The sequence below is a fragment of the Phyllobacterium sp. CL33Tsu genome (assembly GCF_900113985.1).
GTDB lineage: Bacteria > Pseudomonadota > Alphaproteobacteria > Rhizobiales > Rhizobiaceae > Phyllobacterium > Phyllobacterium pellucidum.
This window is the reverse complement of the sequence record NZ_FORJ01000001.1, coordinates 1-57258: the sequence shown is the minus strand read 5'-3', so window position 1 is coordinate 57258 and position 57258 is coordinate 1. Positions and strand designations below refer to the sequence as shown.

Annotated in this window: 56 protein-coding genes; 32 read left to right on the top strand and 24 right to left on the bottom strand. The window is 58.4% G+C overall.

What is annotated here, in order from left to right; translation table 11 throughout:
• Positions 1-114: 114 nt before the first annotated feature.
• Positions 115-1014, bottom strand: a complete 900-nt coding sequence (locus BM074_RS00280; RefSeq protein ID WP_091918991.1) for a LysR family transcriptional regulator — start codon at positions 1012-1014, stop codon at positions 115-117.
• Positions 1015-1278: 264 nt separating this feature from the next.
• Here BM074_RS00280 and BM074_RS00275 point away from each other — a divergent pair, with 264 nt between their 5' ends.
• On the top strand, positions 1279-2265 hold the full coding sequence (locus tag BM074_RS00275; protein WP_091918989.1) for an MlaD family protein: 987 nt from the start codon (positions 1279-1281) through the stop codon (positions 2263-2265).
• 12 nt (positions 2266-2277) lie between these two features.
• On the opposite strand, the gene BM074_RS00270 is transcribed toward BM074_RS00275, so the two are convergent.
• The 4 genes from BM074_RS00270 to BM074_RS00260 all read right to left on the bottom strand — a co-directional run bounded on the left by BM074_RS00270 (position 2278) and on the right by BM074_RS00260 (position 4456).
• Positions 2278-2460, bottom strand: a complete 183-nt coding sequence (locus BM074_RS00270; RefSeq protein ID WP_091918987.1) for a hypothetical protein — start codon at positions 2458-2460, stop codon at positions 2278-2280.
• 617 nt (positions 2461-3077) lie between these two features.
• The gene (locus tag BM074_RS22895) at positions 3078-3254 is read right to left on the bottom strand and encodes a hypothetical protein (protein ID WP_153667724.1); all 177 of its coding nucleotides are present in this window, start codon (positions 3252-3254) and stop codon (positions 3078-3080) included.
• Between the two features lie 219 nt (positions 3255-3473).
• Positions 3474-3959: a hypothetical protein gene (locus BM074_RS00265; protein ID WP_091918985.1), complete on the bottom strand. Its 486-nt coding sequence runs from the start codon at positions 3957-3959 to the stop codon at positions 3474-3476.
• A 170-nt stretch (positions 3960-4129) separates the two neighbouring features.
• The gene (locus tag BM074_RS00260) at positions 4130-4456 is read right to left on the bottom strand and encodes a hypothetical protein (protein WP_091918983.1); all 327 of its coding nucleotides are present in this window, start codon (positions 4454-4456) and stop codon (positions 4130-4132) included.
• Positions 4457-4577: 121 nt separating this feature from the next.
• On the opposite strand from BM074_RS00260, the gene BM074_RS22625 reads away from it, so the two are divergent.
• Entirely contained in the window at positions 4578-4802 is a 225-nt protein-coding gene (locus BM074_RS22625) for a hypothetical protein (RefSeq protein ID WP_139217600.1), read from the top strand.
• A 198-nt stretch (positions 4803-5000) separates the two neighbouring features.
• On the opposite strand, the gene BM074_RS00250 is transcribed toward BM074_RS22625, so the two are convergent.
• Entirely contained in the window at positions 5001-5474 is a 474-nt protein-coding gene (locus BM074_RS00250; protein ID WP_091918979.1) for a class I SAM-dependent methyltransferase, read from the bottom strand.
• A gap of 395 nt (positions 5475-5869) precedes the next feature.
• Here BM074_RS00250 and BM074_RS00245 point away from each other — a divergent pair, with 395 nt between their 5' ends.
• Positions 5870-6208, top strand: coding sequence for a BRA0787 family protein (locus BM074_RS00245; protein WP_027232361.1), 339 nt, complete (start codon positions 5870-5872; stop codon positions 6206-6208).
• A 60-nt stretch (positions 6209-6268) separates the two neighbouring features.
• Here the strand turns inward: BM074_RS00245 and BM074_RS00240 are convergent, their stop codons facing one another.
• From BM074_RS00240 to BM074_RS00230, 3 genes are all read right to left on the bottom strand, one after another.
• A complete protein-coding gene (locus BM074_RS00240) occupies positions 6269-6649 on the bottom strand; it encodes a CopM family metallochaperone (protein WP_036814785.1) in 381 nt (126 codons plus the stop codon).
• Positions 6650-6736: 87 nt separating this feature from the next.
• Positions 6737-7084: a hypothetical protein gene (locus tag BM074_RS00235; protein WP_091918977.1), complete on the bottom strand. Its 348-nt coding sequence runs from the start codon at positions 7082-7084 to the stop codon at positions 6737-6739.
• Between the two features lie 55 nt (positions 7085-7139).
• Positions 7140-8315, bottom strand: a complete 1176-nt coding sequence (locus BM074_RS00230; protein ID WP_091918975.1) for a cystathionine beta-lyase — start codon at positions 8313-8315, stop codon at positions 7140-7142.
• Between the two features lie 86 nt (positions 8316-8401).
• Between BM074_RS00230 and BM074_RS00225 the strand changes: the two genes are divergently transcribed.
• From BM074_RS00225 to BM074_RS00205, 5 genes are all read left to right on the top strand, one after another.
• Positions 8402-9187 carry a phosphatase PAP2 family protein gene (locus BM074_RS00225; protein WP_091918973.1) on the top strand — a complete coding sequence of 262 codons (786 nt, stop codon included), beginning with the start codon at positions 8402-8404 and terminating at the stop codon, positions 9185-9187.
• A 237-nt stretch (positions 9188-9424) separates the two neighbouring features.
• On the top strand, positions 9425-10453 hold the full coding sequence (locus tag BM074_RS00220; RefSeq protein ID WP_027232365.1) for an amino acid ABC transporter substrate-binding protein: 1029 nt from the start codon (positions 9425-9427) through the stop codon (positions 10451-10453).
• Between the two features lie 102 nt (positions 10454-10555).
• A complete protein-coding gene (locus BM074_RS00215) occupies positions 10556-11752 on the top strand; it encodes an amino acid ABC transporter permease (protein ID WP_091918971.1) in 1197 nt (398 codons plus the stop codon).
• Between the two features lie 2 nt (positions 11753-11754).
• Positions 11755-12909 (top strand): amino acid ABC transporter permease, encoded by a 1155-nt coding sequence (locus BM074_RS00210; protein ID WP_027232367.1) that lies wholly within the window; start codon positions 11755-11757, stop codon positions 12907-12909.
• A gap of 13 nt (positions 12910-12922) precedes the next feature.
• The gene (locus BM074_RS00205; protein WP_027232368.1) at positions 12923-13726 is read left to right on the top strand and encodes an amino acid ABC transporter ATP-binding protein; all 804 of its coding nucleotides are present in this window, start codon (positions 12923-12925) and stop codon (positions 13724-13726) included.
• Positions 13727-13971: 245 nt separating this feature from the next.
• Here BM074_RS00205 and BM074_RS00200 read toward each other — a convergent pair whose 3' ends face one another.
• Complete coding sequence (locus tag BM074_RS00200) at positions 13972-15243, bottom strand: FAD-dependent monooxygenase (protein WP_091918969.1); 1272 nt, start codon at positions 15241-15243, stop codon at positions 13972-13974.
• A 29-nt stretch (positions 15244-15272) separates the two neighbouring features.
• Positions 15273-15518 carry a zinc-finger domain-containing protein gene (locus BM074_RS00195; protein WP_027232370.1) on the bottom strand — a complete coding sequence of 82 codons (246 nt, stop codon included), beginning with the start codon at positions 15516-15518 and terminating at the stop codon, positions 15273-15275.
• A gap of 199 nt (positions 15519-15717) precedes the next feature.
• Between BM074_RS00195 and BM074_RS00190 the strand changes: the two genes are divergently transcribed.
• Positions 15718-17913: an RNA degradosome polyphosphate kinase gene (locus BM074_RS00190; RefSeq protein ID WP_091918967.1), complete on the top strand. Its 2196-nt coding sequence runs from the start codon at positions 15718-15720 to the stop codon at positions 17911-17913.
• Positions 17910-19421 (top strand): exopolyphosphatase, encoded by a 1512-nt coding sequence (gene ppx / locus BM074_RS00185; protein WP_091918965.1) that lies wholly within the window; start codon positions 17910-17912, stop codon positions 19419-19421. Before BM074_RS00190 ends, ppx begins: the two co-directional genes overlap by 4 nt.
• A gap of 44 nt (positions 19422-19465) precedes the next feature.
• On the opposite strand, the gene BM074_RS00180 is transcribed toward ppx, so the two are convergent.
• Together BM074_RS00180 and rnd are read right to left on the bottom strand one after the other, a co-directional pair.
• Positions 19466-20389 (bottom strand): DMT family transporter, encoded by a 924-nt coding sequence (locus BM074_RS00180; RefSeq protein WP_091918963.1) that lies wholly within the window; start codon positions 20387-20389, stop codon positions 19466-19468.
• An 86-nt stretch (positions 20390-20475) separates the two neighbouring features.
• On the bottom strand, positions 20476-21636 hold the full coding sequence (gene rnd / locus BM074_RS00175; RefSeq protein ID WP_027232374.1) for a ribonuclease D: 1161 nt from the start codon (positions 21634-21636) through the stop codon (positions 20476-20478).
• A gap of 150 nt (positions 21637-21786) precedes the next feature.
• On the opposite strand from rnd, the gene aspS reads away from it, so the two are divergent.
• Positions 21787-23577: an aspartate--tRNA ligase gene (aspS, locus tag BM074_RS00170; protein ID WP_091918962.1), complete on the top strand. Its 1791-nt coding sequence runs from the start codon at positions 21787-21789 to the stop codon at positions 23575-23577.
• A gap of 166 nt (positions 23578-23743) precedes the next feature.
• On the opposite strand, the gene BM074_RS00165 is transcribed toward aspS, so the two are convergent.
• Positions 23744-24940, bottom strand: a complete 1197-nt coding sequence (locus BM074_RS00165) for a hypothetical protein (RefSeq protein ID WP_091918960.1) — start codon at positions 24938-24940, stop codon at positions 23744-23746.
• Between the two features lie 202 nt (positions 24941-25142).
• Between BM074_RS00165 and parC the strand changes: the two genes are divergently transcribed.
• The 4 genes from parC (at position 25143) to BM074_RS00145 (ending at position 32629) form a co-directional block, all read left to right on the top strand.
• Entirely contained in the window at positions 25143-27431 is a 2289-nt protein-coding gene (parC, locus tag BM074_RS00160) for a DNA topoisomerase IV subunit A (RefSeq protein ID WP_091918958.1), read from the top strand.
• A 109-nt stretch (positions 27432-27540) separates the two neighbouring features.
• The gene (locus tag BM074_RS00155; RefSeq protein ID WP_091918956.1) at positions 27541-28254 is read left to right on the top strand and encodes a TetR/AcrR family transcriptional regulator; all 714 of its coding nucleotides are present in this window, start codon (positions 27541-27543) and stop codon (positions 28252-28254) included.
• Between the two features lie 26 nt (positions 28255-28280).
• The gene (locus tag BM074_RS00150; protein WP_091918954.1) at positions 28281-29489 is read left to right on the top strand and encodes an efflux RND transporter periplasmic adaptor subunit; all 1209 of its coding nucleotides are present in this window, start codon (positions 28281-28283) and stop codon (positions 29487-29489) included.
• Entirely contained in the window at positions 29486-32629 is a 3144-nt protein-coding gene (locus BM074_RS00145; protein WP_091918952.1) for an efflux RND transporter permease subunit, read from the top strand. Before BM074_RS00150 ends, BM074_RS00145 begins: the two co-directional genes overlap by 4 nt.
• Positions 32630-32700: 71 nt before the next feature.
• Here the strand turns inward: BM074_RS00145 and BM074_RS00140 are convergent, their stop codons facing one another.
• From BM074_RS00140 to hemB, 5 genes are all read right to left on the bottom strand, one after another.
• Positions 32701-33600 (bottom strand): DMT family transporter, encoded by a 900-nt coding sequence (locus BM074_RS00140; protein ID WP_091918950.1) that lies wholly within the window; start codon positions 33598-33600, stop codon positions 32701-32703.
• A gap of 62 nt (positions 33601-33662) precedes the next feature.
• Positions 33663-34409 carry an arginyltransferase gene (locus BM074_RS00135; RefSeq protein ID WP_091918948.1) on the bottom strand — a complete coding sequence of 249 codons (747 nt, stop codon included), beginning with the start codon at positions 34407-34409 and terminating at the stop codon, positions 33663-33665.
• A 110-nt stretch (positions 34410-34519) separates the two neighbouring features.
• Entirely contained in the window at positions 34520-34933 is a 414-nt protein-coding gene (locus BM074_RS00130) for a hypothetical protein (RefSeq protein ID WP_091918946.1), read from the bottom strand.
• A gap of 71 nt (positions 34934-35004) precedes the next feature.
• The gene (locus BM074_RS00125) at positions 35005-35475 is read right to left on the bottom strand and encodes an RDD family protein (protein WP_027232382.1); all 471 of its coding nucleotides are present in this window, start codon (positions 35473-35475) and stop codon (positions 35005-35007) included.
• A gap of 79 nt (positions 35476-35554) precedes the next feature.
• On the bottom strand, positions 35555-36592 hold the full coding sequence (gene hemB, locus BM074_RS00120) for a porphobilinogen synthase (protein WP_027232383.1): 1038 nt from the start codon (positions 36590-36592) through the stop codon (positions 35555-35557).
• A 154-nt stretch (positions 36593-36746) separates the two neighbouring features.
• On the opposite strand from hemB, the gene BM074_RS00115 reads away from it, so the two are divergent.
• The 11 genes from BM074_RS00115 to BM074_RS00060 all read left to right on the top strand — a co-directional run bounded on the left by BM074_RS00115 (position 36747) and on the right by BM074_RS00060 (position 48188).
• Positions 36747-37802, top strand: coding sequence for an enoyl-CoA hydratase/isomerase family protein (locus BM074_RS00115; protein ID WP_091918945.1), 1056 nt, complete (start codon positions 36747-36749; stop codon positions 37800-37802).
• Positions 37799-38227, top strand: a complete 429-nt coding sequence (locus BM074_RS00110; protein WP_091918943.1) for a DUF6163 family protein — start codon at positions 37799-37801, stop codon at positions 38225-38227. Before BM074_RS00115 ends, BM074_RS00110 begins: the two co-directional genes overlap by 4 nt.
• Positions 38228-38389: 162 nt before the next feature.
• Positions 38390-38905 carry a transcriptional regulator LdtR gene (locus BM074_RS00105; RefSeq protein ID WP_027232386.1) on the top strand — a complete coding sequence of 172 codons (516 nt, stop codon included), beginning with the start codon at positions 38390-38392 and terminating at the stop codon, positions 38903-38905.
• Between the two features lie 329 nt (positions 38906-39234).
• Positions 39235-40512, top strand: a complete 1278-nt coding sequence (locus tag BM074_RS00100; protein WP_027232387.1) for a L,D-transpeptidase family protein — start codon at positions 39235-39237, stop codon at positions 40510-40512.
• A gap of 281 nt (positions 40513-40793) precedes the next feature.
• Complete coding sequence (gene glyA / locus BM074_RS00095) at positions 40794-42086, top strand: serine hydroxymethyltransferase (protein WP_027232388.1); 1293 nt, start codon at positions 40794-40796, stop codon at positions 42084-42086.
• A 157-nt stretch (positions 42087-42243) separates the two neighbouring features.
• A complete protein-coding gene (nrdR, locus tag BM074_RS00090) occupies positions 42244-42726 on the top strand; it encodes a transcriptional regulator NrdR (protein WP_027232389.1) in 483 nt (160 codons plus the stop codon).
• Between the two features lie 4 nt (positions 42727-42730).
• Positions 42731-43828 carry a bifunctional diaminohydroxyphosphoribosylaminopyrimidine deaminase/5-amino-6-(5-phosphoribosylamino)uracil reductase RibD gene (gene ribD / locus BM074_RS00085; protein ID WP_091918941.1) on the top strand — a complete coding sequence of 366 codons (1098 nt, stop codon included), beginning with the start codon at positions 42731-42733 and terminating at the stop codon, positions 43826-43828.
• Between the two features lie 10 nt (positions 43829-43838).
• Complete coding sequence (locus BM074_RS00080; RefSeq protein WP_091918939.1) at positions 43839-44453, top strand: riboflavin synthase; 615 nt, start codon at positions 43839-43841, stop codon at positions 44451-44453.
• Positions 44454-44486: 33 nt separating this feature from the next.
• Positions 44487-44948 carry a 6,7-dimethyl-8-ribityllumazine synthase gene (gene ribH / locus BM074_RS00075; protein WP_027232392.1) on the top strand — a complete coding sequence of 154 codons (462 nt, stop codon included), beginning with the start codon at positions 44487-44489 and terminating at the stop codon, positions 44946-44948.
• A gap of 2 nt (positions 44949-44950) precedes the next feature.
• A complete protein-coding gene (gene nusB, locus BM074_RS00070) occupies positions 44951-45457 on the top strand; it encodes a transcription antitermination factor NusB (protein ID WP_027232393.1) in 507 nt (168 codons plus the stop codon).
• A 577-nt stretch (positions 45458-46034) separates the two neighbouring features.
• Positions 46035-48188, top strand: a complete 2154-nt coding sequence (locus BM074_RS00060) for a sodium-translocating pyrophosphatase (RefSeq protein ID WP_027232395.1) — start codon at positions 46035-46037, stop codon at positions 48186-48188.
• 78 nt (positions 48189-48266) lie between these two features.
• Here BM074_RS00060 and BM074_RS00055 read toward each other — a convergent pair whose 3' ends face one another.
• Positions 48267-48794: an outer membrane protein assembly factor BamE gene (locus tag BM074_RS00055; protein WP_027232396.1), complete on the bottom strand. Its 528-nt coding sequence runs from the start codon at positions 48792-48794 to the stop codon at positions 48267-48269.
• Between the two features lie 125 nt (positions 48795-48919).
• On the opposite strand from BM074_RS00055, the gene BM074_RS00050 reads away from it, so the two are divergent.
• The 6 genes from BM074_RS00050 to BM074_RS00025 all read left to right on the top strand — a co-directional run bounded on the left by BM074_RS00050 (position 48920) and on the right by BM074_RS00025 (position 53451).
• Complete coding sequence (locus BM074_RS00050; protein ID WP_091918938.1) at positions 48920-49477, top strand: ubiquinol-cytochrome C chaperone family protein; 558 nt, start codon at positions 48920-48922, stop codon at positions 49475-49477.
• Between the two features lie 11 nt (positions 49478-49488).
• A complete protein-coding gene (locus tag BM074_RS00045) occupies positions 49489-50058 on the top strand; it encodes a YceD family protein (RefSeq protein WP_091918936.1) in 570 nt (189 codons plus the stop codon).
• Between the two features lie 200 nt (positions 50059-50258).
• Positions 50259-51344: a phosphate acyltransferase PlsX gene (gene plsX / locus BM074_RS00040; RefSeq protein WP_091918934.1), complete on the top strand. Its 1086-nt coding sequence runs from the start codon at positions 50259-50261 to the stop codon at positions 51342-51344.
• Positions 51341-52312 carry a beta-ketoacyl-ACP synthase III gene (locus BM074_RS00035; RefSeq protein ID WP_027232400.1) on the top strand — a complete coding sequence of 324 codons (972 nt, stop codon included), beginning with the start codon at positions 51341-51343 and terminating at the stop codon, positions 52310-52312. Before plsX ends, BM074_RS00035 begins: the two co-directional genes overlap by 4 nt.
• Before the next feature lie 123 nt (positions 52313-52435).
• On the top strand, positions 52436-52756 hold the full coding sequence (locus tag BM074_RS00030) for an integration host factor subunit alpha (protein WP_008128366.1): 321 nt from the start codon (positions 52436-52438) through the stop codon (positions 52754-52756).
• Positions 52757-52893: 137 nt separating this feature from the next.
• On the top strand, positions 52894-53451 hold the full coding sequence (locus BM074_RS00025; protein ID WP_027232401.1) for a MerR family transcriptional regulator: 558 nt from the start codon (positions 52894-52896) through the stop codon (positions 53449-53451).
• Positions 53452-53593: 142 nt separating this feature from the next.
• Here BM074_RS00025 and BM074_RS00020 read toward each other — a convergent pair whose 3' ends face one another.
• The 4 genes from BM074_RS00020 to BM074_RS00005 all read right to left on the bottom strand — a co-directional run.
• Positions 53594-53908, bottom strand: coding sequence for a hypothetical protein (locus BM074_RS00020; RefSeq protein ID WP_091918932.1), 315 nt, complete (start codon positions 53906-53908; stop codon positions 53594-53596).
• Between the two features lie 15 nt (positions 53909-53923).
• The gene (locus BM074_RS00015) at positions 53924-54175 is read right to left on the bottom strand and encodes a hypothetical protein (RefSeq protein ID WP_027232403.1); all 252 of its coding nucleotides are present in this window, start codon (positions 54173-54175) and stop codon (positions 53924-53926) included.
• A gap of 133 nt (positions 54176-54308) precedes the next feature.
• Positions 54309-56381, bottom strand: a complete 2073-nt coding sequence (locus BM074_RS00010; RefSeq protein ID WP_091918930.1) for an ATP-dependent helicase — start codon at positions 56379-56381, stop codon at positions 54309-54311.
• Between the two features lie 205 nt (positions 56382-56586).
• Positions 56587-57258, bottom strand: a 672-nt coding sequence (locus tag BM074_RS00005) for a sulfatase/phosphatase domain-containing protein (protein WP_175498842.1), incomplete at its 5' end; no start/stop codon positions are given.

Genomic DNA, 57258 nt, shown 5'->3' with positions numbered 1-57258 from the left:
AAAAAGTTCCAGCGCGAAGTGCAACGGCTCGCCGTCCAGTCAAAGAACCTTCGGTCCCATTATTTCTTGTGTGATCTTTGTACGATCGACCTGCTGAACGCAGGCTGAATGGTTTCAACAGTCCCAATAGGCCGGGAATCCGAACGCCTTGCGCAGATGGTCGGCAAGCGCCCTCAGCTTGGCCGAAGGCGTGCGGCCTTCGGGATGGGCGATATAGATGTGTTCGGCCGCCGCCGCCACGCCGATATCGATAATCTGCAATTGCCCGGCCTTGATCGCTTCGCCGGCGACGAAGCTCGGCAGCATTGCTATCCCGATCCCGGCAATGGCGGCGTCGCGCATCGTGTCGCCATTGTTGACCCTAAGCCCGATCCGGCCACGAACCGTCGTCGCGGTGCCGTTCGTTGGGAAACTCCAATCGGCCACGCCGCGGTTTGCATAAAAAATACCTTTGTGCTGGTCGAGCGATTCGATCGAATCCGGCGTTCCATACCTTTCGATATAAGCGGGCGATGCGACAAGCACGCGCTGGCTGCTCGCCAAGCGCCAGGTGATGAGGCGGGAATCGGCAATCGGACCGTGGCGGATGACGGCATCGTAACCATCCGACGCGACGTCGACGCGGCGGTCGTCGAGATCGAGAAAAAGCTCGATATCGGGATGCGCTTTGAGAAACGGGAAAAGGGCAGGGCCGAGATGCATGCGCCCGAAAGTTACGGGTGCGGAAATGCGCAACGGGCCCACCAGCAGGCCGCGGCGCTCAGCCATGTCGGCTGCCGCATCCTCCACCTCCCGGGTAATGCGTGCCGCGCGCTCGAGGAAGGCCGCGCCATCCTCGGTCAGGGCGAGACTGCGCGTCGTACGATGCAGGAGCACAGCCCCGATCTGACGCTCAAGCTCGGCAAGCCTTTCACTGACGATCGATTTCGATAGCCGCAGTCGGCGGGCGGCCTCACTGATCGAGCCTGCTTCGGCCACGGCAACAAAGGTTGCAATCCCCTCGAGCTTCATCATTGTTCGACAATATCCGAAAATGCCTTCCTGGATATTCAAGTTAATCCGAACGCTGGGCGAGCGCCATACGTGCCGAAGCGCCGGGCCCGGTTTGCTGCTCCCGGCACGGCTGCCAAACTTGGCCAATCGGACATTCGTCACAACCAACACCTCGATCAATGCGTGCAATGGTATGCTTTAAGGCTGAACGCCATTGATTTGCCGCGACATGAGGCGGTAATGAGAAGATCAATTTTCTGAACCTGTGTTCATTCCGGAATTTCAATGGAAACCAAGGCCAACTATTTTCTTGTAGCTATATTCTTGCTTGCGGTGAGTTTCCTCGCATTCGGTTTCTTTTACTGGATCGGGCGTTATGGAGAGACGCGCGAGACTGCCACGCTAGAAATCAGGGTTCCCGGATCCGTGACTGGCCTTGCTGCCAATAGTCCGGTCTATTTCAATGGCTTAAAGGTCGGACAGGTGCGTCGATTGTACATCGATTCGACCAATCCGGACGCCGTGATCGTCCAAACCGATGTCGATGCGACAACGCCGATTACGCGTTCGACCGTTGCGACGCTAGCGTTCGAACTGCTGGCGGGCCGCGCCTATATCGAGTTGAAAGGCGGCAAGGCCTATGAGCCGAAGCTTCTGGAGGAGGCGGAAAAGGAGGATACTGTTGCGCGCGTCGACATTGACCCGACATCGTTGAAAACGCTGGTTCAGACCGCGCAGGACTGGATTGACCGCGTCGACAAGGCAACGACGGCGACCGAGAAATACATTGCGGACACCCGAGGGCCATTTGTCGAAGGCATCAACCAAGCCAAGGCGGCGACAGACAAGTTGGCTGCCAGCACCGATCTGATCAATAAATATGGCGAGCGCGCAAAAAGCCTCAATGAGATCACGCATGATGCGCGTGACGTGATCGCCCGCATCAACGAAGCCTCCGTTAAAATCGACAATGCCTTGGCGAAGGTCGATCGTGAACTGTCAGATGAAAAAGGCAGCGCGGTCAGCGACGCACGTGCCAAGCTTGAAGCCTATCAACAGCAGGCCAAAACCCTGGATGCTCAATTGGTGTCCATCTTGAAGAACATCGGCAGCTTCACCGGCACTAAGCTGCCGGAGGTGCAGAAATTCATCTCGGCGAGCCGCCGATCGGTCGACAGCATCGACAGGGCGGTTTCGGGTTTTGCAGATGATCCCAAGAAGCTGTTTTTTGGTGATGACAGCAAGGTTCCGGAATTTGAGGCTCCGCGCTGAGCGCTGGTACGCTCACGAGGCGTAATACATTCCGGCGATATAGCTGGTCGCAGCGATCGCAATCAGCACGACCGCGAGCGGCCAATAGAGATAGGCTTTGAATTCACCGTCAAAGCAGCGTGTGTTGTCATCGAATGTGGCTGGAATATTCGCTGCGGGGGTCTTTGCCCTCTTCTTCAACGCGATGAACGGCACAACTACTCACCTTCCGAACTGACGGCCCAGATACAAGACTACCGGTATGATGATCAGAAAGATGATGAGGTAACCCCAGATTGAAGTGAGGTAGGGCGCGTAGTCCTCTCGTTCCTTCCGTTCATCCTCCTCATCCATTGGTGCCTCCCACATCTGCCCGTGACACAGTGATTAAGAGGACTTAGAGCCAACTAATGAATGCGGCTCAGGTCGCATCAAGCCATGGTGGCAGGTTGAAAACAATTCAACAATTCAGGCTACGTCGTTAGATCAAAAGCGGAAATGTGCACTAGTTCGAAAGTGTACGCCGCCAGGCCAGTCCGGGCGCACGAGCAACGTCAACCGATTGCGTCAAGGCTGCGCCTGTTGAGCCCGGCGACATAACAATCGTGGCGATAATAGCAAGGTCTGGCAGAGCTGCAACTTCAACGGGTCAACGCCGAAGTCATACTACCCTATGGTTGCAGAGACAAACATGTATTGAAATGATTGGGGTGGCGGGCTTCGAATGCCCGGCACTCTCCCATCGTAAGCAACCCAGCACGTCTTGGCGGGAAGCACGCATATCTGACCTGCCAGCAGGCCGGCAGGTCAGATATTTTTTATTTTCGTTGTCGTCATGCCGTGTGCTGTTTGAACCTGCGATGAGTGAAACCACCCTTGGCGCGCCTCAAAATATCCGAAAGCTTATTGGGGCTTGCGGGCTTCTTTGGCATCTCTTCGCGGACTTTTTGTAGAATTTGTTGGCTCGCACAACTGGCATTATGGGGCAGATGAAGCGTCACGTCGCCCATTTCGTCACTCCCTGGAGAAGAGCAAATTACCTTCCGTTGGTCGGAAGGCTGAAAGCTTAATTGTCGCCTAAGCCGATATGTGTACGCCTAGTTTCGTGCTTATACAACTAAGATCAATGTTGGCGGCAGTCACATTCTGCGTTTGTTATTCAACATGCCGTGAAAAACAAGAATAGGATGCCGGTCAAGCAGCCTAGACCGGCTCTTTTAGTGCATTTTTCAAGCTTGCAGCGGATGGAACCGCCGCAGGGAAAGAAACCCGGCGATGATGAAAAGTACAAGCACGATCCCCTGGCTGATTGCGAATGGCGGTTCCGACTGCGTGGGCGCGAGTGCGTTAAGGGCCGGGATCTTCTGAAACGATTGCGCGACAAGGACGAAAACGTTGAGGTAGAGCGACACGATCGCGCATACCACATAGACCCAGCGCCACGATCCCGCGAGGCGGAATGCATAGAGGGCGGCGATTGCCAGAATAAGAAATACCATCGAGATGATCCCGACGCCAATCGCCGGGGTGAAACCGCTGAATGGGAACAGAAATCCGGTCACGCTCGTGGCGACCGTCGTCAGCAGGAAGATAAAGGTCCAGCCCGGCCAGTTCTCCGACTTGAGCAGGCCCGACAGGACGACCAGTCCTGTCACGATGCCAATAAGGCTCAAGATCACGTGGAACAAGGTAAATGGCGTCATACCCAGAATCATGATGGTCCCCTCAACTCGTGATTGTATGGCGTGGAATCAACTTCACACAACGAAACAATTTTTACAAACAAAAGTAAATCGGACGCATCTTCTTCAAAAATATGAGTGTAGTTCTCAATATTTAAGCGTGGATGCTGGCAAGAGACTTGCTTTTTCAGTAAGGGGGTAGGTTAACCGGCACATTTCCTGCGGTCGATCGAACGTGTCATCGAATCGACCTGGCCTTGCAGCGGCCCGGCCTGCTTCTGGTTATTGGTGCGATAGTCGGGAAGGAAGGGCCCAAGACCCACGATGATATTGGGGTCCTGGTAGCCGGCGCCATTTGTCAGGCGGCTGACCTCGGCCATCTTCTGGTTGCGCTGAGCGATCAGAGCCGCGCAGTCTGTCGTATCGTAGTTCAGCGACGAAATCTTCTCGTTGTCGAGTTGGCCCTGAATGTTGCCGCAACCGGCAAGAACTACGGTAAGGATGATCACCTGAAGGCGCCGTATCGTCATAAGTCAAATATCCCCGATCGCGAAGCAGCGCGGACATGAATGGGCTAATGGCGATGTTTTGGCAAGATGGGTGTCCAAAATCTCGCGCAACGCAGACGTCATGAAGTGCGCGACATACTGAATGGCGACCGCCCGTCCCGCAACCACCGTGGATCATGCCGACGCGGCTGCGCCACAATCGAGCTCAGTCGACAATCAGAACGCGCTGGCCGACGCGATTGGTCGGAATATCCATTATCGTGGTTATCCGCGCGCTTTCGTCGTCAAATACAACACAGCGATGGTAATGAGTTGCAAGAAAGCGCAAAAAACTTGCGGTCTGGCCCGGTTGGGCCGGATTTGGTGACATGACCACGTAAATGGGGATGCTCTGCCGCATGACCTGGAGAAGGCCAAGGCACGCCATCGTCTCGTAACCCTCAATGTCGATCCAGACGAGGCCCAACTGGTTTGTGGGGACACGTGCATCGTCCAATATAGTTTGGACCGTGTTGACCGTGGTCCGCAGCGGCATGTCCGATGCATGTTTTTGCCTGACGCTGCTCTAGAGGCTGTCCGTTCGGTTAACATGGAAATTGATCATGCCATCGATCATGCCGGCGGCGCAGGGAATCTTGTCTACAACCCCATCGAGATTATTGTCGGCAAGCTTTCGAACGAGCGCACGGAAATTTTCGGGTTCCGGCTCAACCGCCAGCACACGCGTAAATGCACCGCACGTGGCGAGTTCGCTTGTGGTGGCGCCGCGGCCGGCGCCGAGTTCCAGCACAGTGGAATTGCGGCGCAGCGCGCCAACTCCATCGAGTATCCGGCACACCATGGCTACGTCGCCCTGGCACCGCACTTCGAGGGCGGCCTGGACAGCGCTTGGTAGTTTATCAATTCCGCGCCCGCCAGACGACCGAAGAAATTCGGCCGCAAACAACCGCAGCGCCGTCAGTGGGCCGAGGCGAGGTTTCTTTCTCTGGAAAGTAAAAATAGATGTGGATATCAGCTCCACGTATTCATCGAAATACATGACCTTTAAATCCGAAAAAATCTAAAAAAGAAAAAAGCAATGATCAAATTCTTACTTAAGTTCGGTTCCATCGTCAAATGGTTCTAATTGATCAATTCGGGCAGTGATTCCTGGCCGGAAACGGGTTCTCATCTCGCCGTTCACGGCGCAGCGGGGGGCGCGTCGTTAAATTGGGCAAATGGCGGAAATGTTTTTGATCAATAACATGCGAGCTTTCCCTTATACAATAGATAAGAAAAGAAGGTTAAAACTGTCGGGAAATCTGGATTTAATCCGATATGCCTAGTAATTTAGTATGGTATCGCAGTTTGCGCTTGCTGAAACCGTCGTTCCGCCCTTATGATTCTACTTCCGGGAGCCCCCGGTCGTGCAACCCAAAGAGTGAGGAGACAGGAATGCCTGGTTTGCTGCACCCACTTCACGACGGCCACGCGCCGATCATATTGCAAAACGCCTTCCAAGACGCGATCGATGCACTTGAGGACTGGGAACTCGGCACTGATGAACCGGTAATTGACGTTAACGAGAAGCGGGTCGCGATCAGTACCGTGTTCCGCCGCCTGTGGACTTGCACGGACATTCTTCCGGCACGCACATTGGACGTCATTGAAGATCTATTGCCGTTGCGTTCAGCTGAATTCAAGGTGGGCACTTCGACCTATGCCGATGCCGCCTATAGTCTCTGGCAACTGTGCTTGCAAAAGCGCGCCGCGAGCTATGAGATGCGTATCTAGTTTCAAGTCAAAGAATGTGGTCACCCGCCGGTCTCGCCGGCGGGTGATTTTTTTGAAGCGTCAGCCGCCGTTTTTGGCCAGCCAGCTTTTCATCTGTTTGATTTCCGCCTCCTGTGCCGCGATGATCTCGCCAGCTAGTTTACGGATTTCCGCATCCTTCCCGTATTCGAGTTCAATCTTCGCCATGTCTATTGCACCCTGGTGGTGCGCGATCATTCCCCGCACGAAATCCTCGTCGGCCTTTCCCGTGAACTCGATCGCCATATCCTCGTGCATTTTGGCATTGGCCGCGGCAAAGGCTTTCGACGGGGCACTCTGATCGCCGGCGGGCTTTGCGGACATCTCATGCTGCATCTTCCCGTGCGTATTGTGGTCCTGGGCGATAACGGGCGTAGCGGAGGCCATGCCGAGAACCAGCGCTGTCGTATATACTCTGTTCATTGTTGTAACTTTCCTTGGGCCAGCAGAAATCATGCGCGAGGCTTTGGCCCGGCTCACCTGCGCGTCAATTGCGAAAAGTGTTTACGATCAGAGCTTGGGGGGACGTGGCAGGGGCGCGGGTATACCGTTGACGAGCGGCAGTTGCCGGTCGCGTGGAATGACGATTCGAGGCTTTGCGGCAACTAAAACCATGAGTGCCGTTGCTGGAACGCCGATACAGGCGGCGCAAGCGGCCAGATGCGGCGCGGGGTCTTGCACGCAATGGTTTTGCCCATGACACTTGCGCTGGTGATCGAGGTGACGGGCCGCTGGCGTCTCCAAACCGTGGTGCTGCGTCCCGATTTCCGCGGCGAGCCGTCCGGGCGCGGCGAATACCGGCACCCAGCCAATGCAAAGCGCAGTAATCAGCGCGAAGATCGCAGCGAAGCGTTTCATCCGGTCGTTCTAACAAGAACCCCGCATGAACTGAAATCACTTCTCTTCACGTCGTTCACGCTGTTCTTGCTGCCGCAAGCGCATTTTCGATATCCGCAATCAGATCGGCAGGGTCTTCGAGCCCGATCTGGAGGCGGATCAAGGGGCCGGCATAGTTTTTTCCGGTGATGACCCGCCCGCCAAGATTGACGTGGACGGCAAGGCTCTCATAGCCGCCCCAGGAATAGCCGAGACCGAATATCTTCAGCGCATTGAGGAAGGCGTGCGCCTGGTTCACCCCGCCAGCGATGACGATTGAGAACACGCCGCCGGCGCCGCCGAAGTCGCGTTTCCAGAGGGCGTGGCCGGCATGGCTTTCAAGCGCCGGATGGAGGACTTCGACCACTCCGTCCTGCCGCTCCAGCCAATTGGCAATTTCGAGCGCACTCTTGGCATGCCGTTCCATGCGCACGCCCATGGTCCTCAGGCCCCGCAGGATCTGGTAGGCATCATCACCGCCGACGCAGAGTCCGAGGGCGGTATAGGCAGCGTCGAGCTTCCTGAAGCATGCCTCGGTGGCGGAAACCGTCCCCATCAATATGTCGGAATGTCCTGATGGATATTTCGTTGCTGCGTGAATCGTTATGTCCACGCCGAAGTCAAGCGCCCTGAAATAGAGCGGCGTTGCCCAGGTATTGTCCATCATCACGATGGCGCCGGCAGCATGTGCCTTTTCCACGATAGCCGGAATGTCCTGTACTTCGAACGTGTTGGAACCCGGCGATTCGGTGAAGACGACGCGGGTGTTCGCCTTGATCAGCTTTTCGATACCCGCACCGATGAGCGGATCGTAATATTCGACCTCGACACCGAACTGCTTCAGCATCGTGTTGCAGAAGTGCCTTGTATTGCCGTAGCAGCAATCGACCATCAGCAGGTGATCGCCAGGGGCAAGAAAAGCGAGGAGGGGGAGCGTTACCGCAACCAGTCCTGAAGGGACGAGCAATGTTCCTGCCGAGCCCTCGAGTTCGTCGATTGCGCGGCAAAGCGCATCCGTTGTCGGCGTTCCATGCGTTGCGTATGTATATTTCTGCCTGTGGCCCGCCATGGTTTCAGCGTCGGGGAAAAGCACCGTCGAAGCATGGACGACGGGCGGATTGACAAAGCCATGATAGTCGTGCGGATCGTATCCACCATGTGCCAATCTGGTATTGATGCCCAGTTTCGCCGGCTTACCCGGTTGCTTGTCCATGAGTTCGTCTCCACATCTTGTCTGTCTGGTGAGAAGTCGATAATCCGGCAGCGCGCCGGTTGCAACAGGGAGCGTCGAAAGGAAATATGACGGATCAGCTTCAGGACAGCCCCTCCGGCTTCGTGCGCGCGGGCCAGTCCGTCATCCGCTTTCTGCGCCGCATGAATGCGCCCGCTTATCCGGCGACCGAACCCGCCTGGACGCAAGGAATGACCATGGCTGCGGTCATGATCGTCTTCGTCATTCTCTTGCTGCACCCCTACGATGAGTGGCTGTCGCGCACGCTGTCATCGCACGGGCGCTTGCGCGAGGCGCGTCACCTGACTGACATTGGTCTTTCTCAGTGGTATTTGATACCAGCGTTTGCCGTCGCAGTTTGCCTTATCGGCATCGATTGGTGGGGTCTGGCGCGGACAAGAAGAGTTCAGTTCGGCTTGATCTATTCGCAAGCGACATTCGCGTTCTGGGCGATCGCGCTTTCGGGTATTTTCACAAATATCGCAAAGTTTCTGATCGGGCGCGCCCGGCCGAAATTCATTGATACGCTGGGTCCAAATGCCTTCTCGCCCTTTGTGTCGGGATATGATTTCGCAAGTTTTCCGTCGGGCCATTCGACGACCATGGGTGCCGTCGGCGCGGTGCTTGCATTGTGGTTTCCGCGCTGGCGGATTGCGATCATCCTCGCAACGATGTTCATCGCATTTACCCGCATCCTGGTGCGCGCCCACTATCCGACCGATGTCGTGGCCGGCTACAGCGTCGGCTTTCTACTGACGGTTGCCCTTGCAAGGTTCCTTTCAGGGCGCCGCACTGCCTTTGTTTCTGACGGGCGATTCTGGCCCAAAATCCGCTTTCGCGACAATTTTTGGTGAGCGGATCGCGATTTGCACAGCGAATAATCAGAATAATCGCTTTGAGGGCAGGTTAACGGCCTGTTTTGCAATATTCTCAAGCAAAGATTGTACCTTGACCAAACAGACAGAATGGCCTTCGATGCAGCGGTGAATGGGAGAGGTATTGGGCCCTTTTTGGGTATGGGGGTTACCTGCCAATATCGTACTTTTCCTCTCTGGGAACTAAGGGCAATACAACCAAAGGGTACACTTGTTATGAAAAATCTTGTTTTGAAGGGCACGCTTGCTGTTTCGGCGCTCGTTCTGTTGGCGACCGCTGCCTCCGCCAGCACACTCGACGACGTCAAGAAGAAGGGCTTCCTCCAGTGCGGCGTCAATACCGGTCTTGCCGGCTTCGGCGCTCCGAATGACAAGGGCGAATGGTCCGGTTTCGACGTCGATTATTGCCGCGCGGTCGCTGCTGCGATCTTTGGCGATGGAACCAAGGTAAAGTTTACGCCTCTCTCGGCGAAGGATCGTCTCCCGGCCCTGCAGTCCGGCGAAATCGACGTTCTGATCCGCAACACCACGTGGACGCTCAGCCGCGATACGCAGGGCTTTGATTTCACCGGCGTCAACTATTTTGACGGCCAGGGCTTCATGATCAATTCGAAGAAGCTGTCGGGCATCAACTCGGCCCTGCAGCTTTCAGGCGCTTCGGTCTGCGTGCAGGCCGGCACCACAACTGAGCTCAACCTCGCTGACTATTTCAAGGCGAACAAGATGGAATATAATCCCGTCGTGTTCGAGAAGCTCGAAGAAGTCAACGCGGCTTATGATTCCGGCCGTTGCGACGTCTACACTACCGACCAGTCCGGCCTTTACTCCATCCGCCTGACGCTCTCGGCGCCGGACGACCATGTCGTTCTTCCCGAGATCATCTCGAAGGAGCCACTTGGTCCGGTCGTACGCCAGGGTGACGATCAGTGGGCGGATATCATTCGCTGGACGCACTTTGCGCTGCTGACCGCCGAAGAACTCGGCATCACCAAGGCAAATGTCGAGGAACTGACGAAGAGCGACAGTCCGGAAATCAAGCGCGTTCTCGGCCAGGAAGCCAATACCAAGCTCGGGACGGACCTTGGCCTCACCAACGATTGGGTGGTCAACATCGTCAAGGCAGTCGGCAATTACGGCGAAGTCTTCGAGACCAACATCGGCTCGGGCAGCAAGCTCAAGATTGCCCGCGGCATCAATGCACAATGGAGCAAGGGCGGCCTGCAATACGCGATGCCGATCCGCTGATTAACTCATGCTCAAATAACATGGGGCGAGGGGGCATTGCCTCCTCGCCCTCGACCATAAAACAATAATAATAAGAATAAAAACGAATGAATCGAGGGGTCAATGGCATCGCAGGACATAACGCCTGTCGGAAGATCGAGCGCCAAGGCGTCGCTTCTTTACGATCCGAAAGTTCGCGGACTTGTTTTTCAGGTACTGACGGTTGTCGTCATCGCGGGTCTTATTTACTGGATTATCAACAATACCATCACCAATCTTCAGCGCGCTAATCTGGCGTCTGGCTTCGGATTTCTGGACGGCCGTTCCGGTTTCGACATCAGCAGCAGCCCGTATCTCGCCTATTCGAGCGATTCCACCTATATCAAGGCGCTTTGGGTCGGCATCCTCAATACGATCACGGTCGCCTTCGTAGGCATCATAACTGCGACGATCATCGGCTTCGTCATCGGTATCGGGCGGTTGTCGCATAACTGGCTGATCCGCAAGATCTGCACGGTTTATGTGGAGATATTCCGCAACATTCCGCCGCTTCTGGTCATCTTCTTCTGGTATCTCGGCGTTCTCTCGGTGCTGCCTCAGGCGCGCCAGAGCATCCATCTGCCGTTCAATACCTACCTCAATAATCGCGGTTTCTTCTTTCCGTCGCCGGTGTTTGGCGAAGGCGCATGGCTTGCCGGCGTGGGCCTCATCGTCGGTATCGTCGGCGCGCTCCTCGTAAAGCGCTGGGCGCGCAAGCGCCAGATGGTCACCGGGCAGCAATTTCCGGTTGGACTGACGGCACTTGCTCTGATCGTCGGTCTCCCGCTGCTCGCCTTGCTGATCAAGGGTTTTCCGCTGTCGTTCGACTATCCCGTCCTTGGCTCGTTCAATCTCAAGGGCGGCGCGCAAATCGGCCCGGAATTCATGTCGCTCTATCTGGCGCTGTCGTTTTATACGGCGTCCTTCATTGCCGAGATCGTCCGCGCCGGTATTCGCGGCGTGGGCAAGGGGCAGTCCGAGGCCTCCCATGCGCTCGGGCTGCGTGCTGGTCCAACGACCCGGCTTGTCATCGTTCCGCAGGCGATGCGCATCATCATTCCGCCGCTGACGAGCCAGTATTTGAATCTCACCAAGAACTCGTCTCTGGCTGTTGCGATCGGTTATCCCGATCTCGTGGCGGTGGGCGGTACGATCCTCAACCAGACGGGACACTCGATTGAAGTGGTTGCGATCTGGATGGTGGTTTATCTCGGCATCAGTGTTCTGACGTCGATCTTCATGAATTGGTTCAACGCCAGAGTGGCACTGGTGGAGCGCTGATCATGGATAATAATCTAAGCTACGTTCGCACCGAAATGTTGCAGGAGCAGACCCCGCCGCTTGGCGAGCGGGGCATTATCCGCTGGATGAGAATCAATCTCTTCGCGACGCCGATGGATACGGCTCTGACCGTATTTGCGCTGCTGGTGATCGCCTGGTTCCTGCCCGGTATCATCAACTGGCTGTTCGTAAACGCCGTCTGGTCCGGTCCGGACCGGTCGGTCTGCTCCACGGTGGCGCAGGGCGGCATCCAGCCTGAGGGGTGGTCAGGCGCGTGCTGGGCCTATGTGAACGCGAACTTCAGCCAGTTCATGTATGGGCCCTATCCGATCGATCAGCACTGGCGCGTCAATATCGTCGCGATCCTGTTTGTGTTGCTGCTCGTGCCGCTGCTCATTCCGAAGGCCCCGTACAAGGTTGCGAACGCGATCGTCTTCTTCTTCATCTTCCCGATCGTTGCCTTTTTCCTGCTTGTCGGCGGCTGGTTCGGCTTGCCTTATGTGGAAACGGCCAATTGGGGCGGACTATTGGTAACGTTGACGCTATCCTTCGTCGGCATTTCAGTATCGCTGCCGCTGGGCATAGCGCTTGCGCTCGGACGGCGCTCGAAGATGCCGGTGATCAAGATGCTGTGCGTCATATTCATCGAGACGATCCGCGGCATCCCGCTCATCACCGTGCTGTTCATGGCAAGCTATATGCTGCCGCTGTTCCTGCCGCCGGGGGTATCCTTCGACAAATATCTGCGTGCGCTGATCGGTGTTGCGCTCTTTGCTTCGGCCTATATGGCGGAAGTGGTGCGCGGCGGTCTGCAGGCAATTCCCAAGGGCCAGTATGAGGGCGCAGATTCGCTGGGGTTGAGCTATTGGCAGAAGACCGGGCTCATCATCCTTCCGCAGGCGCTCAAGCTGGTCATTCCGGGTATCGTCAACACGTTCATTGGCCTCTTCAAGGATACCAGCCTTGTAACGGTTATCAGCATGTTCGACCTGCTGGGAACCGTGAAGCAGCACTTCGCCGATGCCAATTGGGCATCACCGCAGACCCCCATCTCCGGCTTGATTTTTGCCGGTTTCGTATTCTGGATTTTCTGTTTCGGGATGTCGCGCTATTCCATCTTCATGGAAAAGCGGCTCGACAAAGGACATAAACGCTGAGGAGCACCGCATAATGACAACCGAAAACGTTGTTGACCCAAATGAAATCCACGTCGACCGATCGCTCTTGCACGTGTCGAAGACGGACGTGGCCGTCGATATCATCAACATGAACAAGTGGTACGGGGATTTCCACGTCCTCAAGGATATCAACCTCAAGGTCATGCGCGGCGAGCGTATCGTCGTTGCGGGTCCTTCGGGATCGGGCAAGTCGACCATGATCCGCTGCATCAACCGTCTTGAAGAACACCAGAGCGGCAAGATCATCGTCGATGGCATTGAGCTTACAAACGACTTGAAGAAGATCGACGAAGTCCGCCGCGAAGTCGGCATGGTCTTCCAGCACTTCAATCTGTTCCCGCATCTGACAATCCTCGAGAATTGCACGCTGGCGCCGATCTGGGTTCGCAAGATGCCGAAGAAGAAGGCGGACGAGGTCGCGATGCACTATCTCGAGCGCGTCAAGATTCCGGAACAGGCCAATAAGTATCCGGGCCAGTTGTCCGGTGGCCAGCAGCAGCGCGTGGCTATCGCCCGCTCGCTGTGCATGAACCCGCGCATCATGCTGTTCGATGAGCCCACTTCGGCGCTCGATCCGGAAATGATCAAGGAAGTGTTGGACACGATGGTGCAACTTGCCGAAGAGGGCATGACCATGGTGTGCGTTACTCACGAAATGGGTTTTGCCCGCCAGGTCGCCAACCGGGTGATCTTTATGGATCAGGGCCAGATCGTCGAACAGAACGCGCCAGCGGAATTCTTCGACAATCCGCAGCACGAGCGCACCAAGCTGTTCCTCAGCCAGATCCTGCACTGACGAGACAAATGTTGAAAGCGGCGGCCTCACGGCCGCCGCTTTGATTTGTTTCATCGCTCTGAGCGGTCGTCCCGGGCATCTCCCCCGTCATCCTTGGGGCCTCCGCCGTTATCCTCGGGCACTTGTCCCGAGGATCCATTCTTCCTTTTGCGGGTAGATATCGCGTGAGTGGATCTGCGGGTCAAGAGCCCCGGAATGACGGGGACCGGCAGCTCAAGCGCCGTGCCACAACGGCCGCCGAACTATCAGCCACGCTTTTCCGGATCAAATCCATAGAGCCAGTCGAAGCCCTCGACGAACTTATCGGCTGGTCGATTGCGAAAGACGACGTTGCGGGCAAGCGCAATCGGTCCTCTGGCATGGTAGGCAAGCTGGTTCAATGCGCCGCGTCGCACCACTGCACCGACCCGTTTCGATCGTGCCTTGCTGAACTGATCGAGCGCCGTCGTCCATTTCTTGCCGTCGGTGGCAAGCGCAGCCGCCAGCAGGCAGGCGTCTTCAATGGCCATGGCCGCGCCCTGTGCCGCATAGGGCGTCATGGCGTGGGCGGCATCCCCGATGAGGACCACGCGCTCCTCGATCTTGAACTGGCATTTCTTCATGGCAAACAGCCGCCATGGCGTCCAGGGCCGGCCGGCCCGCATCAGGTCGCAAATCCCTTGATTCCACGCTGCGAACGCGCGGATGAAATCCTGGCTGGCATTGTTGGTCCGCTGGTCGTCCCAGCGGCGGCGAATGTTTCGATCCGGTGCAACGGCCACGAAATTGATCACCTGTCCGGAGCGAATGGGGTAGGCGATCAGGTGGGCATTGGCGCCGGTCCAGGCCACGACATTGGTGCCGGGAGGCATCAGCGCAGCAAAGGCGGGCGGCAATTGATCGACCGCGACCGAAGAACGCCAGGCGATCGTTCCCGTGTAACGGGCGCGGTCGGTGTCCGACAGAGCGGTGCGCATGTCCGACCATACGCCGTCGGCGCCTGCGAGCAGCGCCCCGCGATGTTCTTCGATGCGGTCATGATACTGGACCCGAACCAAAATGCCTTCGGCGTCCGACTTGTATTGCGTCACCGTCGATTGCAGCTGGATCGCAATGTTGGGACGGTTGCGGGCCTCGTTGAGCAACGCATTTTGCAGGTCGGCGCGGTGGCAAACGATATAAGGCGCGCCCCAACGCTGTCTTGCCGTTTCGCCGATCGGCAGATGCAGCAGATTTGCGCCGCTTCGCCCGTCCTGCAGGCAGATGGCCTGCGGCTCGACGGAGGCATATTTCAGCCGTTCGAGTACACCAAGGCGATCGAGAAGGCGCGTGGCATTGGGTGAAAGCTGCAGGCCTGCGCCGATCTCGGCAAGCGTCGCACTCTTCTCGAAAAGCTGAACAGAAAAACCCTTGTCGCTCAGGGCAAGGGCGAGCGTCAGGCCGGCAATGCCGGCACCCGCAATAATGATCTGGTCAGGATTGGGAATTCGCCTGTTACGTTCTGTCTTGAGATCAATCAGGGTCGGGCCAGAGGACATCCGGATGGAACCAGTTTCTCCGTCCGGGTTCAAGCAGCCCTATCGACGTAGATGCAGCCTTCCGGCACCGTCACCTCGGCGGGAAGCGAGGGATCGTAGCGGTAAAGCGTCGAGCAGTAGGGGCAGACCTTTTCATTGTCATCGCCAAGATCCAGAAATACGTGCGGGTGATCGAACGGAGGATTGGCGCCGACACACATGAATTCCTTCACGCCGATGCTAATCGCTGCATGACCAGCGCTGTTCTGGAAATGAGGGATGCTGTGTCCAGCCATATTTCGCTCCTGACGACTCGCCGCTCAACGCGCCTTGGCGCAATTGACTTCTCTTTCCCTAGGGTTTGTATCATCCTGAATGCGATTTCAAGACGCTTGCAAACAATCTGTCAAAACACCGCATTAGTTTGCCATTGAGACATGACCGTATATTCCGTTGCCCGTATAGTGGCAGCCAGCATTTGATTGGAGAACAATTATGAACGAACAGGCGCCCCTCATTCCGCAACCGGTGGAGAGCGTCGATCTGCCCGATCTGCCGAAAAGCGTCGATCGGTTCGTCAATCGCGAGTTCTCCTGGCTGCAGTTCAATCGGCGCGTGCTGGAGGAAGCCCACAACGCGCACCAGCCCCTGCTGGAACGGCTGCGCTTCCTGTCGATCTCGGCCGCCAATCTCGACGAGTTCTTCATGGTTCGCATCGCCGGGCTGGCCGGTCAGGTTCGTGCCGGCGTCTCCGATCGCAGCGACGACGGGCGCACCCCGCAGGAACAGCTCGATTTCGTGCTCGAAGAGGTTGGGCGGCTCCAGGCCGCGCAGCAGATCAGGCTGACGGAACTGCGCGCCGAAATGCTGAAGGAAAATATCGAGATCGTGCGGCCGGACCGGCTTACCAGCGCCGAACAGGCGTGGCTCGAAGATCACTTTCTTGAAACCATCTATCCGGTGCTTACCCCACTCGCCATCGACCCGGCGCACCCGTTTCCATTCATCCCCAATCTCGGATTTACCATCGCCATGATGCTCAACCGCAGCAGCGACAATCGCCCGATGACGGCGCTGCTGCGCCTGCCGCAGGCGCTGAAGCGTTTCATCCAGATTCCCGACGAGAGCGGCCATTTCCGCTTTCTGACACTGGAAGATGCAATCAGCCTCTTCACCGGGCGGCTGTTTCCCGGCTACGAAATCAAGGGGGCAGGCACGTTCCGCATCATTCGCGACAGCGATATCGAGGTGGAAGAGGAGGCCGAGGATCTGGTGCGCCTCTTCGAAAGTGCATTGAAGCGCCGCCGCCGCGGCCAGGTGATCCGCATCGAGTTCGACGACGAAATGCCGGAATCGCTGCGCAGCTTCGTTGCCACCGAGCTTGGCGTGCCGGACAATCGCATCAGCGTGCTCGAAGGCCTGCTCGCCCTCAACATGATGTCGGAAATCGTCGGCATACCGCGGGCCGACCTCAAATTCGTGCCCTACAATCCGCGCTTCCCCGAGCGTGTCCGCGAACATGGCGGCGATTGCTTTGCGGCGATCCGCGAGAAGGACATCATCGTTCACCATCCTTACGAATCCTTTGATGTCGTTGTCCAGTTCCTGCGCCAGGCCGCCGCCGATCCCGATGTCGTCGCCATCAAGCAGACGCTCTACCGCACATCGAACGACAGCCCGATCGTGCGCGCGCTTATCGATGCGGCAGAAAGCGGCAAGTCGGTGACGGCATTGATCGAACTCAAGGCGCGGTTCGACGAAGAGGCGAATATCCGTTGGGCGCGAGACCTGGAGCGCGCCGGCGTGCAGGTGGTCTTCGGCTTCATCGAGTTGAAGACGCATGCGAAGATGTCGCTTGTGGTGCGGCGTGAAGAAAATCGGCTGCGCAGTTACGTGCATCTTGGCACGGGCAACTATCATCCGATCACGGCGAAGATCTATACCGACCTCTCGTTCTTTACCTGCGAGCAGGCCATCGGCCGCGACGTGGCGCAGATTTTCAACTACATCACCGGCTATACGCCGCCATCGGGTGAAATGCGCATTGCCGTTTCGCCGATTTCGCTACGTCCGCGCATCCTCCAGCACATCGCCGAAGAGATCGAGCACGCCAAGGCCGGACGTCCGGCTTCGATCTGGATGAAGGTGAATTCGCTGGTCGACGCCGAGATCATCGACGCGCTCTATAAGGCGAGCAAGCACGGCGTCGAAATCGACCTGGTCGTCCGCGGCATTTGCTGCCTGCGCCCGCAGGTGCCGGGACTTTCGGAAAACATTCGTGCGAAATCGATTGTCGGCCGTTTCCTCGAGCATAGCCGCATCTTCTGCTTCGGCAACGGCGAAGGATTGCCGTCCGAAAAAGCACTGGTCTATTTCGGTTCGGCCGACATGATGACACGCAATCTCGACCGCCGCGTGGAGACGCTGGTGCCCATCACCAATCCAACTGTGCATCAACAGGTTCTTTCACAGATTATGCTGGCCAACGTTCTCGACAACCAGCAGAGTTACGAGTTACTAGCAGACGGAACGTCGCGCCGGATTGAGCCGGCCGAAGGTGAAGAAGCTTTCAACGCGCAGGAATATTTCATGACAAATCCCAGCCTTTCCGGCCGTGGCAAGTCGCTGAAATCCTCGGCACCTCGACTGATTGCCCATCGCAAGCGCTCGAAAAGAAACAAGGCTGCATGATCTCCGCTGCACAGGGACGCGTACAGGGGCGCCAGCCGGCCGCAGTTATCGACATTGGCTCGAATTCAGTGCGCCTTGTCGTTTATGAAGGCGTCAACCGCTCGCCCACTGTGCTGTTCAACGAGAAGATTCTCTGCGGTCTCGGCAAGGGTCTGGTCAAGACACACAAGCTGAATGCCAAGGCGGTGCAAAGCGCGCTGCGTGCGCTGCGCCGCTTCCGGGCCTTGGCCGATCAGGCGGGAGCGGTTTCGCTCGACGTTCTCGCAACGGCCGCAGCGCGCGAGGCCGAGAACGGCTCGATGTTCATCAAGGAAGCCGAGGCGCTGCTCAAAGAACCCGTACGGGTGCTTTCGGGACGCGAGGAAGCGTATTATTCGGCCCTCGGCATCATCTCGGGATTTCACGATCCGGACGGGATTGCCGGCGACCTTGGGGGCGGCAGTCTCGAACTCGTCGACGTCAAGGGGCGTCAGATCGGCGACGGGATCACACTTCCGCTTGGCGGCCTGCGCCTGCAGGACATGGCAGATGGTGATCTCACGGCTGCGGTGACGATAGCACGGAAGTATCTGGCTTCCGCCAAGCTTCTGGCCAATGGCAAGGGGCGCACCTTCTATGCAGTTGGCGGCACATGGCGAAATCTCGCCAAGCTGCATATGAGCGCGACGCACTATCCGCTGCATGTCATGCATCACTACGAAATTCCGTTCGAGGAGGCGCAGCGCTTCCTGAAGCTCGTCGCCGCCGGCGATCTCGACTATATGCGCGGCATAGAGGACGTCTCGAAAAACCGCCGCTCATTGCTCTCCTATGGCGCGATAGCGCTGCTCGAAACCATAAAGCTGATGCGTCCGGCCCAGGTTGTGTTCTCGGCGCTTGGGGTGCGCGAGGGATTTCTCTATTCGCTGCTTTCCGAAAGCGAGCAACTGGAAGACCCGCTCATCTCGGCAGCCGATGAACTGGCGGTGCTTCGCGCCCGCTCGCCTGCCTATGCGCGCGAGCTTGCCGAATGGACCGGTGGCGCCTTTGCCGCGCTAGGCTATGACGAGACCGAGGATGAGAGCCGCTATCGGCGCGCTGCCTGCCTCGTCGCCGATATCAGCTGGCGCGCCCATCCGGATTATCGCGGTTCGCAGGCCTTGAACATGATCTCCAACGCCGCCTTTATCGGTATCGATCACCCCGGCCGCGCCTATATCGCCCTTGCCAATTTCTTCCGCCATGAAGGCATTACCAATAGCGTCGCCGATCCGGACCTCGCGGCAATTGCCACGCCGCGCCTGCTCGAATATTCGCGCATCCTCGCGGCGGTCATGCGCATCGTCTACCCCTTCTCGGCCTCGATGGCCGGGGTGGTGCCTTACCTGTCCTGGAAGGCGACGGCAAACGGCATCGATCTCGTCGTCCACAAGTCCAAGGCCGACCTAATCGGCGACGTGCCGGAGGGGCGGCTGCAGCAACTGGCGAAGCTTACCGGTAAAAACATCCGGATGACGATCGGCTCCTAGTTCTCGGAGCCGACCCTAACCGCAAGGCAATTGGCGATTGACCGTTAGATCGGCGCGGCCGTTGCCTTCTTGCGCGCGGGCAGCGTCATGGCTGCGACCCCGGCAATGACGCAGACGAGCCCCAGCCAGGCGGTCGAGCTCAGGCTTTCCCCGAGAAAGAGCACGCCGATTCCAACCCCGATCGGCACGCGCAGATAGGCTTGCGACGTTGTGCTGACCGATCCCAGCGTATGGACGAGGCGGAAGAAGATCACGAAGGCGAGGGCGGTAGAGAAAACCGCAAGGCCAAACAGGGCTGCAATCGACGCGGTTGACGGTACGATCGTCCACGGATGGTCGACGACAAGGCTCAAGGGTATGAGCATGACCGCACCGCATATCATCGAGCCCGCCGCCGGCATCATCGGGTCCATCCCCTTGAAGCCGCGGCCGAAAATAGCTGCGCACGCATAGGAAATTGTTGCCGTGACAATTGCGAGTTGCGAGACAAGTTCCTTGCCGAGGCCGTTGAAGGCTTCAAGGCCAATGATCAGGCTGATGCCAACGACGCCAGCAGTGACGCCGAACACCTTGCGGGCGGTCACAGGTTCGTGCCGTGTGATGAGCACGGTGAGCAGGAACGTGAAGATCGGGGTCGTCGAATTGAGGATCGTCGCAAGACCGGCGTCGACGGTGATTTCCGCCCAGGCAACCAGGGTAAATGGGATGACACTGTTGATGCAGGCCTGGATGAAGAAGCGCTTCCAGACGTCCGGATCTCGCGGCAGTGCGAGACCGCGCATCCTGATGATGGCGAGCAGCAGCGCTCCGGCAATCAAGGTGCGCGCGGCAATAAATGTAACGGGCGGAATGGTTTCCACGCCGATCTTGATGAAGGTATAGGAAGCCCCCCACAGCGTGGCAAGCACCGCGAGAAGGGCAATCTCTCTGGCAAGCGGCGGGGTGGTCGAAACGGCGGGACTGGACATGCGTGGTTGCCTAATATGTTATGTGATCATGCCGGGACGTTAGCTGCACCGCCAAAGCGATGCTACGATCACGGCCGAACCATCGCTTACTCTTCTGGCCAGGGAACGGCCCGAATCTTCCTGTTTTCGAATTTAAGGCAAAGCGATCCGTTGATCAGTTGCAGCGCCTTTTCGCCAAAAACCTCGCGCCGCCAGCCCTGCAGCGCCGGAATGTCGTCGACGTCGCCCTCGGCGGCGATCCGGTCGATCTCGTCGGTTGTCGCAACGACCTTCGCGGCGACACCATGCTCCTCGGTGACAAGGCGCAAAAGCACCTTGAGGAGTTCAGCGGCAGCACCGGCGCCTTCCGGCGACTGCACGGATTTCGGCAGGCGCGGCATGTCTTCCTTCGGCAGGTCGAGCGCGAGATTGACAGCATTGAGGAGCCCGGTCGCCATGCTCGATCGTTCCCAGCCTTTCGGGATCGTTCTGAGGCGTGACATCGCCTCCGCATCGCGTGGCTGCTGCTGCGCGATCTCGTAAATTGCATCGTCCTTGAGCACGCGCCCGCGCGGCACGTTGCGCTCGCGCGCCTCGCGTTCGCGCCAGGCCGCGACACTGCGCAGAACTGCGAGTTCCTGCGGCTTGCGCAGGCGCATCTTCAGGCGCTTCCACGCATCGTCCGGATGCATGTCGTAAGTTTCGCGCGCCGTCAGGATTTTCATCTCGTCAAGCACCCAGTCGGTGCGGCCCTCTTCCTGAAGGCTCTGCTTCAGATGAAGGTAGATGTCGCGCAGATGCGTAACGTCGGCGAGCGCATAGTCGAGCTGCTTTTCGGAGAGCGGGCGGCGACGCCAGTCGGTAAAGCGTGACGATTTGTCGATTTGCGCCCCGACGATGCGCTGAACCAGCTGATCATAGGCAATCGCATCGCCAAAACCGCATACCATGGCCGCAACCTGCGTGTCGAAAACCGGATGCGGGATGAGATTTCCGAGGTGGAAGATGATTTCGATGTCCTGGCGCGCGGCATGGAAGACCTTGACGATCTTCTCATCGGCCATCAGCCGAAAAAAGGCAGCAAGATCAAGCCCGGGCGCCAGGGCATCGACGATCGCAGTATGATCGGGCGACGCAAGCTGAATGACGCAGAGTTCCGGCCAGAAGGTGGTCTCCCGGATGAATTCCGTATCGACGGTCACAAAATCGGATTGCGAAAGGGCCGCGACAGCCTGTTCAAGTTGGTCGGTGGTTGTAATCATGCTCATAAATTTTCTATAGCGAATGAGAATGCGTTTGTCTCCGCCCCGATCTTGACAAATCACCCTCAAAATGCGCTTGTCCGCCCAAATTCTTGGCTCATGCCGGGGCATTTCCCACGCTTTTCGGCAACCAGCATAAATTCAGAGGCACATACCATGCACCGTTACCGCAGCCACACCTGCGCAGCCTTGCGTAAATCGGACGTTGGTTCGACTGTTCGTCTATCCGGCTGGGTCCATCGCGTCCGCGACCACGGCGGCATTCTCTTCATCGACCTGCGCGACCACTATGGTCTGACGCAAATCGTTGCGAGCCCGGATTCGCCAGCATTCAAATTGGCGGAAACCGTGCGCGGCGAATGGGTTATCCGCGTCGACGGTGAGGTCAAGGCCCGTACCGACGATACGATCAACCCGAACATGCCGACCGGAGAGATCGAAATCTTCGCCCGCGAGATAGAAGTGCTGTCGGCTGCCAAGGAATTGCCGCTGCCGGTCTTCGGCGAGCTCGACTACCCCGAAGATATCCGTCTGAAGTACCGCTTCCTCGACCTGCGTCGCGACACGCTGCACAAGAACATCATGGCGCGCACGAAGATCATCTCGGCGATGCGCCGCCGCATGTCCGAAATCGGGTTCACGGAATTCTCGACGCCGATCCTGACGGCCTCTTCGCCAGAGGGCGCGCGCGATTTCCTCGTGCCGAGCCGCATCCATCCCGGCAATTTCTACGCCCTGCCGCAGGCGCCACAGCAATACAAGCAGCTCATCATGATGTCGGGCTTCGATCGCTATTTCCAGATCGCACCGTGCTTCCGCGATGAGGACCCGCGCGCCGACCGCCTGCCGGGCGAATTCTACCAGCTCGATATCGAGATGAGCTTCGTCGAGCAGAACGACGTGCTTTCGACGATGGAACCGGTGCTGCGCGGCATCTTCGAGGAGTTTGCCAATGGCAAGCCGGTAACGCAGGAATTCCCGCGGATTTCCTACGATGTCGCCATGCGCAAATACGGCTCCGACAAGCCGGATCTGCGCAACCCGATCGAGATGGAAGCTGTCACCGAGCACTTTGCCGGCTCGGGCTTCAAGGTTTTCGCCAACATGATCGCCAACGATCCGAAGGTCGAGGTCTGGGCTATACCGGCCAAAACCGGCGGGTCGCGCGCATTCTGCGATCGCATGAACTCCTGGGCGCAAGGTGAAGGCCAGCCCGGCCTCGGCTATATTTTCTGGCGTAAGGAAGGCGAGGCGCTGGAAGGCGCCGGACCGCTTGCCAAGAATATCGGCCCGGAACGTACCGAAGCCATCCGCACGCAGCTTGGCCTCGGCGAGGGCGACGCCGTGTTCTTCGTGGCGGGCGACCCGAAAAAGTTCGTCTCCTTTGCCGGCGCCGCTCGCACCCGCGCGGGCGAGGAACTCAACCTCGTCGATCGCGATCAGTTCAAGCTCTGCTGGATCGTCGATTTTCCCTTCTTCGAATGGCTCGAGGAAGAAAAGAAGATCGATTTTGCCCACAACCCGTTTTCCATGCCGCAGGGCGGCATCGACGCGCTGGAACATCAGGATCCTCTGACGATCAAGGCGTTCCAGTACGACATGGTCTGCAACGGCTTCGAAATTGCCTCGGGCGGCATCCGCAACCACCTGCCGGAGACGATGGTCAAGGCGTTCGAGGCCGTTGGACACTCGCGCGAGACGGTGGAAGAGCGTTTCGGCGCGCTCTACCGGGCATTCCAGTATGGCGCTCCGCCGCATGGTGGCATGGCTGCCGGCATCGATCGCATCGTCATGCTGCTCGTCGGTGCCAGGAACCTGCGCGAGATCACCATGTTCCCGATGAACCAGCAGGCCTACGATCTTCTGATGAATGCACCTTCCGAAGTGTCACAGGCACAGCTGCGTGACTTGCACATCCGCCTCAATCCGGTGAAGAAAGAGGTTTAAAAACCTCGCCGATGTGGTTTTGAATACAGAAAAGCCCGGCAGCAATGCCGGGCTTTTTGCTATGCCAAATCTATCTTGGGGCTCGTCCGGGGAACAAACGGGGTTGCACCGCTCTCTCCGCCGTCATACTCGGGCCCTTGTCCCGAGGATCCGCGTCAGGAAATCGCTATTCCGTGGCGGTGACAGTCACCCCGAGCGTCTTGATCAGCGATTTCGGATCGGCCATACCGCCCGCCGCGATGATAGCGAAGGGCACGGGCTTTGCCGGCATCGCCTTGATTTCGATCGTTTTCGGGTTGTCGAGATAGGTACTGGTCGCCTGGGCCAGCGCTTGCGCGAAATCGGCATTCTTCAACTGCGTTGCGGCCATCGGAATGATCATCTTCGCCTGATTGATCAGGTCGGAACGCTTGGCGCCCTGCTGCTTGGCGACATAATCAAGTGCCTTGTAGGTCAGCGAAGCATCGTCGAAGCGGATTGCGGCGCTGTTGAAGCTCAGTTGCTGCATGAGGCCGAGCATGGCCATGCCCTGCGCATCATCGGGCTTGCCTTCCATGTTCTTGGTGGCTTCCTGCAAACCCTTGATGAAATCGAGCGTATAGCCGGAAATGTCGAGCTTGATGCCGAGTGTACCGGCATTGTCGGCGATATAGTCCATCTTTTCGATGTTGAGCCGGCCATCGGCCATGTTCCAACTGCCGCTCATGTCGATCTTGCCGGTGAGCGTCTCATAGCCGAGCGCCTTGAGGGCGTCTTTCGTCTTCGGGTCTTCCACCGTCGACAGATCCGCCTTGAAGCGTTCCACGTTGGAGGTGAAGGTGACGGGGGCAGACGCGGTGATCGGCGACACGGTGACCGTCAGATTGTCGGCGTTGAAGACGTCCTTGCCCTTTGCGTTGACGTCGAAATGCTTGATTTCCGCTTTTTCATATTGAAGGATTTTGGCGAGCGGATCGGTTGAGCCTTCAGGAGGCAAGGTGATTCCAGCAAGGCTGATGCCGCTGACATTGACCTTGCTGCCGGGTTCGCCTTCAGGGGTGAAGTTGATGTCCGGGATTGTCAGCGAGCCAATCTTGAAACCACCGCCGGGCGCGTCAGATACGTCGGTCAACGTCACGTCACCGGCGCTGAAACTCTCCTTGACGCCCGCAGTCGATACTTTTGTATCCTTCAGGACGACAGTCGAGCCGTTCGTTTCCACGCTGCCATAGTCGAAGGTGCCGCCCTGTTCGGCATAGACGGCCTTGAGACGTCCTGCGACAGCATTTCCATCGACCGCATAGGCCGATCCGGCAAAGATGATCATGAGAGCAGAGGTGGCGCCGAGGACGCGCAGGCTGGAATTCAGATGCATTGAAGCCATGAGTTGATCCCTTCTGTTCCCGTATTCGAAGCGTGCAGCAGCGGCAAAACTATGGCCATCACCGAGGAGCTTTGCTGTTAAAGGGCGAGAAGGTCAGATTTGCAGATCGAAAGCAAGAGCCGTGCGCCCGGCAAGGCCAACTGGCTGTGATCTTGGCGAATCATTGCTTGCCGCCGAATCGGCGAGTTGATAACCCATTGACATGGGAAAAAGCGTGATTCCGCCAGATAATGGCGACGACAATTACAATAATATCGAGCCGGTCGATCTGAAGGCGGCGCTGGAGGAGCGCTATCTCGCCTATGCCCTTTCGACGATCATGCATCGCGCGCTGCCGGACGTACGCGACGGGCTGAAGCCGGTGCATCGCCGCATCATGCATGCCATGCGGCTTCTGCGCCTTTCGCCGGACCAGTCCTATGCCAAGTGCGCTCGTATCGTCGGCGAAGTCATGGGTAAATTCCACCCGCATGGCGACCAGTCGATCTATGATGCGCTGGTGCGCCTGTCGCAGGATTTCGCCGTGCGCTATCCGGTCGTCGACGGCCAGGGCAATTTCGGCAATATCGACGGCGATAACCCGGCGGCGATGCGCTACACCGAAGCGCGGATGACCGATGTCGCCATGCTGCTTCTTGAGGGCATTACCGAGGACGCGGTCGATTTCCGGCCAACCTATAATGAAGAGGACGAGGAACCGATCGTCCTTCCGGGCGCATTCCCGAATCTGCTCGCCAACGGCTCGTCCGGCATCGCCGTCGGCATGGCGACGTCGATACCGCCGCATAATGTCTCGGAGCTTTGCGCGGCCGCGCTGCATCTGATCAAGCATCCGGACGCGAGCGTCGAGGACCTGATGTCGACCGTGGAGGAGGAGGACCCGCTCAAGACCAAGGTGCGCGGTCCCGATTTCCCGACCGGCGGTATTCTCGTCGAAACACCGGATGCCATTCTCGACGCCTACAAGACCGGTCGCGGCGGTTTCCGCCTGCGTGCCCGCTGGGAGGTTGAGGATCAGGGCAGGGGGACGTGGAATATCGTCATCACCGAGATTCCGTATCAGGTACAGAAATCACGGCTGATCGAGAAGATCGCCGAACTCCTGATCGCCAAGAAATTGCCGCTGCTCGACGATGTGCGCGACGAATCCACCGAGGACGTGCGCCTTGTCCTGGAACCGAAGAGCCGGAGTGTCAATCCGGACATCCTGATGGAATCGCTGTTCAAGCTGACGGAACTTGAAACCCGTTTCCCCTTGAACATGAACGTGCTGTCCAACGGCAAGGTGCCGAATGTCCTGTCGTTGCGCGACGTTTCGAAGGAGTGGCTCGAACATCGCAAGGATGTGCTAATCCGGCGCTCGCGCCATCGCCTCGGCGAGATCGAACGCCGTCTCGAAATCCTTGGCGGCATGCTGATTGCCTATCTCAACATCGATGAGGTCATCCGCATCATTCGCGAGGAGGATGAGCCGAAACAGGAGATGATCAGGCGCTTCGAACTCACCGACGTTCAGGCAGAAGCCATCCTCAACATGCGGCTTCGCTCGCTGCGCAAGCTTGAGGAGTTCGAGATTCGCAAGGAATTTGACGGTCTCACAGCCGAAAAGCGTGAAATCGAACAGCTCCTCGGTTCCGAGCCCAAGCAATGGCAAACCATTTCCTGGCAAATCTCGGAAATGCAGAAAAAATATGCGCCGGATACGCTGCTCGGCAAGCGTCGCACCACATTCGCGGAGGCGCCGCAGCACGACCTGACCGATATTCATCATGCGATGATCGAGAAGGAGCCGGTCACCGTCGTGGTCTCTGAAAAGGGCTGGCTGCGCGCCATGAAGGGGCACCTTGCCGATTTCTCGGCGCTGACCTTCAAGGAAGGCGATAAACTCAAGCTTGCCTTCCATGCCGAAACAACGGACCGCATCCTTGTCCTCACCACTGGCGGCAAGTTCTACACCATCGGGGCCAACAGCCTGCCGGGCGGGCGCGGCCATGGCGAGCCGATCCGCATCATAGTCGACATGGAGAACGACCAGGACATTGTTACGGCCTTCGTGCATAGCCCCGAGCGCAAACTGCTGCTGTCCTCGCATGTCGGCAATGGTTTCGTCGTACCCGAGGCCGAGGTGATCGCCAATACCCGCAAGGGCAAGCAGGTGATGAACGTCAAGGCGCCGGACGAGGCGCGCCATTGCATTCCGGTTACAGGCGATACGGTTGCCATCGTCGGCGAAAACCGCAAGATGCTGGTGTTCCCGCTGTCGGAAGTGCCCGAACTCGGACGGGGCAAGGGTGTGCGGCTGCAGCGCTACAAGGATGGCGGCGTGTCCGATATCCGCATCTTCGCCATGGCGCAGGGCCTGACCTGGCAGGACGCGGCCGAGCGTACCTTCAGCCGAAGCGAGACCGAACTCCTTGAGTGGATCGGCCCGCGCGCAACCGCCGGGCGGATGGTGCCGAAGGGTTTCCCGCGCTCCGGCAAGTTCGCTTGACCAAACAAGGCCACTGTCTCCGATAAACGAGAGTGATCTCTCGCATATTGACGGCGACGCATCGTTCATATAAATGAGAGAGAACGTTCTCTCTCATTTCGGCGGATCGATGGTTGATCAAATGCTGCCCAAGCAGGCAAGGAGCGCTTCCGACGACGACGCGGAAGGCTCTCATTGCTTCGTGGCGAAACTCTTCGGCAAGCGCGCGCGCAATCGCGAAGCGCAGGAGGAGCGTATTCTCAACGCCGCAATGAGCTGTTTCATCCGTTCTGGCTTCCGTGGCGCGTCGATGAACGATATATGCTCGGAGGCAGGCATGAGCCCGGGTGCGCTTTACCGCTATTTTCCTTCCAAGGAAGCAATTATCGAGACGATCGCGGCGATGCATCGCCAGCAAAGCAACGAGATCCTCGATCGCCTGCTGCAGTCCAACAATATCATCGATGCAATTACCCAAGTCGGCACCGACCATGTGCGCAAGATGTCGCTGAACGATAGCGGTCCGGGCCCGGCCGATTCCAGCGCGCGCCTTTTTGTCGAGGTGCGGGCCGAGGCTATGCGAAACGAAACCGTCGCGGCAACCTGCGAACTGCACGAAGGAATGATGCGCGAAAAGCTGCATGCAGCCCTCGAAGCTGCCAAGGCGCGGGGCGAAATCGATCCGATCGCCGACATGGATCTCGTGGTCGCATCGCTGGCCGCCATGGGCGAGGGGATCATCATGCGCAACTTTCCGGCCCAGGGCCTCCCGGTCGAGGCGCTGGAGCCCGTGTTCCGTGCGCTCGCGGTAGCGATGCTGCGCCCGACAAGTTCCAAGATTTGAAGATCGCTCCAACTCGAGTTTTCCCGATGAGCCGTTACAGCAAAAAAGTTCTTGTTTCCCTGGCTCTCGTGTCGAGCCTCTCCCTGTCCGCCATGGCGGGCGCGATGGCTGAAGAAAAAGCCGCTGCCGCCGTCCCCGAGACTAAAGCGCCGGTCATCAATGTCATACCCGCGGGCAAGAGCGAGATGGTCTCGACCATCACCGTCAACGGCACCATCGTGCCGCGCCAGGAGGTTGCGGTCGGGACCGATGTTGCCGGCCTGCTCGTCCTCGAACTCAACGCCGATCAGGGCGACGTGGTGAAGGAGGGCGACATTCTTGCCCGCCTCGACAAGTCGGCGCTGCAGATACAGCTTGCACAGATCGATGCCCAGCGGGCTCAGGCCGACGCTTCGATTTCGCAGTCGGAGGCCCAGATCGTCGATGCGGAGATTGCCGTGCGCCAGGCCATGGAAGCGCTGGAGCGCGCACGTGCCCTCTCCAGCAAGGGCATCAACTCCAAGATGGAGCTCGACAACGCGACCAACGCCCACGATAGCGCCAATGCCCGTCTCAATACCGCCCGCCAGGCGCTGGTCGCCACCCAGTCGCAGTTGCAGCTTGTCGCCGCGCAGAAGCGCGATGTTCTCCTGCGTCTGGAAAAGGCCGACGTGAAGGCACCGACCGCCGGCGTCGTCCTTAGCCGGAATGCGCTGCTTGGCGGCATTGTTTCGTTCAATGCAGGACCCTTGTTCCGCATTGCGCGCGACGCGCAATTCGAAGTCGCAGCCAATATTCCGGAAGTGGATCTGCCTCGCCTCAAGGAGGGTATGCCGGTTTCGGTGCGCGTCTCGGGCATGGAGGAACCGGTATCCGGTCGCGTGCGCCTCATTTCGCCGGAAATCAACGCAAGTTCGCGCCTTGGCTCGGTGAAGATCACGCTTGAGAAGAACCCGGCGATCAGGCCCGGTAATTTCGCCCGCGCCGTGGTCGAACTCACACGCCGCGACGGCATCAATGTGCCGCTTTCCGCCGTGGTCTATCATGGCCGCACCGCGCTTGTGCAGGTCGTCAAGGACGGCGTCATCGAAAGCCGCACGGTGGAACTGGGCATTCGCAACGATCGCGCCGTCGAAGTCCTCAAGGGACTGGCGGAAGGCGAGGAAGTCGTGGCCCGCGCTGGAACCTTCGTCGCCAATGGCGACCGCGTAACGCCGGTTCGCGTTACCGACGAGGCCACGGGGGCCATCAAATGAACTGGAACATTTCTGCCTGGTCGATCCGAAACCCGGTTCCCTCGATCCTCCTCTTCGTGGTGCTTGTCGTTCTCGGCCTGATGGCTTTTGCCAAACTGCCGATCACGCGCTTCCCCAATATTGACGTGCCGCTGATTTCGGTTTCCGTCACCGACCCCGGCGTCGCACCGACCGAACTTGAAACCCAGATCGCCAAGCGCGTCGAGGATTCGGTTGCGAATATAACGGGCGTGAAGAACGTCACCACCAATTTGACGGAAGGCAATTCCACCACGCTTGTCGAGTTCCGGCTCGAAGTCGACACGCAAAAGGCACTCGATGACGTCAAGGATGCCGTCTCGCGCATTCGCGACGACCTGCCGGCGACGATCAAGGAACCGATCATCAATTCGGTCGATGTCGAAGGATCGTCTATCCTGACCTATGCCGTCTCGGCGCCGACCATGACATCGGAAGAGCTGTCCTGGTTCGTCGATGACAAGATCATCCGCGATATTCAGGGCCTCAAGGGTGTCGGCCGCGTGGAGCGCTATGGTGGCGTTACCCGGGAAATCCGCGTCTCGCTCGATCCTGACCGCCTGACGGCGCTTGGCGTTACCGCCTGGGACGTGAACCGCGCACTGAAATCGATGAATGCCGACCTGACCGGTGGGCGCGGCGATCTCGGGACTATGCAGCAGACGATCCGCACCCTTGGCGCATCGCGTACGCTCGACGACCTGCGGGCCGTGGAAATTCCGCTCGCCGGCGGCCGTTCGGTGCGCCTCGATGCTCTTGGCACCGTCAGCGACTCGTTCGAGGAGCCCAAATCCTTTGCCCGCGTCAACAACCAGACCGTTGTGTCGCTCGGCATTTTCCGCGCCAAGGGCGCCAGCGATACCGATGTATACGCGCTCGTGCAGGCGCGGATGGATCAATTGAAGGAGAAGTATCCGGACGCGCGCTTCAGCATCATCGACAATTCGGTCAACTACACCTACGGCAACTATGAATCGGCGATGAGTTCGCTGGTCGAAGGGGCGCTGCTGTCGATCATCGTCGTGTTCCTGTTCCTGCGCAATATTCGGGCGACGCTGATTGCCGCGATCGCCTTGCCCCTGTCGGCCATCCCGACCTTCTGGGCGATCGACATGCTGGGCTTCTCGCTCAATCTTATCAGCCTGCTCGGCATCACCCTCGTCACCGGTATCCTCGTTGACGACGCCATCGTCGAGATCGAGAACATCGTCCGCCATATGCGCTCGGGCAAGTCGCCCTATAGGGCATCGCTCGAAGCCGCCGACGAAATCGGCCTCGCCGTGATCGCGATTTCGGTGACAATCATTGCCGTCTTCGCGCCGGTCAGTTTCATGAGCGGCATTGCCGGACAGTATTTCAAGCAGTTCGGCCTGACGGTCGCAGTCGCCGTATTCTTCTCGTTGCTTGTCGCCCGCCTGCTGACGCCGATGATGACGGCCTATCTGCTGCGCGACGGCAAGAGCCTGCACCATGGCGACAAGGAAGCCGGCTGGATACGCGGCTATACGCGGTTCCTCGGCGTAACCTTGCGTTATCGCTGGCTGACGCTGGTAAGCGGCATTGGACTTTTCGCGCTCGCCATCTGGGCAATGGGTTTCCTGCCCTCCGGTTTCGTTCCGCCACAGGACGAGGCGCGGGTCGCCGTCAGTCTCGAACTGCCGCCCGGCGCTCCGATCGACGAGACGCTGCGCGTGACCGATGCGGCTTCGCTCAAGGTGCGCGAGATTCCCGAAGTCCAGCAGACCTATGTGACCGGTGGCTCGTCGCCGACGGGTTCGCTCGATACGCGCCGTGCAACGATGATCGTCAAGCTCAGCCACAAGAGCGAACGGCACCGGACCCAGAAGCAGATCGAGGTCGATATCTTCAATAAATTGTCGGAAGTGCCTGATCTCAGGGCGAATTTCGTCAATGATCGCGGCGAGCGCGAGTTTGCTGTCGGCGTTATCGGCAGCGATGGCGATAAGGTCAGCGAGCAGGCCCGCCTGCTGCAGAGCGGGATGACGGCGACAGGCAGTTTCCAGGCGGTATCGTCTACTGCCGCGCTTGACCGGCCTGAAATCATCGTCACGCCGCGCATGGACAAGCTCGCGGAACTCGGCATTTCGACCTCGCAGGTGTCGGATGCATTGCGTGTCGCGACGCTGGGCGATCTTGATGCGAACCTTGCCAAATACACGATCGGTGACCGGCAGATCCCGATCCGCGTGCAATTGACCGAGGAAGCGCGACGCGATCTTTCCATCCTCAGTACGCAGACAGTGACGACACCGGCGGGCGTGGTGGTGCCGCTCGAATCTATCGCCGATATCAGCTTTGGCCAGGGACCGTCCTCCATCGAGCGTTTCAACCGCGAGCGCCGCGTCGTTGTCGGCGCCAATATGGCGGGTGGCAAGGAGATCGGCGAGGGGCTCGATATCGTCAAGAACCTCCCGGCTGCGAAGTCCATGCCCCAGGGCGTGCGCATACAGGAGACGGGCGACGCAGAGGTCATGGGTGAGGTGTTTGCCGGGTTCCGCGATGCGATGATCATGGGCCTCATGCTCGTCTTCGTCGTGCTGATTTTGCTTTTCGGCAGTATTTTCCACGCCTTCACCATCCTGATGTCGCTGCCTCTGTCGATTGCCGGCGTGGCGGTGGCGTTGCTGCTCACCAACAATTCCGTGTCGATGGCGGTGGTCATCGGTATCCTGATGCTGATGGGTATCGTGACCAAGAACGCGATCATGCTCGTCGATTTCGCGGTCGAGGAGGTCAAGCATGGCGTAGCCCGCAACGAGGCAATCATCGATGCCGGACGCAAGCGCATCCGCCCGATCGTGATGACGACCATCGCCATGTCTGCCGGCATGCTGCCCGCCGCCATGGCTTTCGGCGATGGCGGTGAGTTCCGCGCGCCGATGGCGATTGCCGTTATCGGAGGTCTTCTGGTTTCAACGGTTCTGTCGCTGGTCTTCGTTCCATCGTTCTATACGATCATGGACGATGCCAGCCATTGGATGGGCCGCGCCTTCCAATGGTCGTTCCGCCCCAACAAGCCCGACGAGCCTGAGACTGTTGCACACGGCGAGTTGGTTCACGTGCAAGGACCGCGGCCGATTATCGTTGAGGCTGCGGAGTAACGATGCGGCAGCAGTCCGATATCTGCGGAAGCGACGGGATAATTCTCAAAATCAGGGCATAGTCGCTTAGATCACACCGGATGCCGCAGGGCTCCTAATCGCGCTATTCGGCGGCTGTGGTACATCTGCCAGAGCGAGTGGCAGACGAGGGCGTTGATGATAATCAGGCCGCCAACAAGGGTCGGATCGCTCGGCCGCTCGGCAAAGATCATCCACACCCAGATCGGCGTCAGCACGGTTTCAAGCAGATAGAACATCGCGACTTCGGGTCCCGAGATGAACTTCGGGCCGGTGGCAAGACAAAGGAATGCCAGCGTCGTCACGACAGCGCCGTTGAATATGATCCAGCCGGGCACTGCGACCGAATAGCCGTTCTGGGCAACCATGAACGCCGCCACCGTCATGGGCAGCGCAGTGCCAATGATCGCGGCAAATCCCATGTCCTTGCCGGAGGCACGGCTGACCGTGATTGCCGATGACAGGATAAAGGTCGAGAGCAGGGCGACCAGATCGCCGAAGAGATGGCCGGAGGAAAGCCCTTCGCGCACAATGATGCTGACGCCGACCAGCATGAAGAACATGGCTGCAAAAGTTGCAGGTTTCGGCCGCTCCTTCAGGAAAATCCAGGACAGGAGCGCCGAAAACACCGTGTTGAGCGCAAGAATGAACACGAGGTTTGCTGTCTTGGTATTGTAGACGGCAATCATGAAGGTGATCGAGGTCAGGCCGTAGAGACCGGCGACGACATAACCGACGGCGCCCGGAACAATCGGCCGCCACTTTCCCGTCGCAAGGCTCCAGATCAGCCAGATGAGGAAGGCGCTGATGAAGGTCGTTGCGCTGCGCAGCAACAATGTCGACCAGGTTTCTCCCTCGCCAAGCCGCAATAGCGGAATGTCTGCCGTCAGGATAAGGCCGCCAAGGCCAGTTATGAGCAAACCCTTGCGATGGTCGAGGTGAAGCTGGGACATACGGCGTTTCCGAATTGTTTATTTGCCGCATGCCAGGGCAGTGTTAGGGCAGGCTGGATCGATCAGTCTTGGCGTTCCCACCCCTTGGGGCCGAGATGCTCCTGGGGCTTGTAGCGAATCTTGTATTGCATCTTGCGCGAGCCCGCCACCCAGTAGCCAAGATAGACGTGGGGAAGTCCGGCGGCGGCGGCGCGCTGGATATGATCGAGGATCATGAACGTGCCAAGCGAGCGGGTGGCATGTTCGGGATTGAAGAACGAATAGACCATCGACAGGCCATCGCCCATGACATCGGTGAGCGCGACGGCAATAAGTTCGCCTTCGCCCTTTTTGGTGATGAAGGAGTCCGGACCGCGGCGTCGGTATTCGATGATCTGCGTCGGCACATGCGTGTCCTCGATCATCATCGCATAGTCGAGAACCGACATCTCCGACATGCCGCCCTTGTTATGGCGGGCATCGAGATATTGCCGGAACAGAGCATATTGCTCAGTGGAGGGCTCCGCGTGGTGAATATTGCCGATCAGGTCGCGGTTGCGATTCCAGACGCGGCGCATAGACTTATCCTGCTTGAACTCGCCCGCAAGGATGCGCACGGAGACGCAGGCGCGGCAGTTTTCGCAGGCAGGACGGTAGGCGATGTTCTGCGAGCGGCGGAAGCCGCCTTGCGTCAGGAGATCATTGAGTTCGCTGGCGCGCCCGCCGACAAGGTGCGTGAAGACCTTGCGCTCCAGCTGCCCCTCCAGATAGGGACAGGGCGAAGGTGCTGTCAGGAAAAACTGTGGTGACTGCTGTGGTTGGTGCGTCATTCCATGCCCTGGGACGGTCTTCAATAGCTAATAGAATCGTATGACCGTCCGAAACGTCAATTGAATAATATTGTATTCAGCAATGAAAGTCTTCGTCCCTGTAGTATTGCTCAATTCGCACCGCAGGCAGCCCCGGTCCAGCTATGGCTGACAGCATCGAATCTGCCGTCCTTCGATGCGCCCCAACGTCCGTTGAATTGCTTGTAGTCATCGGAAAAATGAAGGTCGAGCCGGCCGGTTCCATATTTGTCGGTCCAGATCAGCGACCGCGAGGTTCCGGTTCCATCGTCCTTTTCAGCAAGCTTACCGACAAGCCGCCCCGCGGAATCGCCGGCTTCATAGGTGCCGTTGATGTGGCCCGACTTGTCGACGTTCAATATCGTCTCGACGTCGCGATAGTCGCCGTCTGAAATCATTTCACCGCAATAGCGGCCGGCCGGCGAAGCGGCCACACCCGGAATCGTGCCGAGCCCATAGATTGCGAGCGACGCAAAAGCGATCGCGGATAAACGCATTTTCATCATTTGTACTACCTTGAAAGTGGCCCTCGAAACGCGAAGGCCCTGGAATTATTGCTGCTGAATAAGCCTCGAAATTAGCTGTACGCGCGGACGACAACCGTCCCGAGAAGAAGGTCGTGCACAGTTCGCTTACGGTCGAGGAAGAATGTTGCGAGCAGGATAAGCGGCGTTAACACCACGTTCAGGCCCCAGAACAGCACAGTATGGACGACAGCGAGCAGGCCGTCGACCTTCTGGCCGTCGAGCCGTTCGAGCTTGATGCCCATCATTTGCATGCCCTTGGTCGCCTGACGTCGCCCGCCAAGGGTCGTTGCCACATAGGCGAGGGCGACGGCGGGAAACATGATGCCGTAGAGCGTCCAGCCAAGGCCGAGCGTCGCGACGCCGAGAATTGCAATGAGGAACGCCACCGGAATGCAAAGGAAGAACACGATCACATAGTCGATGAGGAAGGCGAAGGCGCGGCTCGTCCGCACGCCCTGATAGAGCCGCCAGTCATCAAGGCGGCTGGTTACGATTTCGCCATCAAGCGTTTCGGTGTTCATTTCGTTTTCCGTTTCAAACCGGCGACAGAATGCCGTTGCGCTGAAATTGGGAACTCGGGAATGAAAAATCAAGGAGCAGTCAGGCGCCCGCCTTTAGCCGCTCGGCAACGATCGGTGCGAAATAGGTGAGAATTCCGTCGCAGCCCGCCCGCTTGAACGCGAGCAGCGTCTCCATCATGACCCGCTCTTCGTCGATCCAGCCATTGGCGCCCGCGGCCTTTATCATCGTGTATTCGCCCGACACCTGATAGGCGAACGTCGGCATCGCGAAGGCATCCTTCAGCCGGCGGATAATATCGAGATAGGGAAGGCCCGGCTTGACCATCAGTGAATCCGCACCCTCAGCCAGGTCCTGTTCCGCTTCGCGCACTGCCTCGTCTGTATTGGCGGGATCGATATAATAGGTCTTCTTGTCGCCCTTGAGCCGGCCGGACGTTCCGATGGCTTCGCGGTAAGGACCGTAAAAGGCCGATGCAAACTTGGTCGCATAGGCCATGATGGCGACATCCTGGAAGCCGTTGTGGTCGAGTGCCTCGCGGATGGCGCCGATACGGCCGTCCATCATGTCCGACGGCGCAATGATATCGGCCCCGGCTGCCGCCTGAAGCACGGCCCCCTTGGTGATCTGTTCGACGGTCTCATCATTGACGATGATGCCGTCGCGCAGGATGCCGTCATGCCCGTGGCTGGTGAAGGGATCGAGGGCAACGTCGGTGATCATGCCAATTTCCGGCACAGCATCCTTGATGGCGCGGGTCGCGCGATTGATGAGATTGTCGGGGTCGAGAATGCCCGAGCCCGTCTCGTCGCGCAGCGCCGGATCGATATTAGCAAAGGTGGCGATCGCCGGAATGCCAAGTTTTGCCGCGCGCTCCGCTTCCCGAACCGCCATGTCAACCGAAAAGCGCTGGACCCCCGGCATCGCGCCAATGTCTTCGCGCCGGTTTTCGCCCTCGCACAGAAAGATTGGCCAGATGAGGTCATTGACTGTCAGCTGGTTTTCCTGAACGAGCCGCCGTGACCAATCGGCCTTGCGCATCCGGCGCAGGCGGCGGCCTTGTGTAATTTCATCCACGGTCCGGCCCTGGGGGCCCGCGAAGGCTGGGTATTTGTTCATTGTTGCCTTGACCCGCCATAGCGGGCATTTCCTCTGTTTGTAATGGTTCTAACAGGGAAGCAGCCGTCTACCAAGATATTTGGGGTGATGTGGGATCCATTGACGCGGCACGCTTGAGTTTCCTAACCTCGCATGCTCAAGCTTGGAGGGGCGAATGGAAATCGACTTTGGTGGGGCGGGCGAGGTGCTGTTCGAAAGACGCGGCAAGGCAGGGCTCGTCCGGCTTACACGGCCGAAAGCCCTCAATGCACTGACGCAGACGATGGTCAATGCGATGCACCGCGCCCTTGTCGCCTGGTCGACCGATTCCGACGTCCATTGCGTGATCGTCGAGGGCGAGGGCAGAGCTTTTTGCGCGGGCGGCGATATTCTGGCCGTTTATCACGCCGGGAAGGCGGGAGCGCCGCTCTACGAGTTCTTCGCCGACGAGTATCGCCTCAATGCCTATATCCGGCATTTTCCCAAGCCATATGTTTCCCTGATCGACGGCATCGTCATGGGTGGCGGCGTCGGAATATCGGTGCACGGTTCGCACCGGGTCGTCACCGAGAATGTCCTCTTTGCCATGCCCGAGGTCGGCATCGGCTTTTTCCCCGATGTCGGCGGCAGCGCCTTTCTCCCGCATCTGCCCGAACATTTCGGCACATATCTCGCCCTGACGGGCAATCGAATCCGGCAGGGCGACTGCCTGCAGAGCGGGATCGCTACCCAGGCGATAAAGGCCGAAGACAAGGAGAGGGTCAGGCGCAGCCTGATCAGGACCGGCAAGCCCGAAGTGGCTTTACGGGGAAAAACCATCAACCCGGACTATGAAACACCTGAGAAAACGCGCGATATGATCGGCGTGCTCTTCGATTCGGAGACCTTAGGCGGCTGCCTCATCCGGCTTGCCGCCTCAGGGGTCAACGGAAACGAATGGGCGCAGCAGATCCTTGATCTCATCAAGACCCGTTCTCCGACCAGCCTGCACGTGACGTTCAGGCAGATCGCCGAGGGCGGGCATCTTGAAATGGATCAATGTATGCAGATGGAGTACCGGATATTGTCGCGCATGCTCGAAAACCACGATTTTTACGAAGGCGTCCGCTCGCTTCTGGTCGATAAGGACAATGCGCCCGTGTGGCAGCCGGCTTCGATCGATGAGGTGACGCCGGAGATGGTGGACGCCTATTTCGCCCCCCTCGGTGAGCGTGAACTGAAGCTGGCATGAACGAGAGGCCGACGCATCTGCCATTCGACCCGACGCTGACGCAACTGGGCTTTGTGTGGTTCCTGCGGCTTGTCGCCATCTATTGTATCGTGGCGGGCATAGGGTATTGGGCGCAGATCAGCGGTTATTACGAGGGCATGCTGTGGCGCTTCGACCTTATGCCGTGGCAATGGAAAGTCGCCTCGGTATCGCTCGCGGTGCTCTATCCGGTGGCAGCGACAGGGCTCTGGATGATGGTCTCCTGGGGCCCGGTCATCTGGTTCGTCGCCGCGCTCGGCGAAACATTGATGTTCACGACTTTCTCCCGGTATTTCTTCTACAAGCCCCAGATTGCCATCATCCACGGCGGCGTGGCGCTACTCTATATCGCCTTCAGGGTCCTGCTGTTCGTGCAGAAAAGACGCCAGGCCAAGCCCAGGCGATAGGGCGCTTTTTAAGCCGAGGCGTAAGTCTTCATTAAGCCTGAAATTGATTGAGCCGAGGTAAGGTACTGTTAAGTCTGTGTTTTAAGTCGAATTTTATGCGTATTCGATAGTGTTGCCTCAACGGTGAGAAAAATACACCGAAACAACAGTGAGGCAGGTATTATGAACAACACACAGAGAAAGTCTGGTGAGAACCAGCGTTCGACACCCAGTGATACTGCGTTGCGGACACTTTATCTTGAAGCACTTCAGTTGGTAGAACGTTTGCATCGACGTTTGCTTGACGTCGTCAAGGATGAATTCGACCGCAACGGCCGCAGCGACATCAACGCGATCCAGGCATTGCTGCTTTTCAACATCGGCAATGCTGAACTGACGGCCGGCGAACTGCGTAGCCGCGGCTACTATCTCGGCTCGAATGTTTCGTACAATTTGAAGAAGCTGGTCGAGCTTGGCTTCATCTCGCATGAACGGTCCCGCACCGATCGTCGCTCCGTTCGGGTTAGCCTGACGGACAAGGGGACGGAAGTCGCAGAACTTGTGGCGGGTCTCTACGAGCGCCATATCGCGTCGATCGAACATGTCGGTGGCATCAAGGCGGAAGAATTCCAGTCGATGAACAAGGCGCTCCAGCGTCTCGATCGCTTCTGGAACGACAGCATCGCCTACCGCATGTGAGCTCTAACAGTGTCTCCACTGCAAAAGCCCGGCTTCGCTTCATGCGAGGGCGGGCTTTGACCATTGTTCTGTGGGGTTCTTGAAGTCAGTGCGTTTCCCATGGCCTAGGGTCATTAATCCGCCATAATGGCGTGGAAATCGACGAAGTCATTGCATGCTCAGCGAAATACGGCGGACAGCTGGAGAGGCGTGGTCGGCATCACGATTGCGCGATCAGCGTTACAATTGCTGTTTGTTAAAGTAGTTGCTGGTAATTCTGGATAATCGTAACCGCTCATCTTGCGTTGCAGGTGGCATTGGCCGCAGTACTTCCAAGGGTTGGACACAATATGAAGAAATTCGGATCATCGGCAATTGATCGCCGCGCATTCCTGCGAGGCGTGGCAACTGCTGGTTTCGCCGCGGCAACAACGTCGGCATTCGCCCAGCAAAGCGATATCGGCGAGATTCTGGCGGCGCCGCGCCGCGGCAACTGGGATGATCAGTTCGACGCGCGCTCGACATCAAAGGGCAAGGTCGCGAGCTTCCAGCCGATCGCAAGCCCGGAGACGGCTTCCTTCATCCAAAACGCCATCAACACCTATAACCAGATCGTCAGCAATGGCGGTTGGCCACGCGTCGATACCACGGTCAAGCTGCAGCTTGGCGTCGTCGACCCTTCGGTCGCCGTCATGCGCAAGCGCTTGATGATCGCAGGCGATCTTTCAGAGAGCGCAGGCATCTCCAATTCGTTCGATACCTATGTTGATGCCGCTGTTAAGCGCTTCCAGGCCCGGCACGGTCTGCCTGCCGATGGCGTCATGGGGCAGTATTCGCTGGCTGCGATGAATGTCCCCGCCGATATTCGCCTCGGACAGTTGCAGACCAACCTCGAACGTGTTCGCACCTTGGCCGCCGCAGACCAGGGTCCGCGTTACGTCATGGTCAACATTCCGGCTGCGCAGCTCGAGGCAGTGGAGGGCGGCCGCGTCGTCCAGCGCCATACCGCAATCGTTGGCAAGATCGACCGCCAGACCCCGATCCTCGATTCCAAGATCCACGAGGTCATTCTCAATCCTTACTGGACCGCGCCGAAGTCGATCATCGAAAAAGACATCATTCCGCTGATGCGCAAGGACCCGACTTATCTGACGCGCAACAAGATTCGCCTCTTCGACCAGCAGGGTCAGGAAGTTCCGCCGGAACAGGTCGACTGGAATACGGATGATGCCGTCAAGCTGATGTTCCGCCAGGATCCGGGCAAGATCAACGCCATGTCATCGACGAAGATCAATTTCCCGAACCCCTATGCCGTCTATATGCACGATACGCCTCAGCAGGGCGTATTCAACAAGTTGATGCGCTTCGAATCGTCCGGCTGTGTCCGCGTCCAGAACGTGCGCGATCTGAATGTATGGTTGCTGCGCGATACGGCGGGCTGGGATCGCCAGACGATGGAAGCGACCATTAAGACCGGCGTCAATACGCCGATCAACGTCAGTAACCCGGTGCCGCTGCACTTCGTCTACGTGACAGCGTGGTCGACCGGCGACGGGGTCGTTCACCTGCGCGACGATATTTACGAGCGCGACGGTCAGGCCGCGCTTTCTATCGGCACGAATACTTGAGCGATTGACCTCTGGATAAGTGGAAAAGACCGCCTTCGGGCGGTCTTTTTTCTGACGAAGGCAATGTGAATTCTCGTGCCCAACTCTCCGTCATCCTTCTGGCTTGTCCCGAGAATCGACCTTGGCGAAAGCCCGGATTGAGCGGGCCTACCTCATTTCCATACCCATGGCGGTTTCCGGCTATTGCTTTTCGTCTCCCGGCCATTGGCCTTGCCGGTTTAAGTATGATAATGCGCCGCAATCACGTAACTGTTCCCACCGGCAAATGAGGTTGAGACACCATGTCGAACGCAGATACCTTTTTCAACGCACCGCTCGAAGAGATCGATCCGGAAATCTTCGGCGCAATCCGCAAGGAACTTGGTCGTCAGCGGCATGAAATCGAGCTGATCGCCTCGGAAAACATCGTCTCCCGTGCCGTGCTCGAAGCCCAGGGCTCGATTATGACCAACAAATATGCCGAGGGGTATCCGGGCAAGCGCTATTATGGCGGCTGCCAATTTGTCGATATTGCCGAAGAACTTGCGATCGAGCGCGCCAAGCAGTTGTTCGGCTGCGAATTCGCGAACGTTCAGCCGAACTCCGGCAGCCAGATGAACCAGGCCGTGTTCCTGGCGCTGCTGCAGCCGGGCGACACGTTCATGGGGCTCGATCTCAATTCTGGCGGCCACCTTACCCACGGCTCGCCGGTCAACATGTCCGGCAAGTGGTTCAACGTCGTTTCCTACGGCGTGCGTGAGGACGATCACCTCCTCGACATGGACGCCATCGAGAAGAAGGCGCATGAGACCAAGCCCAAGCTTATCCTTGCGGGCGGCACGGCCTATTCACGGGTCTGGGACTGGCAGCGCTTCCGCCAGATCGCCGATTCCATCGGCGCTTACCTCATGGTAGACATGGCGCATATCGCGGGTCTCGTTGCTGCCGGCGTGCATCCTTCCCCGCTTCCGCACGCGCATGTCGTGACCACCACCACGCACAAGTCGCTGCGCGGTCCACGCGGCGGCATGATCCTCTGCAACGATCCCGAGATCGCCAAGAAGATGAATTCCGCCGTGTTCCCCGGCTTGCAGGGCGGGCCGCTGATGCACGTCATCGCCGCCAAGGCAGTCGCCTTCGGCGAAGCGTTGAAGCCGGACTTCAAGACCTATGGCAAGAACGTCGTTACCAATGCGCAGACGCTTGCTGAGACGCTGAAGAAGAACGGGCTCGACATCGTTTCCGGCGGTACCGACAACCATCTGATGCTCGTAGATCTTCGTCCCAAGAATGCGACCGGCAAGCGCGCCGAGGCCGCGCTTGGCCGCGCCAACATCACCTGCAACAAGAACGGTATTCCGTTCGACCCGGAAAAGCCGTTCGTAACGTCGGGCGTTCGCCTCGGCACCCCGGCCGGCACGACACGCGGATTCGGTCCGGCCGAATTCACCGAAATCGGCAATCTCATTTCCGAAGTGCTCGACGGTCTCAAGGTCGCGAATTCCGATGAGGGCAATGCCGCCGTGGAAAAAGCCGTGCAGCAGAAGGTCATCTCATTGACCGACCGTTTCTCGCTTTACCCCTACCTCGGCTAAGGCGCGCGCCGGATTGATATGGATGGGCGGGGGGAATGCGGCGGATCGAACGGTCCGTTCACAGTCCTCTCCGCCCGACCGCTTTTAACTTCGCAAGAAAATCATTATCTTCGGGCCCTGTCTCTTGCGAACATGAAGTTGTTCAGAAAGCTCGTCGATGCGTTGTCCCTATTGCCAATCCGAAGACACCCAGGTGAAAGATTCCCGTCCGGCAGAAGACGGAGCGGTGATACGGAGAAGACGTGTCTGCTCGGTCTGCGGCGGGCGCTTCACCACCTTTGAGCGCGTGCAATTGCGCGATCTGACGGTCATCAAGAAGAGTGGCCGCAAGGTTGCGTTCGACCGGGACAAGCTCATGCGTTCGGTGGAAGTTGCGCTGCGCAAGCGTCAGGTCGATCCTGATCGCGTCGAACGCGCCGTCTCCGGTATCGTGCGCCAGCTCGAAAGTTCGGGAGAACCGGAGGTCGCGTCCGATGAGATCGGGCGGCTGGTCATGGATGCGCTGAAAGGCATCGATGACATCGCCTATATCCGCTTTGCCTCGGTCTACCGCAATTTTCGCGAAGCCAGGGATTTCCACGATGTGATCGATGAGATCACCTCTGGCGACACGGTTGCCGAACGGGTCGAGGAAGACTGAACAAATGGCGGCCTCCAAGCTTGACCGCCGCTACATGGAAGCGGCGATACGCCTTTCGCGCACACATCAGGGCCTCACGGGAACCAATCCGTCGGTCGCAACCCTCATTGTCAAGAACGGCGTGATCGTCGGGCGTGGGGTGACCGCGATTGGCGGACGCCCGCATGCGGAGACGCAAGCCTTGGCCGAAGCTGGCGAGGAAGCCCGCGGCTCAACCGCGTATGTCACACTCGAACCCTGTGCCCATCACGGGAAGACGCCGCCCTGCGCCAACGCGCTGGTCACGGCCGGTGTGACCCGCGTCGTTGCTGCAGCCACCGACCCTGATGATCGGGTATCGGGAAAGGGCTATGCCATCCTGCGCGCTGGCGGTATCGAAGTGGAGGAAAACGTCCTGGCGGCGCAAGCGGCGGACTACCTCGCAGGCTACCTCATTCGCTCAGCGAAGAAACGCCCCGAAGTGATTCTGAAACTTGCCCTTTCCAGCGACGGCTACATGGGTAGGGCGGGCGAGGGGCAGGTGCCGATCACCGGCAGCGTTGCACGCGCGCAGGTGCATCTGATGCGGGCTGAATCCGACGCTATTCTCGTCGGCATCGGCACAGTACTGAGCGACGATCCGCAATTGACCTGCCGTCTCCCCGGCCTTGAAGCGCGCTCGCCGATCCGCATCGTGCTGGACAGCCATCTGCGTCTGCCGATCGACAGCGAACTTGTGCGAACGGCCGCCAACGTTCCTGTCTGGGTTGCGGCGCGGGCGGATGCTGATCCAGCCAAGCGCCGGGCGCTCGCTGCCGCAGGCTGCAGGATATTGGCGACCGAGACCGATTGCGGCGCAACCGCCCTGCCGGAACTCCTGGAAGACCTTGCTGCCCAGGGGCTTTCAACCGTGATGGTCGAGGGTGGAGCGGCTGTCGCGACGTCGCTGCTCGATGAGAACCTCGTTGACAGAATTGCGCTCTTTGAGGGCGCGGTTGTGATTGGTAGTGAGGCGGGGGTTGCAGGTCCTGATCTCAACCCCCATATCGCGCGTGATTTCAAGCAGCTGAACGAATTTCGCTTTGGGGAAGACCGCTATCGCGAATATGTCAGATCGACCTAGGAAAACATGAATGTTCACAGGTATTGTAACGGATATCGGCCGGATCGGTCAGGTAAAGCCGCTCAATGAGGGCGTGCTGCTGCGCGTTGAAACCAACTATGATCCCCAGACGATCGAAATCGGCGCATCGATTTCCTGTTCCGGCGTCTGCCTGACTGTAACCACCTTGCCGGAAAAGGGTTCGAATGCCCGCTGGTTCGAAGTCGAGGCCTGGGAAGAGGCGCTGCGCCTTACCAGCATAGCCGGCTGGAAAACCGGCTCGCGTATAAATCTGGAACGATCCTTGAAACTTGGCGATGAAATGGGAGGACATCTCGTCTCCGGGCATGTCGATGCCATGGCGGAACTCATCAAGCGCGAAGACGAGGGCGATGCCGTCCGGTTCACGCTTCGGGTTCCCGGGCATCTCGCGCGTTTCATAGCGCAGAAGGGGTCGGTTGCCCTGGACGGCACGTCATTGACCGTCAACGGCGTCAATGGCAACGAGTTCGACGTGCTCCTTATCCGCCATTCGCTGGAAGTTACGACGTGGGGCGAGCGCAAGGTTGGCGACAAGGTCAATATCGAGATCGACCAGATGGCGAGATACGCCGCACGACTTGCGGAATACCCGAAATCGGCCTAGGACCAACGCCACCTCATTTCCGTTGGAGCAATCATGTCCAAAAGTCAGGCGCATGCGCCACATCTATTGATCGTGGAAGCACGATTCTATGACGATCTCGCCGACGCGCTGCTGGCTGGCGCCAAGGGCGCCCTCGACGAGGCGAACGCGACCTATGAGGTAATCACCGTGCCGGGTGCACTGGAGATTCCGGCCGTCATTTCTTTTGCTCTCGATGCTGCTGTCGAAGGCGGCAGGGAGTATGATGGCTTCGTCGCTCTCGGGACGGTTATTCGCGGTGAGACGTACCATTTCGATATTGTTGCCAATGAATCGTCGCGCGGCTTGATGGATCTTTCCGTCAATGAAAGCATTGCCATCGGCAATGGCATTCTCACGGTCGAGAATGACGAACAGGCGTGGGCGCGTGCAAAGCGCGGCGAAGGCGACAAAGGCGGCTTCGCGGCGCGCGCTGCACTGACCATGATCGCCATCAAGGAAAAGCTTGGAGCCTGACGATGCCTTCCGCCAAAGACGGGCATAGCCCTGCCGCAAAGACCGCCAACAAGCGTGGCGTTGCCCGCCTTGCCGCCGTGCAGGCACTTTACCAGATGGACGTTGCCGGTACGGGTGTTCTCGAGGTCGTTGCCGAATATGAGGCGCACCGCCTCGGCAAGGAAGTGGACGGCAACCAATATCTCGATGCAGATCCGCAGTGGTTTCGCGGTATCGTCTCAGGTGTCGTCGCCGAGCAGAAGGTCCTCGATCCGCTCATACATCAGGCACTGCTTGAAGACTGGCCCCTGTCACGGCTCGATTCGACGCTTCGCGCCATCTTGCGCGCCGGGATTTGGGAATTGAAGGACCGGGTCGATGTGCCGACGGCCGTCATCGTCTCTGAATATGTCGACATCGCCAAGGCGTTCTACAATGAGGACGAGCCGAAGCTCGTCAACGCCGTTCTCGACCGGCTGGCATTTGAGATTCGCGGTGCAAGCAAGGGCGTAAAGGGCCCGCAGCGGTAAAGGTGCGGCCCTCAGCGGTCGCGCGGTTTGCGCCGTTGGTTGCGGTCGACAACGTAGAACGCAAGCAGGGCGAAGAGCACGGCGCTGACCGGCGCTATGAAGAACGAAAGCATCTGCAGCGTCGTCATGGTCTCATCCTCGTGAGGAAAGTGCTCGCCAAGTAATGTAGGGTGAATGCGATCACAACACAAATTGCGCTGACAAATGCGAGAAATCTTGTCGGTCCGATTGTGCCGTTCAGACTCGAAACGAGTGGAGCGAATCCACCTACCGCGAAAATCGCGACACCGAGGCCATTTAAAAAGGTCGCAAATAACTTCACGCGTTCATTATAGATCACGTTCAAGGCCAACTCATTCAAATGAATTCTTTTGTTAAGATTGATCACTCCCCCTACTGTTCGCAATCCCTACTTTCGTCGCGCATTCCGCTAAGTTGCGAAAGACCTTGACGGTTTCGCATTTGCTTCGTTACTCCTTACACATACGGTCGCGTCTCTGCCGGCCTGGCAGATTTCGAGTGCCGTACCGAACCTGACCCGGGGAGGGGTTTTCCGGTCAAAATCTGAGGGAGTGGCATGACAATACTATTTCTGGTCATTGCCTGCGGTCTGCTGTCTATCGTTTACGCTATCTGGGCCACCAAATCGGTGCTCGCGGCGGACCAGGGCAATGCGCGCATGCAAGAAATCGCCGGTGCGATCCGCGAAGGTGCACAGGCCTATCTCACACGTCAGTACACCACGATCGCCATTGTCGGCATCGTCGTCTTTGTCGCCGTCTGGTATCTCCTGAGCGCGACGGCCGCCATCGGCTTCCTGATCGGCGCGGTGCTTTCCGGCCTTGCCGGCTTCATCGGCATGCACGTCTCCGTCCGCGCCAATGTGCGCACGGCGCAGGCTGCATCCCGCAGTCTGGCTGCCGGTCTCGAGATCGCCTTCAAATCGGGCGCAATCACCGGCATGCTCGTTGCCGGGCTCGCGCTTCTCGGCGTCTCCGTCTATTTCTGGGTCCTGACCGGTCCGCTCGGCCTTCCTGCAGCTGATCGCGCGGTAATAGACGCCCTCGTTTCGCTTGGTTTCGGCGCTTCCCTTATTTCGATCTTCGCCCGCCTTGGCGGCGGCATCTTCACCAAGGGTGCAGATGTTGGCGGCGACCTCGTCGGCAAGGTTGAAGCTGGAATTCCCGAAGATGATCCGCGTAACCCCGCAACGATTGCCGACAATGTTGGTGACAATGTCGGCGACTGCGCCGGCATGGCTGCCGATCTCTTCGAGACCTACGCCGTGACGATCGTTGCCACGATGGTGCTTGCCGCTATTTTCTTCGGCGCGACACCTGTGCTCGGGCAGGTCATGCTGTATCCGCTGGCCATCTGCGGCGCCTGCATCATCACCTCGATTGCCGGCACGTTCTTCGTAAAGCTCGGTGCCAACAACTCCATCATGGGTGCCCTCTACAAGGGCCTGATCGTGACGGGGCTCTTGTCGATCGTCGGCCTCGCCGTCGCAACGTCGATGACCGTCGGCTGGGGCGAGTTTGGCACCGTGGCCGGGCGAGCTATCACCGGCACGAACCTCTTCTTCTGCGGTATTATCGGTCTCGTCGTAACCGGCCTGATTGTCGTCATCACCGAATATTATACCGGCACCAACAAGCGTCCGGTGAATTCGATCGCCCAGGCATCGATCACCGGTCACGGCACCAACGTGATCCAGGGCTTGGCTGTTTCGCTTGAGTCGACCGCTTTGCCTGCGCTCGTCATTGTCGGCGGCATCATCTCCACCTATCAACTCGCCGGCCTCTTCGGAACCGGTATTGCGGTGACGGCGATGCTCGGCATTGCCGGCATGATCGTTGCGCTCGATGCATTCGGCCCGGTAACGGACAATGCCGGCGGCATCGCCGAAATGTCGGGCCTCGATCCGGACGTGCGTAAATCCACCGATGCTCTCGACGCCGTTGGCAATACGACGAAGGCCGTCACCAAGGGCTACGCCATCGGCTCTGCCGGCCTTGGCGCGCTGGTGTTGTTTGCAGCCTATAGCAACGACCTTCAATACTTCATCAGCGAAGCCAACAAGGAAGGCGCGACTGCATTCAGCTACTTCAAGGGCATCGGGGCGGTCTCCTTCGACCTTTCCAATCCCTATGTCGTCGCAGGCCTTATCTTCGGCGGACTCATTCCCTACCTTTTCGGCGGCATTGCAATGACAGCTGTTGGCCGTGCGGCGGGATCGGTGGTCGAGGAGGTGCGTCGCCAGTTCCGCGAAAAGCCCGGCATCATGCTCGGCACCGAACGGCCTGACTATGCGCGTGCGGTCGATATTCTGACCAAGGCGGCAATCCGGGAAATGGTCGTTCCCTCGCTGCTGCCGGTGCTTGCGCCGCTCGTGGTTTACTTCGGCGTGCTGCTGATATCGGGTTCGAAGGCTTCCGCCTTTGCCGCGCTCGGTGCTTCGCTGCTCGGCGTCATCATCAACGGCATCTTCGTTGCGATATCGATGACCTCGGGTGGCGGTGCCTGGGATAATGCCAAGAAGTCGTTTGAGGACGGCTTTGTCGGCAAGGACGGCACCCGCCACATGAAGGGCTCGGAGGCACATAAAGCGTCCGTCACCGGCGATACCGTTGGCGATCCATACAAGGATACGGCGGGTCCCGCCGTCAATCCGGCGATCAAGATTACCAACATCGTGGCCTTGCTGCTACTTGCAGTGCTAGCCCACTGACACCTGCCAGCGAAAACGAAAAACCCGCGAAGCTTCTTCGCGGGTTTTCTTTGGGCCTCGTAGAGCGTGGTCGCCGGATCAGTCCGGGGCGCCGCCGGTTGGCGTGCGGCCGGCGCTCGGCAGCGCGCTTGGAGTCTTGCTGACGCCCTGCAGCATCTGCCCGAGGAAGGAGAGGTCCTTGCCGCCAGTCGGGGTCGTGCGCGAGATGAAGTCGAAGACCTTGCCGTCCTGCAGACCATAATTGGAGATGCTGGAAACCTTGCCATCCTTGTCGAAATAGACCGCAAGAATACGCCGGTCAGTCACGCGCGGCATCATGAAGGCAACCGAACGCTGACGCTTCTGCGAAATATAATAGAAGACTTCATTGTCGAAGGTCGCCGTGGTCGACGGGCTGCCAAGCGACAGGATGACCTGTTCGCGGCTTGAGCCAACCGGCACGAATTCGAGCGCCTTCTCGTCGAGAACATAGCCTTGCGTCAAGGTCTCTGTCGGTGCGAGCTTGAGGGCGGCAGTGTTGCAGCCGGACACCCCGGCAGCCAAAATAAGTGTTCCAACGAGAACGCACTCACGCGTACGCTCGGTCTTGAAAATCCGCTGCAGCAACGACATCTCCATTTGAATCTGGGCGCAAGTCTTTCGCTGCCCGCAGAAACTCGGTAAACCACCTTGAACTCCGATGCAACACGGCAAAAGTGCTGCGAGGAAGACTCAAGTCAAGGCACAACTCTATGATTCTCAGTCTATTTAGCCGCAAGGCCAAAGCAAATGAGGCGATTACAATTGCCCTCTACGATGCGATCGTGGCAGCGGCGCGGCAGCCCTATTTTTATTCTGACCTTGAAGTGCCGGATACTCCGCTCGGACGCTACGAGATGTTGTCGCTGCATGTTTTCCTGTTCATGCGCCGCATCAAGGACAGGGGCCCCGCGCTGAAGCCCGTTGGCCAGGAGGTTACCGACGAATTCTTCCGCGATGTCGACCATTCGCTGCGCGAACTGGGCATCGGTGATTCCGGCGTGCCCAAGCGCATGAAGAAACTTGCGCGCATGTTCTATGGACGCATCGAGTCGTATGATCGCGCATTGGAAACGAATGACCATCCGGCGCTTATCGCGGCGCTCGCTCGCAATGTGCGTCCGGACAGTGAGGGTTGGACAGGCGCGCCCGCGCTAGCCGCCTATGTCGAACGCACGGTACGCCACCTCGATGGGCAATCGGATGATGATATCGTGGCCGGAAGGGTTACGTTTCCTGATGCCAGCACCGACGATACGCCGCTTCGATAGGATGAAATGCGATGTCGAGAAACTCGGATGGAACCCTCAGTTATCAAGTCTCAGTGCAGCGGCTTCCGCAGAAAGGCCTCAACGTCAAAATCGAGGCGGATAAGAAAGAGCGTGACGCCATGCGCGATTTTCACGATTTGGAAGATGTTAAATCGTTCAAAGCGGAACTGCAGGTGGTACCGTGGAAGAAGGATGGGATCCGCGTGCGCGGGAAGGTACAGGCGGAAATCGTCCAGGCTTGCGTCGTGACGCTAGAGCCGATCGAAACGACGATCGATACGGACATCGACACGCTCTTCGTACCGGAGAATTCGCGACTCGCACGTCTTCCGCTCGATGAGAATGGCGAACTGATCATCAGTGCGGATGGCCCCGACATACCTGAGACATTTTCCGGCGATAAGCTCGACGTTGGGGCAATCGCAGAAGAATTCTTCGAATTGGCTGTCGATCCTTATCCGCGCAAGGAGGGCGTGGAGGCTGCGCCGCCCCTCGTTCTTGACGTCGGATCGGACGATGAGGAAGACGTAAAGCCAGCCAACCCGTTTGCGGCTCTCAAGGATTGGAAACAGAAGACTTGATCGCTATCTCATCCTGCGGGTAGATGGTGTCAGGGAGTTGAGACAAGACCAAGGATTGGGACGAGTATTCAAGCTTATTGGGTCGAGCGCGCCTATGATTGGGCAGAAATCAGTTGTGCGCCTACGCAAAATGTCTATTTTCCCCGAGTCTTTTCAAAGAACGCCATGCACAGGCACTGAACCAGACAGGACAATCGAGAGTGATCAGAATTTCCATTGACGCCATGGGCGGTGATTTCGGTCCAGAGGTCGTCATCCCCGGCATGGCAACGGCGCTGGAGCGCCATCCTGACATCAGGTTCGTGGTCTTTGGGCGTGAGGCAGAGGTGGCTCCGATCCTTGCCCGCCACCAGGCATTGTCCAATGCATCGACCCTGCATCATTGCGACGTTGCTGTACGCATGGATGAAAAGCCGAGCCAGGCCCTGCGCAACGGGCGTTGGAAATCCTCGATGTGGCGGTCGATCGAGGCGGTGAAGACCGGCGAGGCGGATGTCTGCGTTTCGGCCGGCAATACCGGCGCCCTGATGGCTATGTCGAAATTCTGCCTGCGTACAATGGCGAATGTCGAGCGTCCGGCGATTGCCGGTATCTGGCCGACTCTGAAGGGCGAGAGCATTGTTCTCGACATTGGTGCAACGATTGGCGCCGACGCCCAGCAGCTGGTCGATTATGCGGTCATGGGCGCGGCCATGGCCCGTTCGCTCTTTGAAATCAAGCGTCCGACGATCGGCCTGCTCAACGTAGGCGTTGAGGAGATCAAGGGGCAGGACGACGTCAAGGACGCTGCGCGCATCCTGCGCGAGATACCTTTGCCGACGCTCGAATATTACGGTTTTGTCGAAGGCAACGACATCGGCAAGGGTACGGTCGATGTCGTTGTTACCGAAGGGTTCGCCGGTAACATAGCCCTGAAAGCGGCTGAAGGCACGGCCAAGCAGTACACCCAGTATTTGCGCGATGCGATGAACCGCACGCTGATGGCCAAGATCGGCTACCTTTTTGCCAAAGGCGCTTTTGATCGCATGCGGGAGAAGATGGACCCGCGCAAGACCAATGGCGGCGTCTTCCTCGGTCTCAACGGCGTCGTCATCAAGAGCCATGGCGGTACCGATGCTCTCGGCTTTGCTTCGGCGATCGACGTCGGCTATGACATGGCGCACAACAAGCTTCTGGACAAGATCGCGGCGGATCTTACCCATTTCCATAAGAGCCCGGTCGGTGTGGCTTTCAAGGATGAAACCGAAAGCGACGCCGAGGTTGAAATAGAACAGGGAAGTAAATGATCCGTTCCGTTGTTAAAGGTATAGGGGCGGCCACACCGGCGCGCCTGGTAAAGAATTCTGATCTCGAAGGCATTGTCGAAACTTCGGACGAATGGATCGTCCAGCGCACCGGCATCAGGCAGCGCTACATTGCGGGTGAGGGTGAAACCACCGCATCGCTGGGCGAGGCAGCAGCGCGCGCCGCTCTCGATAATGCGGGCATGACGCCGGCAGATATCGATCTCATCATTCTCGCAACATCGACTCCCGACAACACGTTTCCGGCTACGGCGGTCAATATCCAGGCCCGGCTGGGCATGACGCACGGTTTTGCATTCGACATGCAGGCGGTCTGCTCCGGATTCGTCTACGCGGTTGCAACAGCCGACCTCTATATTCGCGGCGGCATGGCAAAGCGCGTTTTGGTGATCGGCTCCGAGACATTCTCGCGCATCCTCGACTGGAATGACCGCACGACCTGTGTGCTGTTCGGTGACGGCGCCGGTGCCATCATCCTTGAGGCCAATGAAGGCCGTGGGCTTACCTCCGATCGCGGCGTGCTGACGGCCAATTTGCGCTCCGACGGCTCGCACAAGGATAAGCTTTACGTCGATGGCGGACCGTCGACGACCCAGACTGTCGGCCACCTGCGGATGGAGGGCAGGGAGGTCTTCAAGCATGCGGTCGGCATGATCACGGACGTGATCGAAGCCTCGTTTTCCGAGGCAGGAATTACTGCCGAGGACATCGACTGGTTCGTGCCGCACCAGGCCAACAAGCGCATCATCGACGCCTCCGCAAAGAAGCTGCATCTGGCCGAAGAAAAGGTTGTCATCACCGTTGACCGGCACGGAAATACATCAGCCGCTTCAGTACCCTTAGCACTCGCGACGGCTGTTGCGGACGGGCGTATCAAGCAAGGCGATCTCGTGCTGCTCGAGGCCATGGGCGGGGGCTTTACGTGGGGTGCAGTTCTGCTACGCTGGTAGCAGGACGACCGGGTCCGTGGATTGGCCGACGAACTCTTCCAAGCTGCTTGCCCGATCGGTTTTCATCCTATAACTTCCGCTATCACCTGGTAGATTTGCAACAAACGAGAGCTTTGAGATCGTATGGGGGGTAAGACCATTACGCGTGCTGATCTGGCCGAGGCGGTCTACCGCAAGGTAGGACTTTCGCGAACGGAGTCAGCTTCACTCGTCGAAACAATCCTCGATGAGGTATGTGACGCAATTGTTCGTGGCGAGACAGTTAAATTGTCGTCGTTCGCCACGTTCCAGGTAAGGGACAAGAATGAACGCATCGGGCGCAATCCGAAGACCGGGGAAGAAGTCCCGATCCTGCCGCGCAGGGTAATGACGTTCAAGGCATCCAACGTGCTCAAGCAGCGGATTCTCCGCTCCCACCAGACACGCAAAAAGAAATCAGCCTGAATTCGGGCGATTCCGCAACTTTAAGCGTCCTTTTACGCGAGATTGCTGTGAGGTAGTCTCGCGTTCCGCTTGAATTATGCATTGCAAATCGCTGAAAATGGAGGTCGAATCAGATTTTCTCCTGAAAGGGTGAAAACATGGACAAAAGCCCCGACGCATTCAGAACCATCAGCGAAGTCGCGGAAGATCTCGATCTGCCCCAGCATGTCCTGCGCTTCTGGGAAACGCGGTTCACACACATAAAGCCGATGAAACGCGGTGGGGGCAGGCGCTATTACCGTCCGCTCGATGTGGACCTCCTCAAGGGCATCCGCCACCTCCTTTACGATCAGGGCTATACGATCAAGGGCGTGCAGCGTCTTCTACGTGAAAACGGGACGCAATTCATCATTGCGCTTGGCAGCGGCGATACGGCGGCAGCGGAAGCAATAAGCCAGCAAAAGCAGGCCAATGCCCGCCAGGAGGAAGCGCTTGCAGCTGAACAGGATCGGGTCGATGCTGCCGAGGAAGCCGCGGTCATGGGAACGCCGAAACCTGCGGCCCACGGGCGCCGGCTCTTCGGCCTGATCAAGGGCGAGGAAGAAGGGCCTGTTGCGGCCGATGGCAAGCGCCTGTCCAAGGACAACCGCACGCTTCTGCAGGAGACCTTATTCGACCTCTTGGAGTGCAAACGTCTGCTCGATCAGGTTCGATAAGCCCACAAAAAAAGCCCAGCTTTCATCGGAATGAAAGCTGGGACTTGGGGGTTGGGCCGTGGGGTGCGGCCTTGCTGGTTGGGAACCAGCACCTATAAAATGCCCATCTGGCGGATTGGTTCCGAAGAACCTGCAATAATTTTTAACGCGCCAGCATGCCGATAATGACGCCAAGTCCGGCGATGATCATAAGCGTTGAAACCGAGTTCTGGGTCGGCGTATCGGCGATCTGCCGCGCCTTATGCCCGAGGCCGATGGCAGCACGGCGACCGCGCTCCCGCAGATCGTCGAGCGTCGATGTCTCGTCGTCATCATCGTCGTCGCTAAAATCGTCGAGCAGCTCCACGCCCTTGTCAGCCAAGGTCTTGGTGATGGCGGCAAGATCGCGCTTCAACTCGGCAATTTCGGCCTTGAGGCGAACCTTGTCCGCCTCATTCTCAATGGTTGTTTCATCCATGGCGCTTCGGTCCTTCTATCGCCGAGCGAGCAGGCCGACCAGCACCGCTGCGCCAGCTAGGATTGCGATGGTAGCCACGGGATTTTCGCGCGCTGTGGCGGCTGCATGTTTCGCCTGCTTCGTCGCAATGCGCTTTACTTCATCAAATCGTTCGCTGGTCAAATCGGGAAGACTTGCGGAGATCTTGGAAATTTCCTTGCGCAGGGCAGCGATCTGCGCCTCGACATCACCTTGAATATCATCCGCATTCTTTGAAAACATTGCCATTTTTGGGAGCTCCTATTACTGACAGAGCTATAACGACCGCGCCTCGCGAATGTTCCGCGCTAATTGCCTGCGTGCCGGTCGTTTTGCTCTTTCATCCCTGGGTTTTACAGCGCATCAACCTAGGGTCGAGGACCTACCGCCACATTGCCCGCATTTTTGCGGCGACATCGACGCGTTGGCTACGAACATCCTTGGCGCGCGCCTCCTGATCCCGGTTGTGCACCGGCCACGGCCGGTTCTCGAAATACTGCAGCAAAGTTGCCGGGATGAAGCGCGTGCGCGACGCGTAGACGTGGCGATCGCCGAGTGAATTCTGGCCGTGTGTGAAGAAACGCTGCGGCAGGATGAGGTGGAGGCTATCCTTGGCACGCGTCATCGCCACATAGAGCAGGCGGCGCTCTTCCTCGAGTTCGGCCGTCGTTCCGGCGCCAAGGTCGGACGGAATGCAGCCATCGACAGCATTGAGGATAAATACGGATTTCCATTCCTGCCCCTTGGCGGAATGGATCGTCGACAGGATAAGGTAGTCCTCGTCAAGCAGCGGGACGCCCGATTGGTCACTAATCGCATCCGGCGGATCGAGGGTGAGTTCGGTGAGGAAACGCTCGCGAGACGCATAGCCCGCGGCGATCTGTTCGAGTTGCAGCAGATCCGTCTTGCGTATTTCGGCATCCTCGTGAATGCGGTCGAGATGCGGTTCGTACCAGGCGCGCGCACGCTCGAGTTCGGCAGGCCAGCCGGTCGTTCCGCGCTTCAAGTCGTTCAGCGCATTGACGAAAGCTGACCAGTCATTGCCCGCACGGGGAGGAGGGGCGATCTGCGCGAGCGCGCCGAGCGGATCGGGCTGCTCGGCCATTTCATCAAGAACGCGGCGCGCCGAGGTCGGGCCGACGCCTGGGATGATCTGCATAAGCCGGAAGCCCGCAACGCGGTCGCGTGGGTTTTGCGCAAAACGCAGCAAGGCAAGCATATCCTTGACATGGGCGCTGTCGAGGAACTTGAGGCCGCCGAACTTGACGAAAGGAATGTTGCGGCGCGTCAGTTCGACTTCCAATGGGCCGCTGTGGTGCGACGTCCTGAAAAGCACGGCCTGCTGTTTCAGCAAGGTTCCCGTTTCGCGATTTTCGAGTACCTCTTCGACGATGTAGCGGGCCTGGTCCGCCTCGTCCTTGACGGTCACCATGCGCGGCCGCTCCGCCGACTCGCGCTCGCTCCAGAGGTTCTTGGTAAAGCGTTCTCGCGCCAGATCGATCACGCCGTTGGCTGCGGCAAGGATCGGCTGGGTCGAGCGATAGTTACGGTCAAGGGTGACGATACTCGCCTGCGGGGTGAAGGTGGCAGGGAAATCCAGGATGTTGCGTACGGTCGCTGCGCGAAATGAATAGATCGATTGCGCGTCATCGCCAACGACGGTCAAGCCGACGCCCGCCGGCCGCAAAGCCAAAAGAATCGAGGCCTGCAGCCGGTTGGTGTCCTGGTATTCATCGACGAGAACGTGATCCCAACGGCAGCCCATATCTTCCGCGAGCATCGGATCGCCGACGGTTTGCGCCCAGTAGAGCAGCAGGTCGTCATAATCGAGTACGTTCTGCAGCTGCTTGGCTTCGACATAGGCGGCAAAGAGCTCGCGCAGCTGTTTCTCCCACCCGGCCACCCAGGGAAAGAATGCCTGCAGCACCTCAGCGAGCGGTACCTTCGAGTTGACGACGCGCGAATAGATGGCAAGGCATGTTCCCTTGGTCGGAAAACGGCTTTCCGTCTTAGAGAAACCGAGTTCGTGGCGAACAAGGTTCATGAGATCGGCGCTGTCTTCACGGTCGTGGATCGTGAAATCGGGATTGAGGCCGATCTGTTCGGCATAATCGCGTAGCAGGCGCGCGCCAATGCCATGAAACGTGCCCGCCCAGGCCAGCGCGTCGGTCAAGACTCCGGCATTTGCGCCCAGCACCTGCGTACAGATACGCTCTACCCGTCGCGCCATTTCCGAGGCAGCCCGGCGTGAGAAGGTCATCAGAAGAATGCGCCGTGGATCGGTACCTTTGACGATGAGATGCGCCACGCGGTGGGCAAGCGTGTTGGTTTTACCGGATCCGGCGCCGGCAATGACAAGCAACGGCCCGCCAATGGTCGATGGAAGCAAGTCTGTTCCATATTCGACGGCAAGCCGCTGTTCGGGGTTAAGTTTCTCCAGATAGGCAGCGCCCATAGTCCCTCATTGCGGCAGGCCGGTCGGCTGCGTTGCGGCAGCGGTGAGTCGTTGCGCAAGACTACTCCAGCTTGGCCTGCGAACAAATGAAGAACTTTCGCGTTTGGCGTGCAGTCGCGAGAATATCGACGGCAAAGGTGAATTGAGCCGAAGTGGCTAATCGTCGAATGCGGACGGCCCCTAGGGGACGTCCGCATTATTCATGTCATTCACTTGGATGATGCGCTTGCTTCATCGCCTGAACCTGTTGGATCACCTGTTGGAGGTTATAGCTCGCCGGGTCCTGCATTGGCGGGAAGTCGATATAGCTCTGGAGTTCCTTGAGCCACAATGCCTGGCCGATCGGGAGCATGTTCCAGTCGTAGACGTAGGCAGTCGCCGGAGCCGAGATTGCCCCGCCCATACCGAAAAGCGTCTTTATCTGATCGCCGACAGAGGTTTCGAACGGGTCGCGCTTGATATTGACGACCTGTGTCCAGCTATACGGAATGACACCGGTCAGGAATCCCTGCGGAGCATCGGATACCATCGCGAAATACATTTTCCAGTTCTTGTAGCGGACGGCTGACGGGTCTTTGCCGGAATAGTAGAAGAATGTATCGCGGGCCGACTTGTCCGACGTTCCTTCAAGATAGTCGCGCTGATTGACGCCATCGAGTGTGGTCTTGGTAATCCCGGGATATGTTCCCTTCTCGATTTCGCTCTTCAATTCATTGCCTTTAGGACCGCCAGCAATGTCAACGAGGGTCGGCAACCAGTCGAGGGAAGCGAACATGTCGTTTTTCACCGTGCCGGGCTTGATGTGGCCGGGCCAGCGCACAACGAGCGGCGCCCGCATCCCGCCTTCCCAGGTCGACAGCTTGCCACCCTTGAAGGG

Coding starts and splice junctions, on each gene's coding strand:
- BM074_RS00280 (WP_091918991.1), bottom strand. CDS start 1,014: ATGATGAAGCTCGAGGGGATTGCAACCTTTGTTGCCGTGGCCGAAGCA.
- BM074_RS00275 (WP_091918989.1), top strand. CDS start 1,279: ATGGAAACCAAGGCCAACTATTTTCTTGTAGCTATATTCTTGCTTGCG.
- BM074_RS22895 (WP_153667724.1), bottom strand. CDS start 3,254: ATGGGCGACGTGACGCTTCATCTGCCCCATAATGCCAGTTGTGCGAGC.
- BM074_RS00265 (WP_091918985.1), bottom strand. CDS start 3,959: ATGATTCTGGGTATGACGCCATTTACCTTGTTCCACGTGATCTTGAGC.
- BM074_RS00260 (WP_091918983.1), bottom strand. CDS start 4,456: ATGACGATACGGCGCCTTCAGGTGATCATCCTTACCGTAGTTCTTGCC.
- BM074_RS22625 (WP_139217600.1), top strand. CDS start 4,578: ATGGCGACCGCCCGTCCCGCAACCACCGTGGATCATGCCGACGCGGCT.
- BM074_RS00250 (WP_091918979.1), bottom strand. CDS start 5,474: ATGTATTTCGATGAATACGTGGAGCTGATATCCACATCTATTTTTACT.
- BM074_RS00245 (WP_027232361.1), top strand. CDS start 5,870: ATGCCTGGTTTGCTGCACCCACTTCACGACGGCCACGCGCCGATCATA.
- BM074_RS00240 (WP_036814785.1), bottom strand. CDS start 6,649: ATGAACAGAGTATATACGACAGCGCTGGTTCTCGGCATGGCCTCCGCT.
- BM074_RS00235 (WP_091918977.1), bottom strand. CDS start 7,084: ATGAAACGCTTCGCTGCGATCTTCGCGCTGATTACTGCGCTTTGCATT.
- BM074_RS00230 (WP_091918975.1), bottom strand. CDS start 8,315: ATGGACAAGCAACCGGGTAAGCCGGCGAAACTGGGCATCAATACCAGA.
- BM074_RS00225 (WP_091918973.1), top strand. CDS start 8,402: ATGACGGATCAGCTTCAGGACAGCCCCTCCGGCTTCGTGCGCGCGGGC.
- BM074_RS00220 (WP_027232365.1), top strand. CDS start 9,425: ATGAAAAATCTTGTTTTGAAGGGCACGCTTGCTGTTTCGGCGCTCGTT.
- BM074_RS00215 (WP_091918971.1), top strand. CDS start 10,556: ATGGCATCGCAGGACATAACGCCTGTCGGAAGATCGAGCGCCAAGGCG.
- BM074_RS00210 (WP_027232367.1), top strand. CDS start 11,755: ATGGATAATAATCTAAGCTACGTTCGCACCGAAATGTTGCAGGAGCAG.
- BM074_RS00205 (WP_027232368.1), top strand. CDS start 12,923: ATGACAACCGAAAACGTTGTTGACCCAAATGAAATCCACGTCGACCGA.
- BM074_RS00200 (WP_091918969.1), bottom strand. CDS start 15,243: ATGTCCTCTGGCCCGACCCTGATTGATCTCAAGACAGAACGTAACAGG.
- BM074_RS00195 (WP_027232370.1), bottom strand. CDS start 15,518: ATGGCTGGACACAGCATCCCTCATTTCCAGAACAGCGCTGGTCATGCA.
- BM074_RS00190 (WP_091918967.1), top strand. CDS start 15,718: ATGAACGAACAGGCGCCCCTCATTCCGCAACCGGTGGAGAGCGTCGAT.
- ppx (WP_091918965.1), top strand. CDS start 17,910: ATGATCTCCGCTGCACAGGGACGCGTACAGGGGCGCCAGCCGGCCGCA.
- BM074_RS00180 (WP_091918963.1), bottom strand. CDS start 20,389: ATGTCCAGTCCCGCCGTTTCGACCACCCCGCCGCTTGCCAGAGAGATT.
- rnd (WP_027232374.1), bottom strand. CDS start 21,636: ATGAGCATGATTACAACCACCGACCAACTTGAACAGGCTGTCGCGGCC.
- aspS (WP_091918962.1), top strand. CDS start 21,787: ATGCACCGTTACCGCAGCCACACCTGCGCAGCCTTGCGTAAATCGGAC.
- BM074_RS00165 (WP_091918960.1), bottom strand. CDS start 24,940: ATGGCTTCAATGCATCTGAATTCCAGCCTGCGCGTCCTCGGCGCCACC.
- parC (WP_091918958.1), top strand. CDS start 25,143: ATGGGAAAAAGCGTGATTCCGCCAGATAATGGCGACGACAATTACAAT.
- BM074_RS00155 (WP_091918956.1), top strand. CDS start 27,541: ATGGTTGATCAAATGCTGCCCAAGCAGGCAAGGAGCGCTTCCGACGAC.
- BM074_RS00150 (WP_091918954.1), top strand. CDS start 28,281: ATGAGCCGTTACAGCAAAAAAGTTCTTGTTTCCCTGGCTCTCGTGTCG.
- BM074_RS00145 (WP_091918952.1), top strand. CDS start 29,486: ATGAACTGGAACATTTCTGCCTGGTCGATCCGAAACCCGGTTCCCTCG.
- BM074_RS00140 (WP_091918950.1), bottom strand. CDS start 33,600: ATGTCCCAGCTTCACCTCGACCATCGCAAGGGTTTGCTCATAACTGGC.
- BM074_RS00135 (WP_091918948.1), bottom strand. CDS start 34,409: ATGACGCACCAACCACAGCAGTCACCACAGTTTTTCCTGACAGCACCT.
- BM074_RS00130 (WP_091918946.1), bottom strand. CDS start 34,933: ATGATGAAAATGCGTTTATCCGCGATCGCTTTTGCGTCGCTCGCAATC.
- BM074_RS00125 (WP_027232382.1), bottom strand. CDS start 35,475: ATGAACACCGAAACGCTTGATGGCGAAATCGTAACCAGCCGCCTTGAT.
- hemB (WP_027232383.1), bottom strand. CDS start 36,592: ATGAACAAATACCCAGCCTTCGCGGGCCCCCAGGGCCGGACCGTGGAT.
- BM074_RS00115 (WP_091918945.1), top strand. CDS start 36,747: ATGGAAATCGACTTTGGTGGGGCGGGCGAGGTGCTGTTCGAAAGACGC.
- BM074_RS00110 (WP_091918943.1), top strand. CDS start 37,799: ATGAACGAGAGGCCGACGCATCTGCCATTCGACCCGACGCTGACGCAA.
- BM074_RS00105 (WP_027232386.1), top strand. CDS start 38,390: ATGAACAACACACAGAGAAAGTCTGGTGAGAACCAGCGTTCGACACCC.
- BM074_RS00100 (WP_027232387.1), top strand. CDS start 39,235: ATGAAGAAATTCGGATCATCGGCAATTGATCGCCGCGCATTCCTGCGA.
- glyA (WP_027232388.1), top strand. CDS start 40,794: ATGTCGAACGCAGATACCTTTTTCAACGCACCGCTCGAAGAGATCGAT.
- nrdR (WP_027232389.1), top strand. CDS start 42,244: ATGCGTTGTCCCTATTGCCAATCCGAAGACACCCAGGTGAAAGATTCC.
- ribD (WP_091918941.1), top strand. CDS start 42,731: ATGGCGGCCTCCAAGCTTGACCGCCGCTACATGGAAGCGGCGATACGC.
- BM074_RS00080 (WP_091918939.1), top strand. CDS start 43,839: ATGTTCACAGGTATTGTAACGGATATCGGCCGGATCGGTCAGGTAAAG.
- ribH (WP_027232392.1), top strand. CDS start 44,487: ATGTCCAAAAGTCAGGCGCATGCGCCACATCTATTGATCGTGGAAGCA.
- nusB (WP_027232393.1), top strand. CDS start 44,951: ATGCCTTCCGCCAAAGACGGGCATAGCCCTGCCGCAAAGACCGCCAAC.
- BM074_RS00060 (WP_027232395.1), top strand. CDS start 46,035: ATGACAATACTATTTCTGGTCATTGCCTGCGGTCTGCTGTCTATCGTT.
- BM074_RS00050 (WP_091918938.1), top strand. CDS start 48,920: ATGATTCTCAGTCTATTTAGCCGCAAGGCCAAAGCAAATGAGGCGATT.
- BM074_RS00045 (WP_091918936.1), top strand. CDS start 49,489: ATGTCGAGAAACTCGGATGGAACCCTCAGTTATCAAGTCTCAGTGCAG.
- BM074_RS00035 (WP_027232400.1), top strand. CDS start 51,341: ATGATCCGTTCCGTTGTTAAAGGTATAGGGGCGGCCACACCGGCGCGC.
- BM074_RS00030 (WP_008128366.1), top strand. CDS start 52,436: ATGGGGGGTAAGACCATTACGCGTGCTGATCTGGCCGAGGCGGTCTAC.
- BM074_RS00025 (WP_027232401.1), top strand. CDS start 52,894: ATGGACAAAAGCCCCGACGCATTCAGAACCATCAGCGAAGTCGCGGAA.
- BM074_RS00020 (WP_091918932.1), bottom strand. CDS start 53,908: ATGGATGAAACAACCATTGAGAATGAGGCGGACAAGGTTCGCCTCAAG.
- BM074_RS00015 (WP_027232403.1), bottom strand. CDS start 54,175: ATGGCAATGTTTTCAAAGAATGCGGATGATATTCAAGGTGATGTCGAG.
- BM074_RS00010 (WP_091918930.1), bottom strand. CDS start 56,381: ATGGGCGCTGCCTATCTGGAGAAACTTAACCCCGAACAGCGGCTTGCC.